The following is a 56,954-nucleotide window of genomic DNA, read 5'->3' on the forward strand; positions in this document are numbered from 1 at the left end:
TCACCTTCTACGCGACGACGCCGCCGGAGCGGCTGCAGCAGGTGCTGCAGGACCAGAGCCTGGCCGACCGCCGCATGGTCAGCCCCTCGCCGTACGGCAACTACTACTACTTCAACCTCGACCGGGTGAAGGACATCAAGGTCCGCCAGGCGATCAACCACGCGTGGCCGTCGAAGCAGATCCAGCAGACGATGGGCGGCCCGGCCGCCGCGGCGCTGCCGACGACGATCCTGAACGAGAACACCACGGTCGGGTACGAGTCGTACGACCTGTACGGCAAGACGGCCAAGCCCGAGGGCGACATCGAGAAGGCCAAGCAGTTGCTGGCCGAGTCGAGCGACCCGAACCCCACCATCGTCTACGCGTACAACCAGACGCCCACCCAGGAGCAGATCACCGTCGTGATCAAGAACGCCCTGGAGAAGGCCGGCATCAAGGTCGTGACCAAGCCGCTGGACCGCAAGACGTACTACGACTCGATCAGCCAGACCAAGAACGAGTTCGACCTGTACTGGGGCGGCTGGGGCTCCGACTGGCCGTCCGGCTCGACGGTCATGCCGATCATCTTCGGCCCGGTCAGCGACGGCGGCCAGAACATGACGCACCTTCGCGACCCTGAGCTGGACGCGAAGATGAAGGAGATCTCCGAGAACCCGGACATCGACGCGGCCAACGCCGCCTGGATGGCGCTGGACAAGGAGATCCAGGAGAAGCACGCGCCGCTGGTCGTCGCCGAGAACCGGATCGCGACCACGCTGCACGGTTCGAAGGTGGGCGGCGCCGAGATCGACCCGCAGATGTGGGTGGTCTCCCCGAACACCATCTTCGTGAAGCCGTAGTGCCACCGCCCCGGGCGTCCGTGCGGGCGCCCGGGGCACCCTCTTGGAGATCTCGTGCTTCGATTCCTCATCCGCCGCGTGCTGGGAGCGGCGGTCATCCTGCTGGTCATCTCGGCGGTGACCTTCTTCCTGTTCTACGCGATTCCCGCGGACCCGGCCCGGCTGGCCTGCGGCAAGGTGTGCCCGCCGGAAACGCTGGAGCAGGCCCGCCGCAACCTGGGCATCGACCAGCCGCTCCTGGTGCAGTTCGTGTCATGGCTGTCCGGGATCTTCGTCGGCCGTGACTACGAGGGCCTCGGCCACTGCCCGGCGCCCTGTCTCGGCTTCTCGTTCGTCAACAAGGCCCCGGTGTTCGAGACGATCATGGACCGGATGCCGGTCACGATCGCGCTCACGCTCGGCGCCGCGGTGATCTTCCTGATCTTCGGCGTGGCCACCGGCATCGTCGCCGCGCTGCGTCAGGGCAAGCCGCTCGACAAGGTCGCCAGCGTGGCGTCGCTGATCGGCGCGTCGGTGCAGATCTACTTCGTCGGCACCCTGGCCATGTACCTGTTCGTCTACCAGACACAGGTCTTCTCCCAGCCCAAGTACGTGCCGATCACGGAAGATCCGCTCGGCTGGTTCAACGGGCTGTTGCTGCCCTGGCTGGTCCTGGCGCTCATCTTCACCGCGAACTACACCCGCATCACCCGCTCCACCATGGTGGAGAACCTCAACGAGGACTACGTCCGCACAGCAAGGGCCAAGGGCATGTCGGGGCGGAGCGTGGTGCTGCGGTTCGCGCTGCGCGGAACGCTCACCCCGGTCATCACGATCTTCGGTGTCGACCTGGGCACGCTCATCGGCGGCGCGATCATCACCGAGACCACGTTCGGCCTGCAGGGCATCGGGCGGCTGGCGGTGCGCGCGGTCGACTACTCCGACCTGCCGACGCTGATGGCCACGGTGGTGCTCGCGGCCGGCGCGATCGTGCTGATGAACGTGGTCGTCGACTCCCTGTACGCCGTCATCGACCCCCGCGTGAGGCTGAGCTGATGTATCTCGAAGTCAACGACCTCACCGTCGACTTCCACACCGAGGACGGCGTCGTGCACGCCGTGGGCGGGCTCTCCTTCGAGGTCGAACGGGGCAGCACGCTGGGCATCGTGGGCGAGTCCGGCTCCGGCAAGTCGGTGACCAACCTGGCCGTGCTCGGCCTGCACAACCCGGAGACCGCGCAGATCTCCGGCAGCATCACGCTCGACGGCCAGGAACTGCTGACGGCGTCCCGGTCCACGATGGAGCGGCTGCGCGGCAACAAGATCGCGATGATCTTCCAGGATCCGCTGACCTCGCTGTCCCCGTTCCACACGGTCGGCGCCCAGATCGCCGAGGTGTACCGCAAGCACAAGGGCGTCTCCAAGTCGGTGGCGCGGGACCGGGCCATCGAGATGCTCGACCGGGTCGGCATCCCGCAGCCGAAGCTCCGCGTCGACGAGTACCCCCACCAGTTCTCCGGCGGCATGCGGCAGCGGGCGATGATCGCGATGGCCCTGGTCTGCGACCCCGGCCTGCTCATCGCCGACGAGCCGACGACCGCGCTGGACGTCACCGTACAGGCGCAGATCCTCGACCTGCTGCGCGAGCTGCAGGAGCAGACCGGCACCGCGATCATCCTGGTCACGCACGACCTGGGCGTGGTGGCCAGCACGGCGCACGAGGTGCTGGTCATGTACGCGGGACGCGCCGTGGAACGGGGCACGATGCGCGAGGTGCTGCGCGAGCCCCGCCACCCGTACACGTGGGGGCTGCTCGGGTCCATGCCGAGCCTGCGCCAGGCGGTGGACGAGCCGCTGCGCCCGGTGCGCGGCACGCCGCCCAGCCTGATCAACGTCCCGCGCGGCTGCCCGTTCCACCCCCGCTGCGACTTCATGGAACTGCTGGGGCGCGAGGTGTGCACGGGTGAGCGGCCGGAGCTGTCGCCGCACCGCGGCCACGGGGACGCCTGCTACCTGCCGCTGAAGCAGAAGACGGAGATCCGCGAACGAGCGGCCGGTAAGGAGACGACGTGACGGAGAAGCTGCTGGAGCTGTCCGGCCTGGAGAAGCACTTCCCCGTCAGAGGCGGCGCGTTCATCAAGCGCCAGGTCGGCGCCGTGCACGCGGTGGACGGCATCGACCTGACCGTGCACAGCGGCGAGACGCTCGGCCTGGTCGGCGAGTCGGGTTGCGGCAAGTCCACCACCGGCCGGCTGGCCGCCCGGCTGCTGGAACCGACCAAGGGCACGGTCAGCTATCAGGGCCGCGACATCAGCCACGCCTCCCGGCGCGACCTGAAGCCGATCCGCTCCCAGATCCAGATGATCTTCCAGGACCCGTACTCGTCGCTCAACCCGCGCCACACGGTCGGGTCGATCATCAAGGGGCCGATGGAGGTCAACGGCATCGACCCGCCGGGCGGCCGGGAGGCCAGGGTCCGTGAGCTGCTGGAGATCGTCGGGCTCAACCCGGAGCACTACAACCGCTTCCCCCACGAGTTCTCCGGCGGCCAGCGCCAGCGCATCGGCGTGGCCCGCGCGCTGTCGGTGAGCCCCAGGCTGATCATCGCGGACGAGCCGGTGTCGGCGCTGGACGTGTCGATCCAGGCCCAGGTGATCAACCTGCTCCAGCGGGTGCAGCGGGAGCTGGGCATCGCGTTCCTGTTCATCGCGCACGACCTGGCCGTGGTGCGGCACTTCTCGCAGCGGGTCGCGGTGATGTATCTCGGCAAGGTGGTGGAGATCGCCGACCGGGAGTCGTTGTACGAGCGGCCCCGGCACCCGTACACGCACGCCCTGCTGTCGGCCGTGCCCGACGCCGACCTGGACGCCCCGCCCCGCGAGCGCATCCGCCTGGCGGGCGACGTGCCCTCCCCGGTCGACCCGCCGTCCGGCTGCCGCTTCCGCACCCGCTGCTGGAAGGCGCAGGACAAGTGCGCGACCGAGGAGCCGCCGCTGCTGCGGCTGTCGGGCAACCGCGACGGCCACCTGACCGCCTGTCACTTCCCCGAGGAGCCGACGACGGAGGGCGAGGACATCGTCCTCGACCCCGCGCTCCAGGACTGACCAGAAGCCCCCGCCTCGTGGCGGGGGCCGGTCAGGACGCCCCGTCGGCCAGGGCGCGCAGCGAGTCGATCGCCGCGGCCGGGTCGTCGGCGCCGTAGACGGCGTTGCCCGCCACGAACACGTCGGCTCCCGCCACCGCGCACCGCTCGATGGTGTCGCCGGCGATGCCGCCGTCGACCTGGAGCCACACCTGGCCGCCGTGCCGCTCGATGAGGTCCCGGGCCCGCCGGATCTTCGGCAGCACCATGTCGAGGAACGACTGCCCGCCGAACCCGGGCTCCACCGTCATCAGCAGCAGCATGTCGATCTCGCGGAGGAGATCCTCGTACGGCTCCACGGCGGTGGCCGGGTTGAGCGCGAGCCCCGCCCTGGCGCCCAGCGACCGGATCTCCCGCAGGGTGCGCACGGGGGCCGAGGACGCCTCCGCGTGGATGGTCACGCTCCCCGCCCCCGCTTCCGCGTACGAGGGCGCCCACCGGTCGGGGTCGTCGATCATGAGGTGGCAGTCGAGCGGCAGCGAGGTCGCCTTGCGCAGCGCCTCGACCACGGGCAGCCCGAGGGTCAGGTTGGGGACGAAGTGGTAGTCCATGACATCCACGTGCAGCCAGTCGGCGTTCGGCACCGCGGCGGCCTCGTCGGCGAGCCGCGCGAAGTCGGCGGAGAGGATGCTGGGAGAGATCTGTACGGCCATGATGCCCCGAGTCTATTGGGTGCCGGTGTCCCTGCCCCGCCCAGCGGGCCGTCTCACTTCCGCGTCGAGAGGACCTCGCCGGTCACGGGCGCTTGCGGAGCAGGGACAGGAACATCGCGTCGGTGCCGTGCCGGTGCGGCCAGAACTGCGCGTGCGGCCCCTCGCCGAGCCCGTCGATCCCCGGCAGGTAGTCGCGTGCGTCGAGCTGCTCCACGTCGTCCCTGCGGGCCAGCACGTCGCCCACCACCACCCGGGTCTCGGCCAGGTGCGGCGAGCAGGTGACGTAGGCGACGACCCCGCCGGGCCTGACCGAGTCCAGCGCGGTGCCGAGCAGCTCCCGCTGGAGCCGGCTCAGCTCGGCGACGCTCGACGGCTCGCGCCGCCACCGCGCCTCCGGCCGGCGCCGCAGCGCCCCCAGCCCGGTGCAGGGAGCGTCGAGCATGACCCGGTCGAACGCCCCCGGCCGCCACGCCGGCGCGGTGCCGTCAGCGGTGATCACCAGCGCGTCGTCCGTGGTCTGCAACACCAGCCGCGCCCGATGGTGCTGCACGTCACTGGCCATCACCCACGCCCCACCGGGGAACGCGCGGGGCGCTCCGCCACCCGGCCCCTCCTCGCCTCGCTGGGCCGACGGGGCCGCGAGTCCTTCGAGGTCGCCGTGGGTCGCGATGGCGTCGAGAAGGCCCGCCTTGCCGCCCGGGCCCGCGCACAGGTCGAGCCAGCGCTCGTCGCGGCCGTCGAGCGGGACGCGGGTGAGGGCGAGCGTCACGAGCTGGCTGGCCTCGTCCTGCACCGCGGCCCGGGTCTCGGCCACCGCCGCGATCTGGCCGGGGTCGCCTTCGGGCAGGTAGGCCCCGTACGGGGAGTAGCGGGCGGGCTCGGCCCCCGCGTCGCGCAGCTCCTTCGCCGAGGAGCGCCCGGGACGCGCCACCAGCGTCACCAGCGGACGGTCGTTGTCGGCGGCCATCAGATCCGCGGTCTCCGCGGCGTCCTCGCCCAGCGCGTCGCGGAAGGCGGTCACCACCCAGCGCGGGTGGCTGTGGGCGACGGCCAGGTGACCCGCCGGGTCACGCTCGGGGTCGGGCGCGACGATCGCCACCCACTCCTCCAGCGTCCGCCCGGCGATCTTGCGCAGCACCGCGTTGACGAACTTGGCCGCCCCCTGCCCGACGCGCAGTCGTACCAGGTCGACGCTGGTGCCGACGGCGGCGTGCGGCGGGACGCGCATCTTCAGCAGCTGGTGGGCGCCCAGCCGCAGCGCGTCGCGCACCGCCGGGTCGGGCGCGCGGTCGCCGCACACCTCGATGATCGCGTCGTAGGTGCCGAGCCCGCGCAGCGTCCCGTAGGTCAGCTCCGTGGCGAGCGCCGCGTCGCGCCCCCCGATGCCGCGCTCCCGCAGGAGCCGCGGCAGGAGCAGGTTGGCGTACGCGTCGCGCTCCCCCACGGCGCGCATGACGTCGAAGGCGGTGTTGCGCGCCTGGTCGCGCACCGGCCTGCGCGGCCTTCCCGCACCGCCCCTGCCCGCGGCACCCCGTGGTCTCATGCCCTCCGACTTTCCGTCACGCCTCGGCCGGCGACGCCCGCGCATCGACGAGGCCGGGCTTCCTTCGCTCCGAGCTCCGCGAGCCCGGCGGTCACGCCCCGCGGGGCGTCCGCCTCACGGCCGGGCGCACCGTCTCGACAGATCTGGTCGCTCACCGGAGGCACTCCCGGGCCTCCGGGCGAACGCCGCGGGCCCACTCGACCGCGCTCATCAGGCGCTTGCCCTGGGGCTGGACCTCGCCCAGCTCGACCGGGTCGGTGGCGGTGCCGGCCAGGACGCGGTGCTTGCCGGCCGCCAGCTCGCCAGGGGCGAGGCGCTCCTCTCCGGCGGCGACGCGCACCGGGCCGAGCTTGACCCGCTGGCCGCGGAACTCGGCCCATGCCCCCGGGCCGGGGGTGCAGGCGCGGATGAGCCGGTCGATCCTCATGGCGGGGGCGGACCAGTCGACGCGGGCGTCCTCAACGCTGATCTTGGGAGCGAGGCTCACCCCTTCGGACGGCTGCGGGCGTGCCTCCAGCTTGCCGTCCTCGATGCCGTCGAGGGTGGCGGCGAGCAGCCCGGCGCCGGAGACCGACAGCCGTTCGAGCAGGGCGCCGCTGGTGTCGCCTGGCCTGACCTCCTCGGTGACGACGCCGAAGACCGGACCGGCGTCGAGCTCCTTGACGATGCGGAACGTGGTCGCGCCGGTGATCTCGTCGCCGTGGAGCACGGCGTGCTGCACGGGGGCGGCGCCGCGCCAGGCCGGCAGGATCGAGAAGTGGAGGTTGACCCAGCCGTGCCGGGGGATGTCGAGCGCGGCCTGCGGCAGCAGCGCGCCGTACGCGACGACGGGGCAGCAGTCGGGCTCCAGGGCGCGCAGCCGGTCGAGGAAGGCGGGGTCGCCTGCCTTGACCGGGCGCAGCACCTCGATGCCGCTCTCCTCGGCCAGCTCGGCCACCGGCGACGGATGCACCTTGCGTCCGCGCCCCGACTGGGCGTCGGGGCGGGTGACGACCGCGACGACCTCGTGACGCGGCGAGTCGAGCAGGGCGCGCAGCGACGGCAGCGCCGTCTCCGGGGTGCCGGCGAAGACCAGCCGCATCGTCAGAGAGCCTTTCCGCCGGTCGGGTGGGGCGAGAACTTGACCGCGGGCGCCTGCAGCCCGCTCCACTCGGCCTCGCGCACGGCCTTCATCGCGAGCTTGCGCTGCTTGGGGTCCATCCGGTCGATGAACAGGATGCCGTCGAGGTGGTCGGTCTCGTGCTGGAAGCAGCGCGCCATCAGGTCGGTGCCCTCCAGCACGACCGGCTCCCCGTGCATGTCGAATCCCTTGGCGACGGCGCGGATCGCGCGGGGCGTCGGGAAGGACAGGCCGGGGAAGGACAGGCAGCCCTCCTCGCCCTCCTCGTCGAGCTCGCTGGACAGGTCGAGGTCGGGGTTGATGAGGTGGCCCAGCTGGTCGTCCACGTAATAGGTGAACACCCGCAGCCCGACGCCGATCTGCGGGGCGGCGAGGCCGGCGCCCGGCGCGTCCATCATCGTGTCGGTGAGGTCTTTGACGAGCTTGCGGAGCTCCTTGTCGAAGTCGACCACCGGAGCCGCCGGCGTGCGCAGCACCGGGTCTCCGAACAGCCGGATCGCCTGGATCGCCAAGGGTCACTCCGTTTCTTCGAGGGATCAGCTCAGTTTAGTGGGCGAACGAGCGAGCCTTCATCGCCGCTTTGCGCGCGGCCTTGACGACGGCCTCGTCGCCGTGGGCGCGGGCGAGCATGTCGAGCACGGCGACGGTGTCGGGGTGGCCGACGGAGGGCATCTCGGCGACGAGGCGGATGAGGTCCTCGCGGGGTTCGGGCGTGTCGAGCCGGTCGGCGGCGTGACCGGACAGATGCATGAGGGCGGCCAGCGAGTCGACGGCGATCCAGGTGTGGTCCTCAGGGCTGAGCGGGGGCGCGTCGAGGTCGCGGATGTGCAGCCAGGAGGCGGCGTAGCGGCGCATGAGCGGCAGATCGAGCGCCTCGCGCAGGGGCGACTCGGCCTCGGGGCCGAGCTCCTCCAGGACGGCTCCCACCGCGCCGCGCCGGCCGGCGGTGCCCTCGGCGGCGATGGCGATCAGCTCGCGCGCGGCCTCCTCGGGCGGGCGGCGCTCCAGCCACCCCGCCACCGCGCTCTGCGTGGCGGACCCGCTGACCAGGGCGTCGACCAGCTCGGCGGCGGTCAGGTCGGCGAACACCTCGACCTCCGCGGAGGTGGGCGCGTCGTGGCCCTCGCGCAGCAGGTCGCGCCTGATGGCCCAGACGCCGAGCGGGGTGAGCGCGGTGCGGCCGGCGGCGGTCTGCTCGACCACGCCGCAGTAGGCCAGCAGCGACAGCGCCTGCAGCAGCTCGCCGGGCAGGTCGGCGGCCATCCGTCGCATCCCGGTCTCGCCCGGGGCGCAGGCGACCTCGTGGGACTGCAGGATGCCGCGGGCCAGGTTGGCGACCGCGACGCCGGACCGTACGGAGTAGATCGTGGCGAGCATCTCGGCCAGGTGGCCGTCGACGACGGCGGAGCCGGTCAGGCCCTCGTCCGCGCGGTCGAGGACGTCCATGACCACGCCGTCCCAGAACTCGAGCGTGGCCTCGACGGTCAGCCGCTGCGGCAGCGGACCGCGGGAGGCGCGGCCGCCGAGGATCTGGAGCAGGCCGGTGTTGACGGCGACGATCCAGACGAGGCGCAGGCGGGAGGGGTCGAGCCCGAGCTCGGCGGCGGCGGCCGCGGCGTCGGCCTCGGTCGGCAGGCCCTCGGGGGTGACGGGGCGGGTGCCCGTCCAGCCGGCCAGGCGCACCGCGTCGGCGACGAGCGGCACCTGGGGAACCGCCCTCGCCAGCTCGGCGTCGTCGGCGAGGGTGACGGGCGGGAAGGTGAGCGCCTCGTGCTCCACGGGCGTCTCCTCAGGCGGCCCCGGCGGAGCGGCCTGCTCATCGATCAGCTTGCGCAGCTCGGCGAGGTCGAAGACGTTGTTTGCCACCCACGAAACTTACTGCACGTGAGTCACAGAGGCGTACTCAACGGATGGCCCGCGAGCGTGCCTTGAAAGCGGCCTTGCGCGCGGCCTTGGCCGTCGTGGTGTCGGGCAGCGAGCGCCCGAGCAGCTCCAGGACCTCGACCACGTCGGGATGGTCCACCTGCCACATCTCCTCGATCAGGTGGGCGGGCGGGCCCGAGGCGCCCATGTTCTCGGCGAAGATCTCCGGGGCCTCCTGGGCGTGCGGCATCGCCAGCGCGAGCATGTCGACGCTGACCCAGAGCAGCTCGTCGTGGGTGAGATGCGGGGCGGGCAGGCCGCGCGAGATGAGCCAGTGGATGGCGTGCGGCCGGAGCTCGGGGTCGTCGAGGCCGCCGCGCACCGCGGGCTCGGCCCCGGCGCCGAGCCGGTCGACGATGGTGACGGCGATCCCGCGGGCGACGGCGGGCGCTCCCGAGGCGGCGTCGAACAGCTCGGCCGCGGCCTCCTCGGGGCTCCTGGCGGCCAGCCAGCGGTCGATGTCGGACTCGGCCAGCTCGGCAGGCACGCCGTCGAGCAGCCCTTCGATGAGCCCGCGCGCGTCGGCCTCGGCCAGGTCGGGCGCCTGCGGCGCGTCGAGTCCGAGCGCGAGGTAGTGCTCGCGCAGCGCCCACACGGCGGCGGGGGTGAGCCCGGCCGCAGGGTGGGCGCCGTCTCCGGTGAGGCGTACGAGGCCGCACCAGGCAAGGCGGGCGAGCACGGCGGGCACGTCCACCTCCTCCTCGACGAGCTCCTCCAGGTATTCGCCGATCACCTCGGCGGGCACCGGGGCCTGCACCCGGTAGAGCATGTCGAACAGGTCGTAGAGCTCCTCGTCGACGCCCGCCGAGCCGGTGACCCCGCCGCCCGTGTCGCCCTCCATCAGGTGGGCCACGACGGCCGCCCACCTGCCCAGCGGGCCGCCGGGCGCGCGCAGCCCTTCCAGGTAGGGGACCGCGCCGCGGTCGAGCGCGGCCAGGAGCGGGACGCCGCGCAGCTCCGCCTCCAGCTCCTCGGGCGTGGCCGGCCGGACGGCGGGACGCGGGGTGCAGCCGGGGCAGTCGCAGGGCGCCTCCCCCAGATCGGGCACCTCACCGGACGGGATGGCGATGGACTGCTCCAGGGATTCGGGCCCGATGGAGCTGAACAGGCTCTTGGCCATGCCGAAGTTGGCCGTGTCGGCCAGGGCGTCGGGCATGCGGGTCTCGATGTCGGCCAGCCGCTCGCGCATGGCGGCGGCGGTCTCGTCGCCGACCTCGCCCGACTCCTGCAGGTAGCGGACGAGCGTGCGCCCGGCCGCCACGGTCTCCTCGGCGCTCTCCGGGGGCGCGATGACCTTGCGCGGATAGATGGACAGCAGCAGCTCGTCGAACGTGGCGGGCGTGAAGTCGGCGAGCTTGTTGACGTTCAGGTAGTCGCTGGCGTAGTCGCAGAGCAAGCGGACCTCGTCCGCGTCCACCTCGACGCCCCGGGCGCGCCCCCAGGCGCGCAGGTCGTCGATGGCCGAGTTCACCCATTCGATCGACACACAGGCACGCTAACGGCTGGCTTACGGATGAGCGAATCGGGGAAACGGTCTAAATCAGGTCGAGGGGGTCGACACACACCTTCACCACCTCTGCTGCCTTTCTCGCGGCACGCACCCCGCTGGCCCCTTTGAGCGCGGCGGCCAGAGCGGCACCTCCACCGCGCGGCACCCGTACCATGGCGCGTTCCCGGCCCGCGTCGTCGACCGGCACCGGGCCGAGCACCTGCGCTCCCCCAGGCAGGCGGGACTCCTCCAGCATCTGCCGCACGGCCGAGGCCGCGCCGGTGAGCGTGGCCATCCGCACCGCGGGCGGGAAGCCCAGCTCGGCGCGGTCGGCGAGTTCGCGTTCTGCGTGCGTGACCGGGTCCCAGCGCACCAGCGCCTGCACGGCGGGCAGCGCGGCGTCGGCGAGCACCACGAGCTCGGCGGCCGGGCGGAGCAGGGCGGCGGCGTTCATCCACCGGCGCACCGCCTCCTCCCCCGCCCGCAGGTCGGCCCGGCCCAGCAGCGCCCACCCGTCGAGCAGCACGGCCGCCGCGTACCCGCCCTCGGCGACCGGCTCCGCCCCCGGCGTGGCCACCACCAGCGCGGGACCGGCGGGCAGCCGGGCCAGCACCCCGTCCCGCCCCGACGTCCGCACCGGCACGGACGGGAACGCCCTGCCCAGCTCCTCCGCGGTGCGCCGGGCTCCCACCACCACGGCACGCAGCCGGTGGCTTCCGCAGGCCGGGCACTTCCAGGCGGCGTCGACCCGCCCGCACCAGCGGCAGTAGGGCGCCGCATGCCCGGTGCGCAGCGCCAGCGGCCCGTGACAGAACTCCTCGGCCCCCCGGCCCCCCTCCCCAGGCCCCGCTTCCCCGCCGTCGGGCCCGCCGCGACGCGCCCCGTCCGGAGCCGGTGCTTCCCCACCATGACGTGAGCCACCCGGAACCGCGTCCCGCGACCCGCCGCCCGCTTCTCCGCCGTCGGGCACGCCACGGCGTGACCCGCCCGGAGCCGCGTCCCGCGCCCCGCGCCCCGCCTCCCCGTACGTGTCCTGACGCGATCCGGCCGTGCCCTCCCCGGTCTCCTCGTACGGGAGCTGTCCCTCACCGGAGGGCGGGCCGGCCCATTCCAGGGCGCTCATGCGGGTCGGCGGGTGGGCGCACCGGGCGGGGGCGCGGCAGTGCGCGCACGCCAGCGCGGGCAGGTATCCCCGTCTGGGGACCTGCACCAGGACGGGCCCGTGGTCCAGGCCCTGACGCAGCACCCGCCACGCCACGCTGGGCAGCCTCGCCGCCCGCGCCGCCTGGTCCCTGGCCAGCTCGGCGTCCTCCCCCGCGGCGCGCACGCGCGGCGCCCTGCGCCTGATCTCCTGCCTCGCGGCCACGATCGGCCGCGCCCACCGGGCCGCGATGAGCTGCGTGGCCTCGGCCGTACGCGCGTATCCGCCGATCAGCATGGCCGCGCCGGTCCGGTGCGCGCGCAGCCCGAGCACCTCACGGGCGTGCGGGTACGGGGCCAGCCGTTCGGCGTGCAGGTCGTCCCCGTCGTCCCAGACCGCCACCAGCCCGAGCCGGTCGACGGGCGCGAACATCGCCGCCCGCGTGCCCACCACCGCCCGAGCCTGCCCGCGCAGCACGCTCAGCCACCGCCGGTACCGCTCGGCCGGGCCCAGGTCCGAGGTGAGCGCCACGTGCCGTCCGGGCCCCAGCGCCCGGCTGAGCTCCTCGTCGAGCAGCGCCACGTCCTTGCCGTCGGGCACCACGGCCAGCGCGCCCCTGCCCCCTTCCAGGGTCGCCCGCACGGCTTCGGCGAACCCCGTCGCCCATCCGCCCCCGCCGGGCAGTGCCGTCCACACCGCGCGCGGCGCCCTCCCGTTGCGCAGCGCGTCGATGAACGACGGCCCCATCGGATAGTCCGCCCACGTCCCCGCATCGGGAGCATCCTGAGGTTCTGGTTCCCGCTCGGACGCGGCCTGCTCGCCCGAGGTTTCGGGAACGGGGCGGGTGGCGGCCTCCGTCCTGGCGTGGCGGGGCGGGATCGCGAGGCGGAGGACGTCGCCCAGCGTGCCCGCGTAGCGGTCGGCCACAGCCCGGGCCAGCCCCGCGACCTCGGGCGTCAGCACCTGCTCAGGTGAGACGACGCGTTCGAGCGGCGTCAGCTTGCCCGCGTGGTCGCTCTGCCCGGCCCGCTCCAGCAGGAACCCGTCGACCAGCTTGCCCGCGAACCGCACCCGCACCCGCACCCCCGGCCGCGCCGTGTCGTGCATGGCGGCGGGCACCAGGTAGTCGAACGGCCGGTCCAGGTGAGGCAGCGGGTTGTCCACGGCCACCCGGGCGACGGGCAGCTCGGCGGCGGGGACGACGGCTCCCTTGGCCCCTTTCGGCGACGCCGCGGGCCGCACGGCGTCGAGCGGCAGGAGCGCGTCGTCGGAGTCGGTCACGCACTACGTCTACCAGACGCGACGGCCGGGAACGCCCGACCCTTCCCGCAGACCTGCCTGCCCCGACCAGCCCTCGCCCAAGGACCCACTCGGGAGCGGGCGCCGAACCTGGCCGTGGCCCGACGGCGAGGACGAAGCAAGCCGAGCAGCCGCAGCCTCGCGGTCAGCCGCTCATGACAGGGTGGCCGCGCTGAGGCATTCAGGGGAAGGACTTCCTTCGACGGCGCGGACCCTGCACGAACGGTCGTGCACATCACATGATCGGCCCGCCGCCACATCGCGGGACAGACCACGGAGACGGCGGCATCGAACCCCACGACAGAGCCCGAGCCCCGAAGGAGCGTCCCTCAGTCCCACCAAGCACCGAAGGCGCGACGAACCTGGCGAAAACGCCCCTACGCCGAAAACACGACAACCTCTCGTGGCACCGAGCGCGGAAGGCCCGGCATCCTTTCGGGAGCACCGGGCGCAGGCCGGAAGCAACCTTCCCGGAGCGCCGAGTGCGGGAGGGGGCAGCTCTCCCAGAGCGCCGAGTGCAGGACGGCAACACCCGTCACGGCGCCAGGCACAGGACGAAAACAACCCATCGAGAGCGCCAGGCACAAGAGGGAAAGCAGGCCCCCCGACGCACCACGGCACGGACGGAAACAACCTTCCCGACGCACCACGACACAGAACCGAAGCAACCCTCCCGGCGCGCCCGGCGCGGGAGGAGGCAGCTCTACGGGAGCACTTGCGCCAAGGGGCGCGGGAGCTTCCAGGGGCGGGGAGCTCCCGAGGGTGCCGGATGTCAAAGGCCGGCGGCGGTGCGGAGGATTTCGGCGCGGGTCGGTGGACTCGCAGAAGGAGCCCTCGCGGCCGAAGCGGCCGTAGGCGGCGAGCAGGGACGGCGGCCCTCCCGCCACACACGCACAGGAGGGAAAGAACCCTCCCGCCGCACGACGCACAGGACGGAAACAACCTTCCCGGAGCGCCAGGCACAGGACCGGAGCAACCCTTACAGAACGCCAGGCCCGGGAAGGGAGGCAGCCCTGCGGGAGCGCCTGCGCCGGGAGGGCGCGGGAGCTCCCGAGGTGCCGGGTGTCAGAGGCCGGCGGCCGTGCGGAGGGTCTCGGCGCGGTCGGTGGACTCCCAGGAGAAGCCCTCGCGGCCGAAGTGGCCGTAGGCGGCGGTCTCGGAGTAGATCGGCCGCAGCAGGTCGAGGTCGCGGATGATCGCCGCGGGACGCAGGTCGAACACGTCGAGGACGGCCGTCTGGATCTTCTCCACCGGCAGCTTCTCGGTGCCGAAGCACTCGACGAACAGGCCGACGGGCTCGGCCTTGCCGATCGCGTACGCGACCTGGACCTCGCAGCGGTCGGCGAGCCCGGCGGCCACGACGTTCTTGGCGACCCAGCGCATGGCGTAGGCGGCCGAGCGGTCGACCTTGGACGGGTCCTTGCCGGAGAACGCGCCGCCACCGTGACGGGCCGCGCCGCCGTAGGTGTCGATGATGATCTTGCGGCCGGTGAGGCCGGCGTCGCCCATCGGGCCGCCGATCTCGAAGCGGCCGGTCGGGTTGACCAGCAGGCGGTAGCCGTCGGTCTCGATGTCGAGCCCCGCGAGCACGACGTCGACGACGTGCTCCTTGATGTCGGGGGTCAGCATCTCCTTGAGGTCGATCTCGGCGGCGTGCTGGGTGGAGACCACCACGGTGTCGAGGCGGACCGGCCGGTCGCCGTCGTACTCGACCGTGACCTGGGTCTTGCCGTCGGGGCGGAGGTAGGGCACGGTGCCGGACTTGCGGACCTCGGACAGGCGCAGGGCCAGGCGGTGGGCGAGCATGATCGGCAGCGGCATCAGCTCGGGCGTCTCGCGGCAGGCGTAGCCGAACATCAGCCCCTGGTCGCCCGCGCCCTGGCGGTCGAGCTCGTCGACGTCACCCTCGACGCGGTGCTCGTAGGCGTCGTCGACACCCTGGGCGATGTCGGGCGACTGCGCTCCGATGGACACCGACACGCCGCAGGAGGCGCCGTCGAAGCCCTTGTAGGAGGCGTCGTAGCCGATCTCCAGGATCTTCTCCCGGATGACGCCGGGAATGTCGACATAGGTCTCGGTCGTCACCTCGCCCGCGACGTGGACCTGGCCGGTGGTGATCATCGTCTCGACGGCGACCCGGCTCTTGTGGTCGTCCTTGAGCATGGCGTCCAGGATCGCGTCACTGATCTGGTCGGCGATCTTGTCCGGATGGCCCTCGGTGACCGACTCGGAGGTGAACAGGCGACGTGACAACTCAGTGGCTCCTCATGCAGCGGCTGCTGACGGATTTAAGGGCTCAAGACGGGTTGGCACGCCAGAGCCTCGCAGAAGTCTAGCCGTACCCGGCGCCTCGCCGCGAAACCGTCCACGATCGTTACGCCGGGGATCCCTCCTGCGCGGCCCATGCCACGCTCCAGCGGTTCCGCCCCATCGGGCGTGTCACCGCGGGCGGTGGCCCTCAGTCACTCCGCGAGCGCTCGGCCCGCCCGGCGGCGATGGCTGCCGACCGCGTACGGACGAAGGAGCCCGCGTACGAACGAAGGAGCCAGCGTAAGTACGAGGGAGCCAGCGTAAGTACGAAAAGGAGCCCGCCCCGGTCAGAGGTGGGGAAGGGGATCCGGGGGAAGCGTCTCGGGCGCGAACACCTCCGCGTCGGCGGCGGCGACCACGGCGGCGTATTCGTCGTCGAACTCGAAGGTCATCTCCCCCAGTTCGATGACGGGCCCCGGCGCCAGCGTGATCGGCCCGAGCCGCGTGTCGCGCGGGTACATCGCGTACACCGAGATCGGCCGGTCGCCGCGGAACATCCGCGTGGACAGCACCGCCACGGCCAGGTCCGTGACCACGATCAGGAAGTTGGCCGAGCCGCCCGGCCCGACGGACAGCGCGGGGAACACGTAGCGGATCGCGCCTTTGTGTCCCATAACAGTCCTGCAGCGGTCTCTGACAGCAGAATTCACCGGCATGCCGCCCCCCTTCGCCCCAGTATCAGCAGGCATTCCGGAAAGCTGCAACAGGTGATAGGGCAATCGTTCTAACCCATTTGTCCCGTACGTCCCGCGAGGAGGAACGGTCACCTTCCCCGGCGCCGCACGGGCGGAAAAGAGATCAGCGCAGCCGGGGGGCGACGGCGTCCCAGACGGCGTCGGCGATGTCGTCCTTGGGACCGCGCGGGACCTCGACCGGCTCGCCCCCCGCCACCAGGATGGTGGCCGCGTTGTCGGGGGTGCCGAAGGCGAGACTCTCGCCGACCTCGTTGACGACGAGCAGGTCGCAGCCCTTGCGGGCGAGCTTGGCCTGGCCGTTGGCGAGCACGTCGTGGGTCTCGGCGGCGAACCCGACGAGCACCCGGGGCGAACCCCCGCCCCGCTCCTTGCGACGGCTGCCCAGCTCGGCCAGGATATCGGGGTTCTTGGCCAGGTGGATGGGGGCGGGCTCGCCGTCCGTCTTCTTGATCTTGGCGTCGTGGCGCTCGGCGGGCCGGAAGTCGGCGACCGCGGCGGCCATCACCACCACGTCGGCGTCGTCGGCCGCGGCGAGCACCGCCTCCCGCAGCTCGGCGGCCGACCCGACGCGCACGACCGCGGCGCCGGCCGGGTCGGGCAGCGTCACGTTGGCGGCCACCAGCGTCACCTCGGCGCCCCTGGCCACGGCGGTGCGCGCGAGCGCGTACCCCTGAAGGCCGGAGGAGCGGTTGCCGATGTAGCGGACCGGGTCGATGGCCTCGCGGGTGCCGCCGGCGGAGACGACGACCCTGTGGCCGGCGAGGTCGAGCGGGCGGCCGCGCAGCGCGCGCACGCAGACCTGGAAGATCTCGGCGGGGTCGGGCAGCCGCCCGGGGCCCGTGTCGGCGCCGGTGAGCCGGCCGACGGCCGGGTCGATCACGACCGATCCGCGCTCGCGCAAGGTGGCGACGTTGGCGCGGGTGGCCGGATGCTGCCACATCTCGGTGTGCATCGCGGGCGCGAACACCACCGGGCAGCGCGCGGTCAGCAACGTGTTGGTGAGCAGGTCACCGGCGAGCCCGTGGGCCGCCTTGGCCAGCACGTCGGCCGTGGCGGGCGCGACCACGACGAGGTCGGCCGCCTGGCCGATGCGCACGTGGGGCACCTCGTGGACGGACTCCCAGACGTCGGTCGTCACCGGGTTGCCCGACAGGGCGGCCCAGGTGGGCTCTCCGACGAACCTTAGGGCGTCGCGGGTGGGGACCACCCGCACCTCGTGCCCGGATTCGGTGAACAGGCGCAGCAGCTCGCACGCCTTGTAGGCGGCGATGCCGCCGCTGACACCAAGGACGACCTTCATCGAAAGGGTCAGGCCGCGCCTTCGATGGGCTCGGCGTTGAGCAGGCCTTCGGAGACCTCGCGCAGCGCGATCGACAGCGGCTTCTCCTGCGCGTGGGTCTCGACCAGCGGACCGACGTATTCGAGGAGGCCCTCGCCGAGCTGCGAGTAGTAGGCGTTGATCTGGCGGGCGCGCTTGGCACCCATGATCACCAGGGAGTACTTGCTGTCGACGATGTCGAGCAGCGCGTCGATCGGCGGGTTGGTGATGCCCTCAGCGACCGGGGCAATTCCTGCCACGATTGATCAGACCTCTCGGTTGGTGGTTGCGGTGACCCCCTGAGGGTCAGTCATCAAGGCTATCAGCCGGTGGCACACGAGTTTGACGTCCGTGTTAACCAGTGAGAGGTCGAACTCCTTCTCGGCCGCCATCTCGATCCGCCCGGCGTCCAGGCGGCGGGCGATGACGTCCTCGGGCTCGGTGCCGCGGCCCCGCAGCCGCTTCTCCAGCTCGGCCCAGCTGGGCGGGGCCAGGAAGATCAGCAGCGCCTCCGGCATGCTGCGCCGCACCTGCCGGGCGCCTTCGAGGTCGATCTCCAGCAGGGTCGGCACGCCGGCGGCCAGCTTGTCGAGCACGGGCCGGCGCGGCGTGCCGTAGCGGTTGCCCGCGAACTCCGCCCACTCGAGCAGCTCGCCCCGCTCCACGAGCCGGTCGAACTCCTCGCCGTCGACGAAGAAGTAGTGGACCCCGTCCACCTCGCCCGGACGGGGTCGCCTGGTGGTCACCGAGACCGACAGCCACACCTCGGGGTGCGCCCGCCGGAGCTCGGCTACGACCGTTGACTTGCCCACGCCCGACGGTCCCGACAGGACCGTCAGCCGCCTCTCGCTCGAGGGGAGGAAGTCTCCGACTCCACTTCCGGCTCCGGCCGCCTCGTGGGCCGTCACACCGCCGGACCAGGACCTGTCGGCCACTTCCTACCCCCCGTCGAACCAGCGCTTCTTGTGGAATCGAGATTAGCTCTCGTTGCCACCGAACTCGCGCTCGAGGGAGGCCCTCTGGTTCGCGCCGAGGCCCCGCACGCGGCGGGACTCGGCGATGGCAAGCTTCTCCATCAGCTGCTTGGCGCGGACCTTGCCCACGCCGGGAAGCGATTCCAACAATGCCGACACCTTCATCTTGCCGATGACGTCGTCGGTCTGCCCATCCTTGAGCACCTCGGCCAGAGAAACCGCGCCATGCTTGAGCCGGTTCTTGACCTCGGCACGCTCTTTACGGGCCTTTGCAGCCTTCTCCAGGGCTGCGGCGCGCTGCTCGGGGGTCAGGGGAGGAAGAGCCACGCCGGGTCACCTCGAATTTCTGTCGATGTACTCGGACGGGAAGGGAAACTAGCTGGTCATCGCCCCCTTAGCAACGCCAAGAGCGGTTTCTCTCGCTACAAAATCCACTTCATCACTTTGGGTGACCGTAAAATCACACAGTGCTGATCAAATCGCCTCCACTTCCCTGTTCTCGACCGCGCCCCCGGAGGTCGCGAGGGGCGCTACGATGATCACGTACGGACCCGCCGGCCATGTCCGAAAGCGGGGCTGACCTGTGTCCGAAACCTGGGCCGTGCCATGCCCGGCGGGGTCCGGCGATGGTCCGGCACGGCGTTGACGATCTCGGCTCCCGAGGCAGTCGCGCCGCGCCCCTTCACGCCCTTCCCTCGCCGTCCGGAGCTCCCTTGTGGAATCGCGTGTCAAGACCGCCGGTAGCGCGCCTCCGGTACGCCGCATCACCCCGTCCCCCTACGAGAACCTCCGGCGCCCCGCCTTCTACGCGAGCCCGCGCGTGCCTTCAGACAAGACGCTCCCGCACCCCAACAGAATCGCCCGCCCATGCGGGAAGCCACAGGGCATCAGGTCCTACGGCCCTTCGACGCGCGGGCCCTCAAACAAGAGACCTCCCCGTCACCCGGAGATCGGGGGGCCACCTGCTCACGCGGCCTTAAGCACTCACCACCGATGGTGTCCGCCCCACGGTGAGGGGCGGCGGAGATGCTCATACGGGCGCTACCGGCCGCCGTACGCCCCTCAGCATCAGGCCTGGCTGGCACGGCGGAAAGAGGCGGCCCCCTCCTTCCGTGACGGACACGGCACAGGCCGCCCGACTGCGGGCCCGTACGAGCAACTCCGGCCGACAGCCGCCCAACGGCAGTCAGGCGCGGCGGAGAGGCCGCCCGCCATCCCGTGAAGGACGCGGCAGGGCCGCCCGCCTGACGGCTCGTACGAGCGGCGCCGGATGTCAGGCGTGGCTGGTGCGGCGGAGGGAGGCGGCGATGGCGGCGGCCGCGGCGCCGGGGTCCGGGGAGCCGGTGATGGGCCGTCCGATCACCAGGAGGTCGGCACCGTCGGCGAGGGCGCGTTCGGGGGTGGCGACCCGGGCCTGGTCCTGGGTGGCCGCGCCGGCCGGCCGGACGCCTGGGGTGATGAGGGTGATGTCGTCGCCCACCTCGGCGCGGACCGCGCGCAGCTCGTGCGGCGAGCAGACCAGGGCGGTGGCACCGGCCGCCACGGACAGGGCGGCCAGGCGGCGGACCGCGTCGGACGCCGGCCCGGCGAGGCCGATGCGTTCCAGGTCTTCCTCGGCGAGCGAGGTGAGCACGGTGACGGCGGCGATCTGGGTGTGCGGGGCCGCCTCCACCGCCGCACGGATCATGGCGGGGCCGCCGGCGGCGTGCACGGTCAGGATGGAGGGCCGCAGCCGGGCGACGGCCCCGGCGGCCCCCGCGACGGTGTTGGGGATGTCGTGCAGCTTGAGGTCGAGGAAGACCCTGACCCCGCTGGCCCCGCGCACGGAGGCGATCACGTCGGGCCCGTAGCGCAGGTAGAGCTCCAGGCCCACCTTCACCGTGGTGACGTGCGGGGTCACCAGCCCGGCCCACCGGGCGGCGGTCTCCAGGTCGGGGGCGTCGAGGGCGACGGCGATGGGTGCGGGAGTCAAGAGGTGCTCTCCTCGGTGTCGACGAGCAGGTGCCGGGCGGCGCCGCCCGGCGGGCGGTGGGCCAGGCCGACCGCGTCGGCCAGCCGCTGGAAGCCGCGCGCCTGCAGCAGGTCTTCGAGCTCGCGCTCGATGCGCAGGCAAGCGTACGGGTCGTTGAACAGCGCCGTGCCCACCCCGACCGCGCAGGCGCCGGCCAGGACGAGCTGGAAGGCGTCCCTGCCCGTCATGACGCCGCCGACGCCGATGAGCGGGACGCCGGGCAGCGCGGCGTGCACCTGCCAGACGCAGCGCACGGCGAGCGGCAGGATGGCGGGGCCGGACAGCCCGCCGGTGACGGCGGCCAGCGACGGCCGCAGCGTCTCGGTGTCGATGGCCATCCCGAGCGGGTTGTTGATCATGCAGAGGGCGTCGGCGCCGGCGTCGACGCAGGAGCGGGCGACGGCCACGATGTCGGCCACGTCGGGGGCCAGCTTGGCGACGACCGGGACGTCGTAGCGCATGATCGACCGGACGGAGGCGATCACCTCGGCGGCGGTGCCGCCCTCGCGGGCGAAGACGCGGCCGCGGTCTTCCATGTTGGGGCACGACAGGTTGACCTCGAGCGCGGTCACACCGGGCGCGTCGGCCAGCCTGCGGGCCAGTTCGGAGTATTCGGCGACGGAGCCGCCGCCGATCGACACGATGGTCCTGATGCCGCGCTGGGCCAGCCAGGGCAGCTCGCGTTCGAGGAAGACGTCGATGCCCGGCCCCTGCAGGCCGACGGCGTTGAGCATGCCGGAGGGCGTCTCGGCCATCCGGGGCGTGGGCCGCCCAGCGCGCGGCGCCATGGTGACCGAGCGCGTGGTGAGCGCGCCCAGCCGGTGCAGGTCGAAGAACTGGGCCAGCTCACGGCCCGCTGAGGCGCAGCCCGCCGCCGTGGTGACCGGGTTGGCCAGCTCCACGTGGGCGAGGAAGGTGCGCATGTCGACGGCCACGGCCATCACCCGCTATCCGGCATGGCGGGCACCGCCTCCGGGGGCGCCGAGCGCGTCGAACGGGATCGTCCCGACGTCCTCGAAGCGCACCCGCTCACCGCGGAACACCGGGCCCTCGGCGCAGGCGCGGACCATCCGGGTGGCGCCGTCGTCGCCGATGACCGGCAGCACGCACGTCATGCAGACGCCGATGCCGCACGCCATGGACTCCTCCACCGCCACCTGGACGGGGATGTCGAACTCCATCGCGACGGCCGTGACGGCGCGCAGCGACTCCATCGGCCCGCACGCGTAGACGGCGTCGGCCCGCGTGTCGGCGATCACCGACGGGAGCGCGTCGGTGACCCTGCCGCGCAGCCCGAGCGAGCCGTCCTCGGTGGTCAGCGTGGTGGTCTCGGCCATGCGCCGGGCCCGCATGGCCCCGAACACCCGGTCGGCGCTGGCCGCGCCGAGCACGAAGTCGACCCGGCAGCCTCGCTCCAGCAGCATGTCGGCCAGCGGGAACAGCACGGCCGAGCCGTACTCGGCGCCGACCAGCACGCAGTGGACCGGGTCACGGGGCAGCGGGAACGGCCGTCCGAGCGGCCCGACCAGGTCGAGCGTGTCGCGGGCGCGGCGCTCGGCCAGCCACGCGGTGCCCGGGCCGCGCACGGTGAAGACCAGCTCGACCGTGCCGCCGTAGTCGGCCTTGACGTCGTGGACGGTCAGGGCGCGCCGCGTCACCATGGACGAGTGCGCGCCCCCGACCGCGACGGAGACGAAGTGGCCGGGGCGGTGACGCTCGGCGATGCCGGGCGCCACCACGGTCAGCGCATGGTAGGCGTCGACCCGGCGCGTCGTCAGCACCGTGCCCGTCACCTGCACCGGAGTGCCGGCCAGTCTGCTTCACCTCCCGGGGGTGTCAGCCCCGTAGTGCCTTCGCGTGCTCCTGGAGGGACCGTACGCCGACGTCGCCCCGCACGATGGCCTGGATGCCGGCCGCGGCGGCGGCGAGCCCCGCCACCGTGGTGATGCACGGGATGCCGCGCAGCACGGCGGCCGTGCGGATCTCGTAGCCGTCGAGCCGCGACCCGGCCTGGCCGGGACTGTCGAACGGGGTGTTGACGATCAGGTCGATCTCCCCGTCGAGGATGGCCTGCACGCTGGTGGGTTCACCTCCTGGACCGGTCCCCTCGCCGTGCTTGCGCACGATCTTGGCATGGACGCCGTTGCGGCGCAGCACCTCGGCGGTGCCCTCGGTGGCGAGGATCTCGAAACCGAGGTCGGCCAGCGCCCTCACAGGGAAGATCATGGCACGCTTGTCCCTGTTGGCCACGGATACGAACGCGCGTCCCTTCGTCGGGAGTTCGCCGTAGGCGGCCGCCTGGGACTTGGCGAAGGCCACGCCGAAGAACGCGTCGATGCCCATGACCTCGCCGGTGGAGCGCATCTCGGGCCCGAGCACGATGTCGACGCCGTGGAACCGGTTGAACGGCAGCACCGCCTCCTTGACCGCGATGGACGCGTCCAGGGGGAGCGTGCCGCCGTCGCCCCCGGCCGGGAGCATGCCCTCGGCGCGCAGCTCGCGCAGCGTGGCGCCGAGCATGATCCGGGCCGCCGCCTTGGCCAGCGGCACCGCGGTCGCCTTCGACACGAACGGGACGGTGCGGCTGGCGCGCGGGTTGGCCTCCAGCACGTACAGCACCCCGGCCGAGATCGCGTACTGGACGTTGAGCAGGCCCCGCACGCCGACGCCGCGCGCGATGGACTCGGTGGCGGTGCGGATGCGCTTGATGTCGGCGCTGCCCAGCGTGATGGGCGGCAGCGCGCACGCCGAGTCGCCGGAGTGGATGCCGGCCTCCTCGATGTGCTCCATCACGCCGCCGAGGTAGAGCTCCTCGCCGTCGTAGAGGGCGTCGACGTCGATCTCGACGGCCTCGTCCAGGAACTTGTCGACGAGCACCGGGTGGCCGCCCTCCTGGGCGGCCATGTAGCGGGTGAGCGTCTCGTCGTCGTACACGATGGCCATGCCGGCGCCGCCGAGCACGTACGAGGGACGCACGAGCACCGGGTAGCCGATGTCGGCGGCGACCTCGACGGCCCCGGCGACGGTGGTGGCGACGCCGTGCCTGGGCGCGGGCAGCCCGGCCTCGGCCAGCACCCGCCCGAACGCGCCGCGCTCCTCGGCCAGGTGGATGGACTCGGGCGAGGTGCCGACGACGGGCACGCCGGCGTCCTTGAGCGCCTGGGCCAGGCCGAGCGGCGTCTGCCCGCCGAGCTGCACGATGACGCCGGCGACGGGGCCGGTCTGCTGCTCGGCGTGCACCACCTCCAGGACGTCCTCCAGGGTGAGCGGCTCGAAGTAGAGCCGGTCGGAGGTGTCGTAGTCGGTGGAGACGGTCTCCGGGTTGCAGTTGACCATGACGGTCTCGAACCCGGCCCTGGACAGCTCGAAGGAGGCGTGCACGCACGCGTAGTCGAACTCGATGCCCTGGCCGATGCGGTTGGGCCCGGAGCCGAGGATGATCACCTTCTGCCGGGTGCCGGTCGGGACCTCGCTCTCCTCGTCGTAGGTGGAGTAGAGGTAGGGCGTCTTGGCGGCGAACTCGGCGGCGCAGGTGTCGACGGTGTTGTAGACGGGCCGCAGGCCGAGCGCGTGGCGCAGGTCGCGGACGCGGGCCTCGTCGATGCCCCGGATCTCGGCGATCTGGGCGTCGCTGAAGCCGTGGCTCTTGGCCGTGGCCAGCACGTCGGCGGTCAGCTCGGGCGCGCCGGCGACGGCGCGGGCCTGCTCGTCGAGCTGGTAGAGCTGGTCGAGGAACCACGGGTCGATGCCGGTGGACTCGTAGAGCTCCTCCGCCGTGGCGCCGGCCCGGATGGCCTGCTGCACGGTGCGCAGCCGGCCGTCGTGCGGGGTGCCGGCGGCGGCCAGCAGCTCGTCCTTGGCGCCGGGGTCGCCGGTCCAGGAGAAGGAGGAGTCCTTCTTCTCCAGCGAGCGCAGCGCCTTCTGCAGCGCCTCGGTGAAGGAGCGGCCGATGGCCATGGCCTCGCCCACCGACTTCATGTGGGTGGTGAGGGTGCGGTCGGCGCCGCTGAACTTCTCGAACGCGAACCGGGGGACCTTGACCACGATGTAGTCGAGGGTGGGCTCGAAGGAGGCCGGGGTCTCCTTGGTGATGTCGTTGGGGATCTCGTCGAGCGTGTAGCCGATGGCCAGCTTGGCGGCGATCTTCGCGATCGGGAAGCCGGTCGCCTTGGAGGCCAGCGCCGAGGAGCGCGACACGCGCGGGTTCATCTCGATGACGATCATCCGGCCGGTGCGCGGGTCGACCGCGAACTGGATGTTGCAGCCGCCGGTGTCGACGCCGACCTCGCGGATGACCGCGATGGCCACGTCGCGCATGTTCTGGTATTCGCGGTCGGTGAGGGTGAGCGCGGGCGCGACGGTGACGCTGTCTCCGGTGTGGACGCCCATCGGGTCGATGTTCTCGATGGAGCACACGATGACCACGTTGTCGTTCTTGTCGCGCATCACCTCCAGTTCGTACTCCTTCCAGCCGAGGATGGACTCCTCCAGGAGCACCTCGGTGGTCGGGGAGGCGTCGAGCCCGGCCCCGGCGATGCGCCGCAGGCCGGCCTCGTCGTAGGCGAACCCGGACCCGGCGCCGCCCATGGTGAACGACGGCCGCACGACCAGCGGGTAGCCCAGCTCTCCGGCTCCGGCCAGCACCTCGTCCATGGTGTGGCAGATGACCGAGCGGGCCGACTCGGCGTTCAGGCCGCGCTCGGCGGCGACCTTGGCGACGATCTCCTTGAACCGCTCGCGGTTCTCGCCCGCCTGGATGGCGTCGAAGTCGGCGCCGATCAGCTCGACCCCGTAGCGCTCCAGGACGCCCGCCTCGTGCAGCGCGACCGCGGTGTTGAGCGCGGTCTGGCCGCCGAGGGTGGGCAGCAGCGCGTCGGGCCGCTCCTTGGAGATGATCTTCTCGACGAACTCGGGGGTGATCGGCTCGACGTAGGTGGCGTCGGCGAACTCGGGGTCGGTCATGATCGTGGCCGGGTTGCTGTTGACCAGGATCACCCGGAAGCCCTCGGCCCGCAGCACGCGGCAGGCCTGGGTGCCCGAGTAGTCGAACTCGCACGCCTGCCCGATCACGATCGGCCCGGAGCCGATCACCAGCACGGACCTGATGTCGTCACGCTTGGGCACGGTTCATGACCTCGCAGAACTCGTCGAACAGGTAAGCGGCGTCGTGGGGCCCGGCGGCGGCCTCGGGGTGGTACTGGACGCTGAAGGCGCGCCCGTCGAGCAGGCGCAGTCCTTCCACGCAGCGGTCGTTGAGGTTGACGTGGCTGACCTCGGCGAGCCCGTAGGGGGTCTCGAACGGCCCGCCGAGCGGCGCCTCGACGGCGAACCCGTGGTTGTGGGAGGAGATCTCCACCTTGCCGGTGCGGACGTCCTGGACCGGCTGGTTGACGCCGCGGTGGCCGTAGCGCAGCTTGTAGGTGGACAGGCCGAGCGCCCGGCCGAAGAGCTGGTTGCCGAAGCAGATGCCGAAGAACGGGACCTTCGCCTCCAGCACCTTCCGCAGCGCGCTCACGTCGGCGGTCGCCGGGTCGCCTGGGCCGTTGGAGAAGAACACGCCGTCGGGGCGGACGGCCATCATGTCGTCGAAGGTGGCGGTGGCGGGCAGCACGTGCACCTCGCAGCCGCGCTCGGCCATCCGCTGCGGGGTCATGGCCTTCATGCCGAGGTCGATCGCTGCCACGGTGTAGAGCTTCGGCCCGATCGCGGGCACGACGTACGGCTCGGTGGTGGCGACCTCGCCGGTCAGGTCGGCGCCCACCATCGAAGGCGCCGTGCGCACCCGCTCGACCAGTTCCTCGACCGGCCTCGCCGGGCGGGAGAAGATGCCGGCCCGCATGGCGCCGCGCTCGCGCAGGTGGCGGGTGAGCGCGCGGGTGCCGGGGATGGCGATGCCGACGACGCCCTGGTCCTTCAGGTAGTCGCCGAGCGAACGGGTGGCCCGCCAGTTGGACACCACCCGGGACGGCTCGCGCACGACGTAACCGGCGACCCAGACGCGGCCGGACTCCGGGTCCTCGTCGTTGACGCCGGTGTTGCCGATGTGCGGGGCGGTCATGGCGACGATCTGGCGGTGGTAGGACGGGTCGGTGAGCGTCTCCTGGTAGCCGGTCATGCCGGTGTTGAAGACCATCTCGCCGAACGTCTCGCCTTCGGCGCCGTAAGAGGTTCCGTGGAAGACGCGACCGTCCTCCAGTACGAGCACGGCTCTGGTCACACCAGCTTCCCTTCGAGGACGGTGGGCTTGCCGCGCAGGAACGTCGCCACCACCCGCCCGGGCAGGGTCAGCCCGGTGTAGGGGGTGTTGCGGCTCCTGGAGGCGAAGGACGACGGGTCCACCGGGCTGCGGTGGGAGGGGTCGTAGAGGGTGAGGTTGGCGGGGGCGCCGGCCTCGATCGGGTGGCCGTGGCCGGTCAGCCGGCCGATGCGGGCGGGAGCGTACGACATGCGCTCGGCGACGCCGGGCCAGTCGAGCAGGCCGGTGTCGACCATGGTCTCCTGCACCACGCTGAGCGCGGTCTCCAGGCCGATCATGCCCATGGCGGCGGCCGACCACTCGCTCTCCTTGTCCTCCACCGGGTGGGGGGCGTGGTCGGTGGCGACGACGTCGATCGTGCCGTCGGCGAGGGCCTCGCGCAGCGCCTCGACGTCGGCGCGGGTGCGCAGCGGCGGGTTGACCTTGTAGATGGGGTTGTAGGCGCCGACCGGCGAGTCCTCGACCAGCTCGTCGGTGAGCAGGAGGTGGTGGGGGGTCACCTCGGCGGTGACGTCCCAGCCCTTGGACTTGGCCCAGCGCAGGATCTCGACCGACCCGGCGGTGGAGACGTGGCAGACGTGCAGGCGGGAGCCGACGTGCGCGGCCAGCAGGCAGTCGCGGGCGATGATCGCCTCCTCGGCGACGGCGGGCCAGCCGGTGAGGCCGAGCCGGCCGGAGACGACGCCCTCGTTCATCTGCGCGCCCTCGGTGAGCCTGGGCTCCTGGGCGTGCTGGGCGACGACTCCGTCGAACGCCTTGACGTACTCCAGGGCGCGGCGCATGAGCACCGCGTCGGAGACGCACTTGCCGTCGTCGGAGAAGACGCGGACGCGGGCCGCGGAGTCGGCCATCGCGCCCAGCTCGGCGAGCTGGCGGCCCTCCAGCCCGAGGGTGACGGCGCCGACGGGCTGCACGTCGCAGTGGCCGTGCTCGTGGCCGAGCCGCCACACCTGCTCGACCACGCCGGCCGTGTCGGCGACCGGGGAGGTGTTGGCCATGGCGTGCACCGCGGTGTAGCCGCCGCGGGCGGCGGAACGGGTGCCGGTCTCGACGGTCTCGGCGTCCTCGCGGCCGGGCTCGCGCAGGTGGGTGTGCAGGTCGACGAGGCCGGGCAGGGCGATCGCGCCGCCGCCGTCGATCTCCTCTCCCTCGCCGGTCAGGCCCGCGCCGACCTCGGCGATGACGCCGTCGCCGACGCGGACGTCGACCGGCTCACCACCCAGGATGCGTAGGTTTCGGATGATCATCATGCCTCCTTCGTCGGCACGACGATCATGATGATGCTGTGCCTATTTGTTCGCTCGCTTCGCTCACTCACGCTGTGTCTCCCCCGAGTAGCAGATAGAGCACGGCCATGCGGATGGTCACCCCGTTGGCGACCTGCTCGACGATGGTCGAGCGCGGGGAGTCGGCCACCTCGGCGGCGATCTCCATGCCCCGGTTCATCGGGCCGGGGTGCATCACGATGGCGTCGTCGGGCATCTTGGCGAACCGGTCGCGGTCGAGGCCGTAGCGGCGGGAGTATTCGCGCTCGCTCGGGAAGTAGGAGGCGTTCATCCGCTCCTTCTGCACCCGCAGCATCATGACCGCGTCGGACTTGGGCAGCACGGCGTCGAGGTCGTACGAGACCGCGCACGGCCAGATGTCGACCGCGACGGGCAGCAGGGTGGGCGGCGCCACCAGCGTGACCTCGGCGCCGAGGGTGTGCAGCAGCAGCACGTTGGAGCGGGCGACCCGGCTGTGGAGCACGTCGCCCACGATGGCGATCTTGCGCCCGTCGAGGCCGCCCAGGCGGCGGCGCATCGAGAAGGCGTCGAGCAGCGCCTGGGTGGGGTGCTCGTGGGTGCCGTCGCCGGCGTTGACCACGCTGCCGTGGACCCAGGTGGCCAGCCGGTGCGGGGCTCCGGAGGCCGCGTGGCGGATCACGACGGCGTCGGCGCCCATCGCCTCCAGGGTGAGCGCGGTGTCCTTGAGCGACTCTCCTTTGGAGACGCTGGACCCTTTGGCGGAGAAGTTGATCACATCGGCGGACAGCCGCTTCGCCGCCGCCTCGAAGGAGATGCGGGTCCGGGTCGAGTCCTCGAAGAACAGGTTGACGACCGTGCGGCCGCGCAGCGTGGGCAGCTTCTTGATGGAACGTTCCGAGACCCTCGCCAGCTCCTCGGCGGTGTCGAGGATGAGCAGCGCGTCGTCACGGGTGAGGTCGCCGGCGGAGATGAGGTCGCGGTTCACCTGGCGTCCCCCTTCCTGAGGATCACGGCGTCGCGCCCGTCGGTCTCCCGCAGGGACACCTTCACCTTCTCGCTCTTGGCCGTGGGAAGGTTCTTGCCGACGTAGTCGGCGCGGATGGGCAGCTCGCGGTGGCCGCGGTCGACCAGGATGGCGAGCTGGACGGCGGCCGGGCGCCCGAACTCGCTGAGCGCGTCGAGCGCGGCGCGGACGGTGCGGCCGGAGTAGAGGACGTCGTCGACGAGCACCACGATCTTGCCGTCGACGCCGTCGGGCGGGAGATCGGTGCGGCCGAGCGGCCGGGCGGGGCCCTGGCGCAGGTCGTCACGGTGCATCGTGATGTCGATCGAGCCGACGGGGATCTTGACCCCTTCGAACTGCTCGATGCGCTCCCCGAGCCGGCGGGCGAGGGTCACGCCGCGGGTGGGGACGCCGATCAGGACGACTTCGTCGGCGCCTTTGGTGCGTTCGAGGATCTCATGGGCGATGCGGGTCAGCGCCCGATGGATGTCCGGGCCCTCGAGAACGGCCCTGGATTCGGACATGCCGGAATCTCACCACCTTTCCCGCCTCACTGGACGGGTCTTAAAGGGTGTTGGTCGCGACACACAGTACCAGGCGCCACCTGCCGGAACGGGACGCCCCACCCCGCCTATCGAGGTGATCCCGGGACGAGCCTGGGGATAGAGACACAATGACCTTCCATGTGGACTCCGAGGTGGGCGCCCTCCGGCAGGTGCTGCTGCACCGGCCCGACCTCGCGCTGAAGCGGCTCACGCCTTCCAACAAGGAAGCGTTCCTGTTCGACGAGGTGCTGTGGGTGCAGCGGGCGGTGGAGGAGCACGAGGAGTTCCAGCGGGTGCTGCGCGAGCGGGGCGTGCGGGTCCATCTGCTGGACGAGCTGATCAGGGAGACGGTCGAGATCCCCGAGGCGCGCCGCCACATCCTGGACAAGACCGTGGACGAGCGCTTCCTCGGCCCGCTGGCGGTCGACGACGTGCGCAACACGCTGGACGCGATGGACGCGGCCACCCTGCAGCTGTTCCTGACCGGCGGCATCACCAAGCGGGACCTGCTCGAACGCGACTGCGACCCCACGTCGGTGGCCTACCACTCGCTCGACGACGACGACTTCGTGCTGCCGCCGCTGCCCAACCACCTGTTCACCCGCGACCCGTCCTGCTGGGTGTACGACGGGGTGTCGGTCAACGCGATGCGCAAGAAGGCCCGGATGCGCGAGACCGTGCACATGGAGGCGGTCTACGCCTTCCACCCGATGTTCGCCTCCGGCTTCGACCGGCCGGGCGGCTTCCGGGTCTGGCTGCCGGGGCAGGCGATCGCGCCGGCCACGATCGAGGGCGGCGACGTGCTGGTGATCGGGCGCGGCGCGGTGCTGGTCGGGATGAGCGAGCGCACCCAGCCGCAGACGGTCGAGATGCTGGCCAGGCGGCTGTTCCGGACGGGCTCGGCGAGCCGGATCGTGGCGCTGCGTATGCCCCGCACCCGCGCGTTCATGCACCTGGACACGGTGATGACGATGGTGGACGTCGGCGTGTTCACCAAGTACGCGGGCCTCGGCATGCTGCCCTCCTACACGATCGAGCCCGGCGACACCGAGAAGGAGCTGAAGGTCACCGACCACCCGCCGCGCGACATGCACCGGGCCATCGCCCGCGCCCTGGACCTCGACGACATCAAGGTGCTCACCGCCACCCAGGACGTCTACGCCGCCGAGCGGGAGCAGTGGGACGACGGCTGCAACGTGCTGGCCGTCGAGCCCGGCGTGGTGATCGCGTACGAGCGCAACACCACCACGAACAACCACCTGCGCCAGAACGGCGTCGAGGTGATCACCATCCGCGGGAGCGAGCTGGGGCGCGGCCGAGGCGGCCCGCGCTGCATGAGCTGCCCCCTCGAACGGGACGGGATCTGAGCCGTGCGGGTCATCGTCGCGCTGGGAGGCAACGCGGTCCTGCGGCGGGGCCGGCGGCCCGACGCCGATACGCAGATCGCCGAGGTGAACTCCTCGATCAGGACGCTGGCCGGGCTCGCGGCCGGGCACGAGCTGATCATCACCCACGGCAACGGCCCCCAGGTCGGCATGCTGGCCCTGCAGAGCGCCGCCGACCCCGGCCTGAGCCGGCCCTACCCGTTCGACACGCTGGTCGCGCAGACCCAGGGCATGATCGGCTACTGGATCCTGCAGGCCCTGCAGAACGCGCTGCCCGGCCGGCAGGTCATCGCCATGGTCACGCAGACGCTCGTGTCGGCCGTCGACCCGGCCTTCCGCGACCCCGCCAAGTTCGTCGGGCAGGTGTACGAGCGGGACGAGGCCGAGAAGCTGGCCCGCGAGCACGGCTGGACGGTCAAGCCCGACGGGGAGCACTGGCGGCGGGTGGTCCCCTCCCCCACCCCGCGGCGGGTCGTGGAGACCCGGCTGATCCGCCGGATGGCGCGCGAGGGCGTGGTGGTGGTCTGCGCGGGCGGCGGCGGTGTCCCGGTGATCCGCGACGAGCGCGGCCGGCTCACCGGCGTCGAGGCGGTCGTCGACAAGGACCTGACCGCGTCGCTCCTGGCCGAGGCGCTGGAGTGCGACGCGTTCCTGAGCTTGACCGACGTGCCCCGCGTGATGCGCGACTTCGGCACCCCGCGCGAGTCCGGGATCGCGCACACCACCCCGCACGAGCTGCGCGCGCTGGACCTGCCGGCCGGGTCGATGGGCCCCAAGGTGGAGGCGGCCTGCCGGTTCGTGGAGCACACCGGCGACATGGCCGCCATCGGCCGGCTCGACCAGGCTGAGCGGATCCTGGCCGGCGACGCCGGCACGATCGTGACGCCCAACGCGCGCTGGCCGCGGACCGGCACGCTCTAGGAGGCAGTCATGGCGGTCGTGCGACGGCTCTTCAGGACCAAGCCCACCGAGCGGCTCGTCGCCGAGAGCGGCCGCGGCGAGGGCGGCGAGCTGCGCCGCACGATGGGGCTGTGGCAGCTGACGCTGTTCAGCGTCGGCGCCACCCTCGGCACCGGCATCTTCGTCATCCTGGGCGAGGCCGTGCCCAAGGCGGGCCCGTCGGTGGTCCTGGCGTTCGTGCTGGCCGCGATCACCGCGCTGTTCTCCGCGCTCTCGTACGCGGAGCTCGCCGGGACCATCCCGGTGTCCGGGTCGTCCTACTCCTACGCGTACGCGACGCTGGGCGAACTGGTCGCCTGGGTGTGCGGGTGGTGCCTGATGCTGGAGTACGCGGTCTCGGTGGCGGCCGTGGCGGTCGGCTGGGGCGAGTATCTCAACGCGTTCCTGCGGAGCCTGGCCGGCTGGACGCTGCCCGACGCGATCACCCGGTCACCCGGCCAGGACGGCGGCGTGGTCAACCTCACCGCCATCCTCATCGTGGTGCTGGCCACCTGGGTGCTGCTGCGCGGGGCCTCCGAGAGCGCGGCGGCGAACGTGGTGTTCGTGCTGATCAAGATAGCGGTGCTGCTGTTCTTCTGCCTGGTGGCGTTCACCGGCTTCAGCGCGGGGAACTTCGCGCCGTTCGCGCCGATGGGCGTGGCCGGCATCACGGCGGCGGCCTCGCAGGTGTTCTTCTCCTACATCGGCTTCGACGCCGCCTCGACGGCCGGCGAGGAGGCCAGGAACCCCAGGCGCGACCTGCCCCTGGCCATCGTGCTGTCGCTGGTCATCGTGACCGTCGTCTACGTGCTGGTGGCCGTGGCCGCGATCGGCGCGATGCCGTGGACCGACTTCAACCCCGAGGGCACCGAGGCCAGCCTGTCGCTCATCGCCGACCTGGCCACCGGCTCGACCTGGGCGGGCCTGATCATCTCCTTCGGCGCGGTCATCGCCATCGCCAGCGTGGTGCTCACGGTCATGTACGGGCAGACGCGCATCCTGTTCGCCATGTCACGCGACGGGCTCGTCCCGCGCGTGTTCCAGCGGGTGAGCCCCAGGCGGCAGGTGCCGGCGGCCAACACTCTCATCGTCACCGCCTTCGTCTGCGTGCTGGCCGGGCTTCTGCCGCTCGGCCATCTCGTGGAGGCGACCAGCATCGGCACGCTGTTCGCGTTCGCGATCGTGAACGCGGGCGTGCTGGTGCTCCGCTACCGCAGCCCCGGCCTGCCGCGCGGCTTCCGCACGCCGTTCTTCCCCGTCACCCCGGCGCTGGGGGTGGTGTTCTGCTTCCTGGTGATGGGCGGGCTGGCCGGCGTCACCTGGGTCGCGTTCGGGCTGTGGATGCTGGCCGGGCTGCTCTGCTATTTCCTGTACGGCTACCGCCACTCGCGGCTGAACGCCGAGGTGCCCTAGATGAAGATCGAGAATGTGCTGAGCGGGTTCGTCCCCGAGCCTCGTGGCCGCGACGGCCTGGCGGTGGCCGTACTGCTGGCCCGGCAGGCCGGCGCCCGCCTGGAGGTGGCGTTCGTGAAGCCGCCCGCGTGGAGCACGCCGGGGCCCGCCCGGGCGGAGGCGACCGCGTGGGCGGCGTTCCTCCAGGAGCAGGCCGAGGCCACGCTGGCGCAGGCGGCCGAGCTCGCCGGCGACGAAGCGGGCCTGGTCGCCTACACCCACCGGGGCAGCGGGCGCGGCCTGGTGGAGCTGGCCCGCAAGCGCGGCGCGGACGTGGTGGTGATCGGCTCGGCGCCGCGCGGCCCGCGGGGTCGCATCTCGCTGGGCAGCACCGCCGACCAGCTTCTGCACTCCTCTCCGGTGCCCGTGCTGCTGGCCCCGCGCGGGTACGCCGAGGACCCGCCCGCCGAGCTGACCCGGCTGACCCTCGCCTACCGGCGCGGCCGCTGCGCCGACGCGGCGGTCAAGGGGGCGGCCGGGATCGCGGCCGCGCTGGACCTGCCGCTGCGGCTGGTCACCCTGGTCGAGGCGGCTCACCGCCGGCACCCGCTGGGCGAGGAGATGCTGACGGGGATGCGCGACCAGGCCATGGCCGACCTGACCGCCGCCGCCCGCGGACAGAGGCTGCGCACCCGGGTTGACGTGGAGGTGTTCGAGGGCCGGAGCGTCGCCGCGGCCATGCGGGCGGGCACCTGGGAGCGGGGCGAGCTGATCATCTGCGCCTCCAGCGGCACCGGGCCGCTCAGGCGGGTGTTCCTGGGCGACACCAGCATCAAGATCGTACGGGCGGCGACCTGTCCCGTCCTGGTTCTGACACGCCAGGCCTGACTTCTTCGCCCCCGGTGCCGAAACCGCTGTGGTTACTCGGCAAACTATGACGAAGTACAGTTACTACGGGGACAGAAGGGGCTAATGAGGCGTTCCATGCTGGACCGGATTCGGCATCTTTTTTCCAATCAGCTTGACCTTAGGCGTCGACCCCTTTACCGTCACTGTGCGTAACCAGCACCTGCGCGGCGTCCTGGGGTGAACCCAGGGCCATCGCTACCGATTGGTGCCCGAGCGGCATCGGACCCCCGGTGGCAACGGCATTCGCCGCAAGGGAGCACAATCTACTGAGAGCTATAGATACGAGGAGCCGGGGGGCCACACGATGCCGTCTGAGTACGCAAAGTCGCTTGGTGCACGACTCCGCGCGATCCGCACCCAGCAGGGCCTGTCCCTGCATGGAGTCGAGGAGAAGTCGCGTGGCAGGTGGAAGGCCGTGGTCGTGGGCTCGTACGAGCGCGGCGACCGTGCGGTCACGGTGCAGAAGCTTGCCGAGCTTGCCGACTTCTACGGGGTGCCCGTCTCCGAGCTGCTGCCCGGCGGTGCCGCGCCGAGCCCGCTCGGGCCGACGCCCAAGCTTGTGATCGACCTGGAGAGGCTGGCCACGCTGCCCAAGGAGAAGGCGGGGGCGCTGGCCCGCTACGCCGCCACGATCCAGAGCCAGCGGGGCGACTACAACGGCAAGGTGCTGTCGATCCGCCAGGAGGATCTGCGCTCTCTGGCCGTGATCTATGACAAGTCGCCGAGTGAGCTCACCGAGGAGCTGATCAGCTGGGGCGTCCTCGACGCCGAGGCCCGCCGGGCGGTCGAGACGTTCTGACCCGGCTCCCACAGCCGCGGCAAGGGGCGCGCCCATCCGGGCGTGCCCCTTGCTTGTTTTCTGACAAAGCCCCGCACAACAGACATTTCGCCGGGCCCAAAAAGCGGTCCGCCGCCATTCCCTCAGTGGGTTCTCGATAATCCAACAAACCTCGTGTTTAGTCCCCGGCGCCCTTCACTCGCCTGTCAACCTCGTGCTCCCGTGCGGGGCGCGGGAAACGCGACCCTCCGGCGGTCACGGCGCCGGGCCATCGCCACCGGGGCGCGAGACGGGAGAAGTGCCGCTACTCACGGCAGGAGCCCGCCTGCAGCGACATCTTGGCCGCCTCTCCCCACACCGGGCTCATCCTCATGGCGCGGTACAGCACCGACCCGAAGTAGCGGGTGTTGTACCGATAGCCGGACTCCAACTGGCCCTTCACGGCCCAGCGGACCTTGTTCCTGCCCAGGTCCACGAACCAGTGACCAGCAGTGATCTTGTACGTGCACACGACGGGCTCCGCCGCCGACGCGGCGCCCGGGAACACCGCTCGGGCCACCAGGACGGTGGCCGCCGCAGCGGTGGCGAACCCGGCTCTGCGCTTTCCCATACTGTCTCCCTGCTCATGACCGCCGACGCTTCCGGCGGCGCGGCTCCCCTTTCGAAGCCGACACGGCAACCAGGGCCGCCCTCGTCACAGCTTCGCCGCGACATCGGCTCGGCGCCGGCGCAGAGCAGAATGAGGCACCACATGCCTATGACCTCGGCGAGCGCCTGGCAGGAGCCGCCCATCTGGGGTGTCTTCATCGGGCTTGCCCGTCCCGGGCTCAAGCGTCGACCCACGAGCGTCGCGACGCGGGGACGCCTCACGGGCGTCGGCTCACGGGCGTCGGCAGGCGTCAGCTCGCGTGCGCGGATCGCGGGCAGACGGCAGGCGTCAGCTCACGTGCGCAGTTCGCGGGCAGCCTGACAGGCGCTACCTCCTCAACCCGCGCGCTACGACCGCCCTCGTCCGCCCTTACGGGATGCGCCGGGTCGTCCGGACGGCGGAGGAGGCGGGTTTCGCCGCCATCGGGTGTATCGAGCAGCTCGCGTGCGCAGCGCAGGGCCCCGGGGCGTTCCAGCTCAACGGGCGTCTGCGGGACGCAGGACTGCGGGCGTCTGCGGGACGCAGGACTGCGGGCTCGGGACCCACAGCAGGCCGGCTGCTGCTCGGCAAGGCGAGCAACGTGCCGGAAAAAGCGGCGGACATCCCACCGGCGCGGTGACCGCCGGAACGGCCGGCGCCTGGCCCCGTTACGTCTCCTCATGCGAGGGCGTGGACGGCAGGGAGACCGGGGCGCTCGTAGGGGGTGGGTGGGATGTCAACCCGCCAGGGGCACGTCCACGGGGAGCTGGGGCTGGGCAGGGACGCCCAGGATGTCCTCGACCGTGCAGACGAAGGTCTCGGCCTCCGCCAGGAGCTCGTCGGCGTCCGTGGCGCTGACGCCGCGCACCAGGCCGGCCTCGGCGGCGGCCCGCTTGGCCGCGCTGGCCGCGAAGTAGGCCGCCCAGTCGGCGAGCGACGGCTCGGTCTCGGGCAGCAGCTCCCATGCGCTGCGCAGGCGGCGTCTGCGACCCTGGGTGGGCTGCGGGCGGGCGGCCAGGATCGCCGCGGCGGCGCGCAGGGCGGCCAGGTGGGCCGACACGTAGCGCGATGCCGGGGAGCGAGCCGTCGCCGCCTCCGCCAGGCAGGAACGTGAATCCGTCAGGTGAGCCCGAACCGCAGGCGATAGCCGGGGCCCGGGCGTTTCTCTGGGCCGTGGTGCCATGTCGTTCGCCTCCTAGAGTCGTGGCGACTCCCGGCGTGTCCGCCGTTGAGGTCAACGATCGCAGACCCCACCGACATTTCCGCCGGGCCGGCCGGACGAGGAGCTTCCCCTCTCCCCGTCCGGCCAGGACGCGCCCACTCGTCTCCGCCGACGACGAGGACGCGCCCTTCGCCCTCGGAGCCTGACCGCGGGTCCGCGCTGGGGGAGCGCATGGCCCGCGACCAGGTCCTTCCGACGTGAGCCGCGAGCCTCACGTCACATGGTCGAACATAATTTCGATCACGCGCGGTGTCAACTGCTTCCACGAACACAGGTTCGATGACCATGACGGTGTCACCGGCGGGCTGCAACGCCGCTCACCTCACTCGCGAACGCCCCTGAACCCCCGCACCTCCGGCGAATCCGGGGTTTCCGACCCGCCGCCGTCCCCAAGAGCAGCCCCCGGACGCGGACGGCATACCACGGGCACTCTCAGGAGAGCCCAGGCCGTCATGAGCGCTCTGAGGAGATGGTGCACCACAGGACACCCCTCTCAGGGAGCTGACGCTCTTATGAGCGTCCCCGGGGAGACGACGTGCTCCAGGGAGTGCCGACGCTGTCACGAGCGCCTCTGGGGAGACGACATGCCACAGGGCGTTCTCAAGGGAAACTTCGAGACCTGCACTACGGAGATGGCGGGGCCTTGCGCACTACGGAGACGGCGGGATGTTCAGGCAGGTGTGCGGGGGTGGATGGGGTGGTGCTTCCGAGCGGGAGGAGCTGGCTCAGCGCCGTTTCGCGAGCAGAGAGAGCCCAGTCCGGCAGCGTTCCGCGAGTGGAGAGAGCCCGCTCCGGCGGCGTTCCCGAGATCGCGGGTCATGGTTACGATGGCGGGATGGGGCCCATCCTGATCAACGCCATCCTCACCGCTCCCGCCCTGGCGCTCCTCCTCATCCCGTTCCATGACGAATCCGGTGCCGTCGACAGCCGCAACGGCCTGGCCGGGTTGCGCACTCGGGAGACGCTCGCCTCACGCGAGGCATGGGACGCGGCGCACACCTGGGCCAAGGTCCCGATGCGCATGCTGGCCGCGGCCATGGCGGGGGTGCTGGTGGTGTCAGCCGCCGCCGAGCTGGCGGTCGGGCTGCCGGAGGGTGTCCAGGTGGCCACGATCCTGGCGCAGGCCGGGTTGCTCATAGGCGGGCTGGGCCTGATCGGCTGGCGCGCTCACCGCGTGGCCGCACGCGTGAACCGCGAACTCGCAGGCCGGCCCGCATGAGCGGCCGAGCCGGCACAGCCCCGGCGCTCCTCCCACAACGACTCCCCGGCCCCTCAGAACACCGCCTCGGCCAGGCGCAAGGCGGTCGCGGACGACGGAAGACCGTCGAGGCCGGAACGCGGGAGGGCGGTGGGTCGTTCGGGTGGGTGGCGCGGCCCGTGGCGTTGGTCGCCGGGGCGGCCGCCGCCGTCGGGTTCGCGTGGGAGGCGCAACTGCCGCTGGGCGAAGACGTCCTGCACGTGGGCGGCCCGGTCGTCCTGCGGGGCCTGCGGCAGAAGCTGGCGCGGCTGGTGTACGACGGCCGGTACGGGGTGAACACGGCGGATTTCGCCGACCTGAGCGAGTTCGGTCTCGATCACCCGGAACGGGTCTACTACTCCCCCGCCCACTGGGGCACGCTGCGCCGGGCGCTGCCCGTGAGCGACGTGAGCGAGCACGACGTGTTCCTCGATCTCGGCGCGGGCAAGGGCCGGATGGCGCTGGAGGCCGCCAGCCGCTACCCGTTCGGACGGGTGATCGGGGTGGAGCTGTCGCCCGAGCTGACGGAGATCGCGCGGTCCAACCTGGCCGGCACGCGGCTGCGGCTGCGTGCCGGCGGCGTCGAGTTCGTGCACTCGGACGTGCTGGAGTACGACATCCCCGACGACGTCAGCGTGGTGTTCCTGAACAACCCGTTCCGCGGGCGGATCTTCGCCGCCGCCGTGGACCGGCTGATCGCCTCCGCCGACCGCAGCCCGCGCCCCGTCACCGTCGTCTACTTCAACCCCGTCGAGGAGGCCTACCTGCTCGGCACGGGCCGTTTCCGCCACGTGCGGACGGTGCGGCGCGGGACGGGCGACGGCGTGTTCGGCACGACCCGCGTCTACGCTCTCAGACAGCCTTGAGCGCGCCCGAAGGACACAGCGTCACGGCTCGCCGAGCCCCCTCCTCCAGCTCGGCGGGCGGCACGGGCTGCAGGAGCACGACCGTCCCGTCCTCCTCGCTCTGATCGAAAACCTCTGGCACGGTGAGCGCGCACATGCCCGCACCGATGCACACGTTCGTGTCGGCTTCTATCTTCATGAATCCCTGCTTACCAGGTGACGGGCAGCCGGTGCACGCCGTAGATGGCCATGTCCGCCCTGAGCGGCACCTCGTCGGCCGGCACCGCGAGCCGCAGGCCGGGGAAGCGGCGCAGCAGGGCCGCGAACCCGATCCGCATCTCCGCGCGGGCGAGCTGCTGGCCGAGGCACTGGTGGATACCGTGGCCGAAGCCGAGGTGGCCGGTCGCGGGCCGGGTGACGTCGAGCCGGTCGCCGCCGGGGAACCGGGACGGGTCGCGGTTGATCACCGGCAGGTGGAGGGTGACCGACTCGCCCTTCCTGATGAGGTGGCCGTCGATCTCGACGTCTTCCAGGGCGGTCCTGACCGGGCCGACGTGGATGATCGTGAGGTGGCGCATCAGCTCCTCGACGGCGTTGCCGATCAGCGACGGGTCGTCGCGCAGCGCGGCGAGCTGGGCGGGGTCGGCGAGCAGCGCGTAGGTGCCGAGACCGAGCATGTTGGCGGTGGTCTCGTGCCCGGCGACCAGGAGCAGGAACGCGACGCCGGTGAGCTCGTCGTCGCTCAGCTCGCCGCCTTCGATGAGGCCGCTGAGCAGGTCCTCCCCCGGGTGCTCACGCTTGCGCGAGACGAGCCCGTACAGGTAGGTGAAGACGCGGCCGATGGCCGCGAGGGCGTCGGAGGCCCGCGCGTCCAGGCTCACCAGGATCTTGGTGTCCTCCTGGAAGGCCGCCCGCTCCTCGTACGGGACGCCGAGCAGTTCGCAGATGACCAGTGAGGGGATGGGCAGCGCGAAGGCGTCGACGAGGTCGACCGGCCCGCCCGCGGCTTCCATCTCGTCAAGCCGGGCCTCGGTGATCTCCTCGATCCTGGCTTCGAGCTGCTTCATCCTGCGTACGGTGAACTGCCCGGTGAGCAGTTTGCGGTAGCGGGTGTGCTCGGGCGCGTCGGTGCGCAGGAAGAACCCGGGCGGGACCTCGAACTCCTGCGAGCGGATCTCCTCGGCGAGGTCGGCGCGCGCCGCGAGGGGCGGGTGCGCCAGCTCGGGCCGGTTGCTGAAGCGCTGGTCGGCCAGCACCGCGCGGGCGGCCGCGTAGCCGGTCACGAGCCAGCCCTCGTGTCCGTCGGCGTACCTCATCCGGTGCACGTCGCCGCGCTCGCGCAGCCTCGCGTACGTCTCGGGCGGGTCGAACGGGCGTTCCCGCCGCGTGGTCAGGGTCAGGTCGGTCATGGCTGCCTCCTTCTCCAGGACGCCACCAAGAAAACCTCATTGAATGCAATTTTGCAATGTGTGCAGCAGAGGTATCCTTTCGTGCATGACCGGGCTACGGGAGCGCAAGAAGCAGCGCACGCGCCGGGCGCTGGTGACCGCCGCGCTCCGGTCGTTCCAGGAGAAGGGGTTCGAGGAGACGACGATCGCCGAGATCGCCGCCGGGGCCGAGGTGTCGGCGCGCACCTTCTTCAGCTACTTCGCCAGCAAGGAAGACGTGATCTTCTATGACGGCCCGGAGCGGATGCGCTACGTCCTCGACCTGGTGGCCGGGCGCCGGCCCGGCGAGCCGGTGGCCGAGCTGCTGGTGCGGGTGATCCGGGCGAGCCTGGAATGGGCCGTCGACCCCGGCAACTTCGACCTGGCGGAGGCCGCGGCCCGCATGGAGCTCATGCTGACCGTGCCCTCGCTGCAGGCACGCGCCCTGCATGTGCTGTTCGAGCAGCAGCTCCAGCTCGCCGAGGCGGTGGAGCGGGCGTACGAGGGCGAGCTCGGCGCGCTGGAGGCGGCCGCGATGGTGGGTTCGCTGGTCGGCGCGGTCAAGCTGACCGCCGTGATGAGCCTGACCAGGGGCGACTCGCAGGAACAGGTGTGGGAGGCCATCACGGCCGCTGCGGAGATCTCGATGCGCGGGCTGTCGAACGTGTGAGCCGGCGGCCCGGCGCGGTCACCGCCTGAACTTCCCCCGCACGTGGACCGGGACCCCGGTGCCCAGCAGGCCGGGCAGCTCCTCCGCCACGTTCATCGGCAGCCGCACGCAGCCGTGGGAGGCGGGATACAACGGCACCGAGAGCGCGCCGTGGAAGGCGATGCCACCGTTGAAGAAGATCGGGTTGTAGAGCTCGCCGAGGTAGGACTTGTGCCAGCCGTCGCGCCGCCAGGTGGTCTTGTACGTGCCCGTGGGCGTGGTGGCCGAGCCGCAGAAGCGCTGCTCCTTGCCCTGCCACACGGTGGTCTCGCAGTAGGGCACGCCGCTGCCGGACGACATGTGGCTGATCAGCTTCAGCTCGCCGCCGACGTACAGGGTCATGATCTGCGTGCTCAGGTTGACCTCGGCGCGGGTCCGCTTGCCGTTCCGGGCCAGGACCTTGGGGGTCCTGGGCTGCTCCAGCGCCCGCCAGGTGGCCTTGCCGATGGTGCTGGTCGGCTTGATGCCGTTGACCTTCTGGAACGCCCACACGGCGCCGAGCGTGGTGCCGCCGTAGCGCCCGTCGGCCTTGCCCGGCCGGTAGCCGAGCTCGCGCAGCCGCTTCTGGAGCCAGACGACCGCCTTGCCCTTGGCGCCCAGCTTCAGCTTCTTGTCCGGCGCGGTCACGGCCGGGGGAGGCTCGGCGAGCCGGCCCGCGGCGGCGGTGATCGAGTGGGACGCCGTCTCGGCGGGTGCCACTCCGCAACCGGCGAGCGCGACCGCCCCGGCGGTGAGGAGGGCGAGCACTCCCGGAAGCCGTCGAGCCCTCACCGGTATCACCTCTCAAGCAGGTAACAAGCGAATCAAAGGACCCTACACCACCGCTCAACGGGGTAATGCGGGAGTCAATCTGTTTAGAGTGTCCGCATGCCCGAGAAGTTGCCCGCCAACGCGGTAAGAGTGGAAAACGCCCTCCGGAGCCTGGGAGCGACCGGCGAGATCGTGGTGCTGCCCGAGAAGGCGCCCACCGCGGCCACGGCCGCCGCGCAGCTCGGTTGCGAGGTCGGCGCCATCGCCAACAGCCTGATCTTCGACGCGGACGGGGCGCCGCTGCTGGTGCTGACCAGCGGCGCGCACCGGGTCGACGTGGAACTCGTCGCCCGCACGGCGGGAGTCTCGAAGGTACGGCGGGCGACGCCGGAGTTCGTCAGAGAGGCGACCGGGCAGCCGATCGGCGGGGTCGCCCCGGTGGGGCATCCGGCGCCGGTGCGCACACTGGTCGACACCTGGCTGCAGAAGCACGAGGTGGTGTGGGCCGCCGGCGGCCATCCGCACACCGTCTTCCCGACCACGTTCGACGAACTCCTGCGAATCACCGGCGGCACGCCCGTGGATGTGGAATGACCGTGGGCGGCAGGGAATAGGGTGCGACGGTGATCGAGTTTCGCGGCGCGGGACCCGCCGAGTTCACCGAACGGCTGGACACGGTGATCGACATCTACACCGCCGCCATGCGCACGCCGGAGGAACAGATCGCCGGTCGTACCGCCATCATGCGCAATCACGGGACATATCCATTTTTCCAGTGCTATTTCGCCGAATGGCGTGATGCTCCGGAGGGGCCGAAGATCGTCGGCTTCGCGTACGGCTTCCGCGGCGCGCCCGGCCAGTGGTGGCACGACGTCGTCCACCGCGCGCTGGCCGACCAGGCCGGCGTCGACGCGGCCGACGCGTGGCTGGGCCACGCGTTCGAGCTGGCCGAGATCCACGTGCATCCCGACTTCCAGCGCAAGGGCATCGGCCGCGCCATGATCACCACCCTGTGCGCGGGCCGGGCGGAACGCACGGCCGTGCTCTCCACCCACGACCGGCCGACGATCGCCCGCCACCTCTACGCGTCCATGGGGTTCATGGACCTGCTGTCCCGGTTCGTCTTCCCCGGAGGGTTCGAGGAGTACGCCATCGTCGGCAGGCGACTCCCTCTGACCGGGTCATGACCTGAGGTTTTGCGGGTCATTACGGAGGGCATCACCTTTACGGAAAGTTACTCACTCGCTACCTTCCGCACACCCATCCCCGACGCCACCCGCTCGGTCCCCCTGCGGGCGGGTGGCGTCCCGAGTCAGCCGGAAGGTCACGTACTCCACCCGCCAGCCGTCCCTGACGAGCTCCTTCCGGCTCACCTCCGCGGCGGCGAACCCCGACTCGCCGACCAGCCGCCGCACGTACGGCAGGTCTCCGGTGGTGCCGAAGAACAGCAGCACCCGCCCGCCCGGCCGCAGGTATCCCCGCACGTCACGGAAGAACCTCGTCAGCGCGGCGTAGCCCGCGTCGGTCGTGGCCCTCTCCAGCAGGTCGCGGGGCGCGAACCAGCGGAACGGCGGGTCGAAGACGATCAGGTCGAAGTCGCCCTCGACGGCGGCGAACACGTCGCTCTCCAGCACCGTGACCCGGTCCGCCACGCCGTTGCGCGCGGCGTTTCCCCGGGCCGCCTCGACGGCGTGCGGGTTGACGTCCACCGCGACCACGTCGCGGGACCGTGAGGCGGCCAGGATGGCGTTGACCCCGCAGCCGGTGCCCATGTCGAGCACCCGGTCGCCGTCGCGCACCTCGGCGAGGACCGCCTCGCCGAGCGGGTGCGACATGCCGGCGATCGGCTGGACGTCCGGGGGCACGTGCAGGGTCAGGCCGAGATGGTGGAAGGTCCGGCCGTCGTCGCCGGCCTCGGCCCTGGCGGCCGCGTAGGCCCGCTCGTGCCAGCGGCGGATGCGCTCGACGTGCTCCGGCGGGAGCGTCGGCTCGTAGGTCATGGGGTGGCGGGCTCCTCGTGGGGCAGGCCCTTCAGCTCGTGGAAGTGCGGGGTGCCGGCGACCAGGAGCGTGCCGTCCCACAGCCGCCCGGCCTGCTCGCCCTCCGGCACCCGCGAGATGACCGGGCCGAAGAACACCACCCGGTCCTGGCCGGCCCCGCTGACCGCGACCACGGGGGTGCCGGCCTCGCCGCCGATGAGCGCCATGCCCTCGGCGTGGGAGGCCCGTACCAGATGGTCGTGCTCGCCGGTGAGCCCGGCCTCGGCCAGGTCGGCGGGCAGGCCCGCGGAGGTCAGCGCCGTGCGCAGGTCGCCGATCCAGTCCTGGTCGGCGCCGCCGGTGGTCCACAGCGCGGTGTAGAAGCGGCCGAGCGCCTCCTGGCCGTAGCGGTCGGCCACCACGGCCGCGATCCGCGCCGGCACCCACAGGTAGCCCTCCGGGTCACCTTCGGGATCGTCGTCGCGGCCCTCGTTGAGCACGGCGAGGCTGAGCACGTGCCAGCGCACCTCGACCGGGCGGACCCCGGTCACCTCCAGGAGCCACCGCGAGGTCAGCCAGGTGTACGGGCAGGACGGGTCGAACCAGAAGTCGGCGATCACGCTCCCAGTCAACACCCGTCGCGCCCGCGCGTCAGACGGTCAGGGCCGGTGCGTGCCGCAGCCGCTGGAACACCTCCCGCGAGGCGCTCGACCGGTTGAAGGTGATGAAGTGGATGCCGGGCGCGCCCTCGTCGAGCAGCCGCTGGCACAGCTCGGCGCCGTGCTCGATGCCGAGCGCGCGCACCGCGGCCGGGTCGTCGGCGACCTTCTCGAACCGGGCGGCCACCTCCGGCGGGAACGGCGCGCCCGACAACTGCTCGGACCGGGCGATCGTGCTCATCTGCGTGACGGGCATGACGCACGGGATGATCGGCGTGTCGCAGCCGCGGGCCGCGACCCGGTCGCGCAGCCGCAGGTAGTCGTCGGCGCGGAAGAACATCTGCGTGATCGCGTAGTCGGCGCCGGCCTGGCACTTACGCACGAAGTACTCGGTGTCGGACTCGATCGACGGAGAGCGCGGGTGCTTGTAGGGGAACGCGGCCACGCCCACGCAGAAGTCGCCCGACTGGCGGATCAGCCTGACCAGGTCTTCCGCGTACAGGACGCCGTCGGGGTGGGGGATCCACTCGCCGGTGGGGTCGCCGGGCGGGTCGCCGCGCACGGCGAGGATGTTGCGCACGCCCGCGTCGGCGAAGCGGCCGATCAGGTGGCGCAGCTCGCGCGTCGAGTGGTTGACCGCGGTGAAGTGGGCGACCGGGGTCAGCGTCGTGCCGTGCGCCAGCCGCTCGACGATGTCGACCGTGCGGTCGCGGCTGGAGCCGCCGGCGCCGTAGGTCACCGAGACGAACGTCGGCCGCAGCGACTCCAGCTCCCTGATCGCCTTCCACAGCTGCCGCTGGCCCTCGTCGGTCTTCGGCGGCATGAACTCGAAGGAGAACGACCGGCCACCGGAGGCGAGCAACTCGCGGACGGTGGGGACACGGCCGGGCAGGATGGAGGGTTGACCAAGCGCCATGGCCCAAGCGTACCCGCAGGCCCACTCGTGACCCGCCCCAACCTGGTCGCTGGCCTTTCCCTGCTGGGCCACTAGTCTTCAGAGCATGACCATTGACGCCGCGAGCATGGACGACCTGCGCTCCCAGGTGGACCTCCGCCTCAGGGAGTTCGTCGAACGGCGCCTCCCTTCCGACGGCGAGCCCGACTTCCGGCCGCTCCGCGACGCGGCGGAGGACCTGCTGGCCGGGGGCAAGCGCCTGCGCCCCGCCTTCTGCTACTGGGGCTGGCGGGCCGCGGGCGGCGGCGACGAGCCCGGCGTCTTCTCCGCCGCCGCCTCGCTGGAGCTGCTGCAGGCGAGCGCGCTGGTGCACGACGACGTGATGGACAAGAGCGACCTGCGCCGCGGGATGCCGGCCGCGCACCGCCGCTTCCAGGCGCTGCACGAGAAGTCGGCCTGGCACGGGTCGGCCGAGCAGTTCGGCGAGGGCGCGGCGATCCTGCTGGGCAACCTGCTGCTGATCTGGTCGGGCGAGATGTGGCGCACCAGCGGGCTCCCCGCGCGGGCGCTGGCGGCGGCCCAGCCGGTGCACGACCACATGCGCACCGAGCTGATGTGCGGCCAGTATCTCGACCTGCTGGAGCAGGCGAACGGCGAGAACACCTTCGACTCGGCCCTGCGGGTCGCCCTCTACAAGAGCGGCAAGTACTCCGTCGAGCAGCCGCTCAGGCTCGGCCTGGTGCTGGCGGCCGGCGGGCGGGTGCCGTGGGTGGACGAGCTGTGCACCACGTACGGCACCCGCGTGGGCATCGCCTTCCAGCTGCGTGACGACATCCTCGGCGTGTTCGGCGACCCGGCGACGACCGGCAAGCCCGCCGGCGACGACCTGCGCGAGGGCAAGCGGACGATGCTCGTGGCGCGCACGCTCGCGGCCGCCTCCCCGGCCGACGCGGCGACCGTGCGGCGCCTGCTCGGCGACCCCGGGCTCGACGGCGACGGCGTCGCAGCCCTCCGCGACATCATCGAGGGTACGGGCGCGCTGCGTGAGTGCGAAGACATGATCGCCGACTACCTCGGTGAGGCCCTGGCCTCGCTGGAGCAGGCGCCGATCACCGCCGAGGCCCGCACAGCCCTGTCCGAACTGGCCGTGGCCGCCACCGCGCGCAAGACCTGAGCCACCTCGGCCCAGGCCGAACCACCGGCCATGACCCGGCGAGCGCCCGGCGGGACGCCGGCCGGGTCAGCCGGGGCCGTCGGTCAGGCGCTTGGCGAACTCGGCCGCTGCCGCGCCCGGGTCCTCGGCGTCGGTGATCGCGCGCACCACGACGACCCGCCTGACCCCGTACGACATGACCTCGTCCAGGTTGGCCAGGTCGATGCCGCCGATGCCGAACCACGGCCGATCCGCGCCGAGCGACGCCGCGTGCCGGAGCAGCGGCGGGCCGGGCGCGTGACGGCCGGGCTTGGTCGGCGTGGGCCAGATGGGGCCGCAGCAGTAGTAGTCGACGCCCTCCTCCACCGCCGCGGCGGAAGCCTCGGCGACGGAGTGGGTGGACCTGCCGATGACGATGTCGTCGCCGAGCATCTCTCGCGCGACCGTCACCGGAAGGTCGTCCTGCCCCAGGTGGAGCACGTCGGGCCGGGCGGCGTAGGCGATGTCGGCCCGGTCGTTGACCGCCAGCAGCTTGCCGTGGCGGTCGCAGGCGTCGCGGAACACCTCAAGGAGCTCCAGCTCCTCGCGGGCCTCCAGCCCCTTCTCGCGGAGCTGGACGATGTCCACGCCGCTGGCGAGCACCACGTCGAGGAACTCGGCGAGGTCACCGCGCTCGCGCCGTCCGTCGGTGCAGAGGTAGAGGCGGGCGTCAGAAAGCGAGGGCCTGGGCACGTCGCTTGACCTCGGTGTGGCGGCCCGCCCTGATCGCCTCGACGGGCGAGCCTGGCAGTGAGTCGTCGGGGGTGAAGAGCCAGCGCAGCGACTCGACGTCGTCGTAGCCCGCGTCTTGCAGGACGGTGAGTGTGCCAGGCAAACCCTTCATGACATCTCGGCCGTCGAGGAACACCGCGGGCACCTGTGGCCCGCCGCTGCCCCGGCGCACGCCGAGGAGCTTGTGGTCCTTGAGGAGCTGCTTGGCGCGACCCATGGTGAGACCCATGCGGTCGGCCACTTCGGGGAGAGTGAGCCACTCGTCGACGAGGGCATCGGTCTCCCGGTCGATCTGTGCAACAGAAAGCGTCACGAAACCACAACTACCACATGCCGCGCTTGCTCAAACAACACAATCCCGTAGGGGCACGTCCGGATCTACCAGGCGTTCCGTGTCGAGCCGGTGGCCCGCCTCGATGATCCGGCGCCCCTGCACGAGATCGCGCGGCCGGTCGACGGCCAGCACCGCGGCGAGAGTGTCGTCGCCGGCGAGCCAGCAGGCCGACCACTTGCCCGTCGCCTCGCCCCGGTAGACCAGCCGCTCGCCGGCCGGGTGGTGGCCGGCGTACTGGACCATGTGCCCGAACTGCTCCGACCAGAAGTACGGGACCGGGTCGTACACCGCCTCCTCGCCCAGCAGCGTCGCGGCGGCCACCTCGGGCGCGCCCAGCGCGGTGTCCCAGTGCTCGACCCGCAGCCGCGTGCCGAAGCGGCGCGACCACCAGGCGGCGCAGTCGCCGACGGCGACCACGTTCGGCAGCGACGTGCGCAGGTGCTCGTCGGTGACGACGCCGTTGTGCAGGTCGAGGTCGGCGTCGGCGAGCCACTCGACGGCCGGGCGGACGCCGATGCCCGTCACCACCACGTGGGCGTCCACGAACCCGCCGCCGACCAGCGCCACGCCGCCTTCCTCGACGGAGGCGACCATGGTGTCCAGGCGCAGGTCGATGCCCTCGTACCAGTGCTGGGTGCGGGCGCCGAGCTCGGCGCCGACGGCGTGCGTGAGCGGGGCGGGGCCGGCCTCGACCACCGTCACCGCGCAGCCTGCCCGTCGGGCGGCGGTGGCCACCTCGGCGCCGATCCAGCCCGCGCCGATGACCGCCACCCGCGCGCCCGGAACCAGCCGGGCGCGCAGCTCGAGCGAGTCGTCGAGGGTACGCAGGACGTGCTGGGGGCCGTCACCGGGGAGCAGGATCGGCTCGGCCCCGGTGGCGATGACCAGCCCGTCGTAGCCCAGCTCGCCCTCGGTCGTCTCCACGGCGCCCTCGCGCAGCGCCTTGGCGGCGACGCCCGGCCAGAAGTCCACTTCGAGCGCCGCCAGGTCGGAGTCGACGAAGCTGGAGTCGGCGTCGCCCAGCAGCACGGACTTCGACAGGGGCGGCCGGTCGTAGGGCCGGTGGCGCTCCTGCCCGATCAGCGTGATCCTGCCGCCGAACCCGCGTGCGCGCAGCGCCTCGACGCTCCTGACACCTGACAGTCCGGCTCCCACCACCACGACATGATTCACGTAAGCGACCATAACGGGGGCCGCCCCACAGCGTCGCCCCGAGCCCCGATTCCTCCCCCACCTGGCACTCCACCTCCTCGCCACCGAAGATCATTCGTGGAGGTTGGGCCGACGACATACGCACCCACGGAAGTCACCGGGGGTAGGGGCGGTTCGGGACAGCCACCCGCTCTGCTATGTCCGCGAGCATGATCGCGCCCTGCCGGAGTAGCCCAGCCGAGGGTTGCCGCAGGACCCACCCGAAGAACGCCGGTGCCGCCCGAGAAGCTCCGAACCCCACGGAAGCCCGAGACCACCGAAGAGCCCAGGACAGCCCGGAGAACCCAGAAGCGCCCGAAAGGGCCAGAACCTCCCGAAGGCCGATACCACCCGGAGGGCCCGGTACCGCCCGAAGGCCCAGGGCAGCCCGAAGGGCCTTGGACCGCCCGGAGGACCCAGGACCGCCCGGTGGATCCGCGCCCGGTGGATCCGCGCCCGGTGGATCCATGGCCGGTGAATCCATGGCCGGTCGGCCGGCCGTCGGTGAGGGCGGGAACTCGGTCTCCAAGGATGCCCGGTCGCGATCTTCGCGGTCTCGGCGGCGGCCGGGCGCGGGTGGGGCGACCTCCCCCGGCACCGGCGTGCCGGTCTGTCGTGGGAGGTCGTAAGGTGGGGGTGCACGACGCGCGGGAGTCCGGCCGTCACCGGGCTGAGAGGAAGGCTTCACCGGGCCTTCGACCGCAAGACACCTGATCCGGATCATGCCGGCGAAGGGAGCGGACATGGATGTGATCGTCGGAGGCGGCGTCGTCGGCCTGTCGATCGCCTGGCGGCTTGCCAGGCAGGGCCGCGAGGTCGTGGTGGTCGACCCGTCTCCCGCCCGTGGCGCCTCCTACGCGGCGGCGGGCATGCTGGCCCCGATCAGCGAGGTCGCCTACACCGAAGAGCCCCTTCTCCGTCTCGGCGTCGCTTCCCTGCGCCGCTGGCCCGCCTTCGCCGCCGCCCTCGCCGCCGACGCCGGACTCACCACTCCCGGATCCGACGGACCGGCCACCACCCTCACCGCTCAGTCCGACAGGAGCGTCTCCGCCCCTCGGACGACCACCACCCCGAACACTCACGCCGGGCAGTCCGGCTCGGCCGTCCCCGCCGAGGGCACGCTTCCCACGAGCACCCACGTGGTCACCCCTCACGGCGGGACCGGGCGCACGAGCTCCGCCGCTCCTCCCGCGAGCACCCACGTGGTCACCCCTCACGGCGAGACGGGGCACGCCGGTTCCGCGCCCACGGGCGCCGGCCCGGCGGCTGCGTCCGCCGTCCCCGGCGACGGGCGCTTCCCGGCCTTCGACCCCTCGTCCGCCGGCGGGAGGCGTCCGTCGGCCGGCGGCGAGGACGGGCGGGCCGCCGCGTCACCCTGGGGGTTCGGGGAATCCGGTGAGGGGAGCGAACGGCTGGCGGCCGCGCGCGCCGGGCTGGATCTGCGGGACGACGGGACGCTCGACGTCGCGTTCGGGCCCGACGACCTGGCGATGCTCGACGAGCAGGCCGGGTTCATGGAGAAGCTGGGGCTGCCGGTCGAGCGCCTGACCGGGCGCGAGTGCCGGCGGCTGGAGCCGATGCTGGCGCCCTCCGTCCGGGGCGGGCTGCTGGCCCGTACGGACGCGTGGGTGGATCCTCGCCGCGTCACCGCGGCGCTGCTCGCCGCGCTGGAGCGGCTCGGCGTCCCGGTGGTGCGCGCCCGGGTGACCGAGCTGCTGCGTGACGGCGACCGGGTGTCCGGCGTACGGCTGGCCCCTCCGGAGTCGGGCGCAGTCCCCGGGATCTCGCCGGGTGTGCCGCGGGGACGGGAGCCCGAGACGCTGGTCGCGGAGCGGGTGGTGCTGGCGGCGGGGGCGTGGAGCGGGGAGCTGGCGGATGTGCCGGTACGGCCCGTCAAGGGGCAGATCATGCGCCTGAGGTCGCCCCAGCCGCTGATCGGGCGGTGCGTGCGCGGGACCGTGCACGGCAACCCGGTCTACCTGGTGCCGCGGGGCGACGGGGAACTGGTGGTCGGAGCCACCCAGGAGGAGCTGGGCTTCGACACCAGGGTGACCGCGGGCGGGGTCTACGAGCTGCTGCGGGACGCCAGGGAGCTGGTGCCGGGCGTCACGGAGCTGGAGGTGGCCGACGTGGTGGCGGGGCTGCGGCCCGGCACGCCGGACAACCTGCCGGTCGTCGGGCCGAGCGGGATCCCGGGGCTGGTGCTGGCGACCGGTCACCATCGTGGCGGGGTGCTGCTGACGCCGCTCACCGCCGCGATCCTCGAAGGCGAGGAGGCCGACCTCGCGACATTGTGCTCACCGGCGAGATTCAAGGATGTTTCATGAATGTGATGATCAATGGGGCCGCCCGCGAGGTGGCCGAGGGCATGACCGTCGCGCAGGCCGTACGGTCCCTGACCGAGTCCGCCACCGGCGTGGCGGTGGCCGTGAACGACGAGGTGGTCACCCGCAGCGCGTGGGAGACGACGGCGCTGCGCGACAGCGACCGCGTGGAGGTGCTGACGGCGGTGCAAGGTGGATGATCTGGTCATCGCCGGGGAGAAGTTCGGCTCCCGGCTCATCATGGGCACCGGCGGCGCCCCCTCGCTGGAGGTGCTGGACCAGGCGCTGGAGGCGTCGGGCACCGAGCTGACCACGGTGGCGATGCGGCGGCTCGACCCGCACGCCCGCGGGTCGGTGCTCGACGTGCTGCGCCGGCGCGGCATCAAGGTGCTGCCCAACACGGCCGGCTGCTTCACCGCCGGCGACGCCGTCCTGACGGCGCGGCTGGCGCGCGAGGCGCTGGGCACGAACTGGGTCAAGCTGGAGGTCATCGCCGACGAGCGGACCCTGCTGCCGGACCCGATCGAGACGTTCGACGCGGCGGAGCGGCTGGTGGCCGACGGGTTCGTGGTGCTGCCGTACATCGGCGACGACCCGGCGCTGGCCAGGCGGCTGGAGCAGGCGGGGTGCGCGGCGGTGATGCCGCTGGGCTCGCCGATCGGCTCCGGGCTGGGGATCAGGAACCCGCACAGCATCGAGCTGATCGTGGAGGCGGCCGGGGTGCCGGTGGTCCTGGACGCGGGCATCGGCACGGCCAGCGACGCGGCGCTGGCGATGGAGCTGGGGTGCGACGCGGTGCTGCTGGCGACGGCGGTCACCCGGGCGCAGCGGCCCGAGCTGATGGCCTCGGCGATGCGATCGGCCGTCCAGGCCGGGCGGGCGGCCCGGCTGGCCGGCCGGATCCCCCGCCGCCGGTACGCGGAGGCCTCGTCCCCGATGTCTCCCTGACGGTGCCGGTTCTCCTGGAAAGCCCACGGGCCTTCCAGGAGAACTTCTTCCCAGGGACTTCCGGGAGCGGTACGAGCCCCGGAAATGCGGTTCTCCGCCGGCCCAGGAGTACGCTTGCGTCACGGAACGGCACGGGTCGGCATCACTTTCGGATGGTCAGGCCCTCCCGGGGGCGAAACGCCCGTAAACTCAGCCGGGTGGACACGACGACTGCGGACCCTCTGGTAGGTCGGCTGCTCGACGGGCGCTACCGCGTCGAGTCCCGGATCGCCCGGGGTGGCATGGCGACTGTCTACCTGGCGCTCGACATCCGGCTGGACCGGACCGTCGCGCTCAAGGTGATGCACCGCTCGCTGGCCGACGACCCGGCGTTCGTGCGCAGGTTCATCGGCGAGGCGAAGTCGGTGGCCAGCCTCTCGCACCCGAACGTGGTGCACGTCTTCGATCAGGGCACCGACGGCGACGTCGTCTACCTGTCGATGGAGTACGTGCCCGGCAAGACGCTCCGTGACGTGCTGCGCGACCGTGGCAGGCTGCCCGCCCGAGAGGCCCTGGAGATCATGATCCCGGTGCTGGCGGCGCTCGGCGCCGCCCACCAGGCGGGCATGGTCCACCGCGACGTGAAGCCCGAGAACGTGCTGCTGGCCGACGACGGCCGCATCAAGGTGGTCGACTTCGGCCTGGCCCGCGCGATCGAGGCGACCAACCAGACGCGCACCGGCGTGATGATCGGCACGATCGGCTACATGTCGCCCGAGCAGGTGACGACCGGCGGCGCCGACGTGCGCAGCGACGTCTACGCGGCCGGCATCATGCTGTTCGAGCTGGTGACGGGCCGGCAGCCGTACGACGGCGAGACGCCGATGTCGGTGGCCTACCGCCACGTGCACGACACGGTGCCCGCGCCGTCGTCGCTGGCGTCAGACGTGCCGGCGTTGATCGACACGCTGGTGGCGCAGGCGACGGCGCGCGAGCCGCACGACCGCCCCGCGGACGCGACGGCGATGCTGGTGCAGGCGGTCGAGGCGCACCGGACGCTGCCGAGGCTGTCGGGCGCGCAGCAGGCGCGTCCGACCGGCGCGTTCACCAGCCCGCCGGCGGCTCCGGCCCACACCCTGATCCAGCCGCGCGCGGAGGTCCCCACGCCTCCGCCGGCGCGCTCGCGGGGCGGCCGGGTCAAGCCGGTCTGGTTCCTGGCGGCGCTGGCCGTGATCATGGTGGGGGCGGTGGCGGCGACCGGGCTCTACTTCGCGCAGAAGAGCTACAAGATCGTGCCCGATCTCGTGGGCAAGAACCTCGCGGTGGCCGAGCAGAGCGCGAGGGCGCAGGGCTTCCAGGTGGCCAGGGTCGAGGGCCGCCATGACGAGAAGGTCGCCGAGGGGTCGGTGCTGGCCATGGAGCCGGTCCACGGCACCGAGGTGGAGGCCGGCACCACGATCACGCTGGTGCCCTCGCTGGGCCCGAAGCGGGTGCTGGTGCCGAAGACCGCCGGTTTGACGCAGGACGACGCCAGGGCGGCGATCGGCGAGGCCGGGCTGACGGTCGGCAAGATGCGCCGCGTCAAGAACCTCGAGGTGCAGCGCAACCACGTGATCCGCACCTCGCCGCAGGTGGGCGAGAAGGTCAAGGAAGGCGCCAAGGTCGACATCTACGTGAGCGCCGGCCTGGTCATGCCCGACGTGTCCGGCATGCCGAAGGACGAGGCGGCCGCGTTCCTGACGCAGCAGGGCTTCCAGGTGCAGGTCAACGAGGTCGACGACGACGCCGAGCCGTGCACCGTGATCGCGCAGTCGCCGAAGCCCAAGTCCGAGGTCGACCAGGGCATCCCGGCGATGGTCACGGTGGCGCGCTGCGAGACGGACTTCTGGCACTGGTTCCGGGGCGACAACGAGGCCCGCGACGACCAGGAGTTCCGGATCATGCCGGGCGTGATGGGCAAGGGCATCAACGACGCCAAGAACGAGTTGCAGGCGCAGGGCTTCCGGGTGCGGGTGCACAACCTGTCCAACAGCGGCGTGGTGCGGTTCCAGCGCCCGGGGCCCAACTCCGAGCGGCCGCCGGGCTCGGAGGTCCACCTCTGGCACTAGGCCAGGTGTCCCCAGAGCCGCACGCGCGCCAGGCCGCCGTCGGGGTGGATGTCGACGCGTACGTGGTCGACGGGGTCGTGCGGGCCGAGCCGGAAGCGGTGCGGCGTGTCGGGCCGGAGCGGCGTCCCGGGCAGCAGCGGGACCTCGCGGTCGCCGTCGAGGCCGGTGAGCGTCACGGCGGCGGGCGCGTTGAAGACCAGGTTCGTGGTGTCGATCTCGGCGAGGCTGACGCGGCCGCGTCCGGCCAGGCGGATGACGAGCCAGTCGTTGCCGCCGTCGCGGCGGCGCGCGGTCTCCCAGCCCTCGGCCTGGTTGCGGGCCGTGCCGGGGGCGATGACGTTGCCGGGTGAGGAGTAGAACTCGTCGGAGCAGGCGGTGACCAGCCCGCCGTTCTCCAGCGCGGCGAGGTCGAGGCCGAGCCCGTCCCACACGGACAGGTCGGGGCGGGCCTCGCCGTGCACGCGCAGCCGGGCGATGCCGCCGTCGGGATACATGTTCAGCCGTACGTGGGTGTAGCGGCTCTCGTCGGCCACCTCGAAGGGGTGCTCCCTGTCGCCCTTGAGCGGGCTCATGGGCACGATGGTGACCCAGCCGGCCCGTTCCACCTCGGCCGCGGACGGGTGGCCGGGCACGTGGGCGGCCTCGACGGCGGCGTGCGCCGGGTGGTTGCCGGTGAACCAGGCGGTGTCGACGACCACGCCGCGGATCACGCCGGGCAGGCCGAGGCGGACGATCGCCCAGTCGTGGCCGGGGCCGCGGCGGCGGCGGGTCTCCCAGCCGTCGTAGACCTGGCCCGTGCCGGCGAACGTCGCGGGCTGGAAGGCGGGCCTGCCGGGCCGGATGAGGTTCTCCTTCCCGGCGAACGACTCGTCGCTGGCGGCGATCACGGACCCGCCGTGGCGGCGCAGCGCGAGGTCGGGCAGGCGGGTGAAGTCGCGCATCTACGCTCCCAGCAGGAAGGTCCCGTGCGGGACGTCGTCGGCGGGCCTGCCCCGCAGCCAGGTGGTGAGCACGGCGCCCCTGAGGCGGCGTCCCTGGTACGGGGTGACGGGGTTCTTGTGGTGCAGCCGCCGGGCGTCGACGGGTTCGGCGGAGTCGGGGTCGAAGGCCACCAGGTCGGCGTCGTTGCCGGGCTCGATGCCGCCCTTGCCGCGCAGCCCGGCCAGCCGGGCGGGGGCGGCCGACATCCAGCGCACGACGTCGCCGAGTCCGTGCCCGCGCCGGGACGCCTCGGTCCAGACGGCGCGCAGCCCGAGCTGGAGTGAGGAGACGCCGCCCCAGGCGGCGGCGAAGTCGGGCACCTTGAGGTCGGCCGTGGACGGCGAGTGGTCGGTGACGACGCAGTCGAGCACGCCCCGGGCGAGGCCGTCCCAGAGCCGGTCGCGGTTGGCGGCGGAGCGGATGGGCGGGCAGCACTTGTAGGCCGTGTCGCCGTCGGGCACGTCCTCGGCGGTGAGGGTCAGGTAGTGGGGGCAGGTCTCGGCGGTGACCGGGAGGCCCTCGGCCCGCGCGGCCTCCAGCACGTCGAGGCAGCCGGCGCCGGAGACGTGCAGGATGTGCGCGCGGGCGCCGGTCTCGCGGGTGAGCCGGACGATCTGTTCGACGGCGCCGCGCTCGGCCGCTTCCGGCCGGGAGTCCAGGAACGCGGCGTAGCCGGGCCCGGCGCAGCCGGTCAGCAGGGCGGGGTCCTCCGCGTGCACGACCAGCAGCCCGCCGAACCCGGCCAGCTCGGTCATGACCTGCCGGATCTCCCCGAGGCCGAGCTCGGGGAACTCGTCCACGCCGGACGGCGACATGAAGCACTTGAACCCGCGCACGCCCCGGTCGTGCAGCGGCCGGAGCTCCTTGAGGTTGCCGGGCACGGCGCCGCCCCAGAAGCCGACGTCGACGTGACACCGCCCGCCGGCGGCGGCCAGCTTGGCCTCCAGCGCGGCGACGCTGACGGTGGGCGGGAGCGCGTTGAGCGGCATGTCGACGATCGTGGTGACGCCGCCGGCCGCCGCGGCCCTGGTGGCGGTGGCGAACCCCTCCCAGTGGGTGCGGCCGGGCTCGTTGACGTGCACGTGGGTGTCGACGAGGCCGGGCAGCAGGGCGAGGTCGCGCAGGTCGACGTCCTCGGCGGCGTCCAGCGGGGCGGCGTGGTCGTGCAGGGACGCGATCCGGCCGTCGCGGACGGCGACGGCGAGCGGCCGTTCGCCGTCCGGGGTGACGGTCCTGCGTGATCGGACCACGAGGTCGTACACGGGCGTGCTCCTTCAGCGCTCGTTCGCTGCTCGTCCTGTGCTCGTTCTGGGCTCGTTCTGGGCTCGTTCTGGGCTCCCTGGACGCGGGCTCCTGCCGGGCCCGCCTCAGGAGAGCCGGTCGGCGGCCAGCCGGGCCGCGAGGCGTCCGAGGAGCGGGCGGGCCTCGGCCATGGAGCGGCCGAGGTCGGGCTCCAGGTCGGCGAGCGCGTACGCGGCCTCGATGCCGGCCTCGCGCAGCTGCTCGTCGGTGAGGGTGCGGCGGCCGCAGACGGCCACGACGGGGACACCCGCCGCGGCGGCGGCGCGGGCGACGCCGGCGGGGGCCTTGCCGCGCAGGGTCTGCTCGTCGAGCGACCCCTCGCCGGTGATCACCAGCCGGGCGCCCTTGACGTGCTGGTGGAAGCCGAGCAGGTCGAGCAGGTAGTCGATGCCGGGCCGGATGTCGGCGTGCAGGAAGGCGAGCGCGGCGAAGCCGACGCCGCCGGCCGCGCCCGCGCCGGGCGCTCCCGCGACGCCCATGGCGCGCGGCGTGTCGTCGTGCTCGACGGCCCCCGCCAGGCCGTGGGTGCGGGTGGCGACGGCGGCGAGCCGGCCGAGCGCGGCGTCGAGCAGCTTGACCTGCTCGGGGGTGGCGCCCTTCTGCGGCCCGTAGACGGCGGCGGC

54 protein-coding genes and 1 riboswitch (2 of these 55 cut by a window edge) are annotated in these 56,954 nt (G+C 72.3%); of the genes, 19 read left to right on the forward strand and 35 right to left on the reverse strand.

What is annotated here, in order from left to right:
- The 4 genes in view from ACIBF7_RS12980 to ACIBF7_RS12995 are tightly spaced (at most 54 nt apart) and all read left to right on the forward strand, a layout consistent with a single transcriptional unit that may run on beyond the window.
- Positions 1–839: the final stretch of an ABC transporter substrate-binding protein gene (locus ACIBF7_RS12980; RefSeq protein ID WP_148032707.1), read on the forward strand. It extends 943 nt beyond the left edge of the window; the window shows 839 of its 1,782 coding nt (coding positions 944–1,782); the start codon falls outside the window, past its left edge; its stop codon occupies positions 837–839.
- Between the two features lie 54 nt (positions 840–893).
- Positions 894–1,874 (forward strand): ABC transporter permease, encoded by a 981-nt coding sequence (locus tag ACIBF7_RS12985; RefSeq protein ID WP_148032708.1) that lies wholly within the window; start codon positions 894–896, stop codon positions 1,872–1,874.
- Entirely contained in the window at positions 1,874–2,890 is a 1,017-nt protein-coding gene (locus ACIBF7_RS12990; RefSeq protein WP_148032709.1) for an ABC transporter ATP-binding protein, read from the forward strand. Before ACIBF7_RS12985 ends, ACIBF7_RS12990 begins: the two co-directional genes overlap by 1 nt.
- Positions 2,887–3,921, forward strand: coding sequence for an ABC transporter ATP-binding protein (locus ACIBF7_RS12995; protein ID WP_148032710.1), 1,035 nt, complete (start codon positions 2,887–2,889; stop codon positions 3,919–3,921). Before ACIBF7_RS12990 ends, ACIBF7_RS12995 begins: the two co-directional genes overlap by 4 nt.
- A 31-nt stretch (positions 3,922–3,952) precedes the next feature.
- On the opposite strand, the gene rpe is transcribed toward ACIBF7_RS12995, so the two are convergent.
- The 21 genes from rpe to pyrR all read right to left on the reverse strand — a co-directional run bounded on the left by rpe (position 3,953) and on the right by pyrR (position 29,465).
- Complete coding sequence (gene rpe / locus ACIBF7_RS13000; protein ID WP_148032711.1) at positions 3,953–4,612, reverse strand: ribulose-phosphate 3-epimerase; 660 nt, start codon at positions 4,610–4,612, stop codon at positions 3,953–3,955.
- Positions 4,613–4,694: 82 nt separating this feature from the next.
- Complete coding sequence (locus tag ACIBF7_RS13005; RefSeq protein WP_397197155.1) at positions 4,695–6,155, reverse strand: RsmB/NOP family class I SAM-dependent RNA methyltransferase; 1,461 nt, start codon at positions 6,153–6,155, stop codon at positions 4,695–4,697.
- A gap of 151 nt (positions 6,156–6,306) precedes the next feature.
- The gene (gene fmt, locus ACIBF7_RS13010; protein ID WP_148032713.1) at positions 6,307–7,236 is read right to left on the reverse strand and encodes a methionyl-tRNA formyltransferase; all 930 of its coding nucleotides are present in this window, start codon (positions 7,234–7,236) and stop codon (positions 6,307–6,309) included.
- Positions 7,237–7,238: 2 nt separating this feature from the next.
- A complete protein-coding gene (gene def / locus ACIBF7_RS13015) occupies positions 7,239–7,787 on the reverse strand; it encodes a peptide deformylase (RefSeq protein WP_148032714.1) in 549 nt (182 codons plus the stop codon).
- Between the two features lie 34 nt (positions 7,788–7,821).
- Positions 7,822–9,141, reverse strand: coding sequence for a hypothetical protein (locus ACIBF7_RS13020; protein WP_148032715.1), 1,320 nt, complete (start codon positions 9,139–9,141; stop codon positions 7,822–7,824).
- A 37-nt stretch (positions 9,142–9,178) separates the two neighbouring features.
- Positions 9,179–10,684 (reverse strand): hypothetical protein, encoded by a 1,506-nt coding sequence (locus ACIBF7_RS13025; protein ID WP_148032716.1) that lies wholly within the window; start codon positions 10,682–10,684, stop codon positions 9,179–9,181.
- Between the two features lie 49 nt (positions 10,685–10,733).
- The gene (locus ACIBF7_RS13030; protein ID WP_397197156.1) at positions 10,734–13,109 is read right to left on the reverse strand and encodes a primosomal protein N'; all 2,376 of its coding nucleotides are present in this window, start codon (positions 13,107–13,109) and stop codon (positions 10,734–10,736) included.
- Positions 13,110–14,192: 1,083 nt separating this feature from the next.
- A complete protein-coding gene (gene metK / locus ACIBF7_RS13035; protein WP_148032718.1) occupies positions 14,193–15,380 on the reverse strand; it encodes a methionine adenosyltransferase in 1,188 nt (395 codons plus the stop codon).
- 344 nt (positions 15,381–15,724) lie between these two features.
- On the reverse strand, positions 15,725–16,051 hold the full coding sequence (locus tag ACIBF7_RS13040) for a hypothetical protein (RefSeq protein WP_246639248.1): 327 nt from the start codon (positions 16,049–16,051) through the stop codon (positions 15,725–15,727).
- A gap of 184 nt (positions 16,052–16,235) precedes the next feature.
- Positions 16,236–17,432: a bifunctional phosphopantothenoylcysteine decarboxylase/phosphopantothenate--cysteine ligase CoaBC gene (gene coaBC / locus ACIBF7_RS13045; protein ID WP_397197157.1), complete on the reverse strand. Its 1,197-nt coding sequence runs from the start codon at positions 17,430–17,432 to the stop codon at positions 16,236–16,238.
- Positions 17,433–17,440: 8 nt separating this feature from the next.
- Positions 17,441–17,710, reverse strand: a complete 270-nt coding sequence (gene rpoZ / locus ACIBF7_RS13050) for a DNA-directed RNA polymerase subunit omega (RefSeq protein ID WP_049577463.1) — start codon at positions 17,708–17,710, stop codon at positions 17,441–17,443.
- 6 nt (positions 17,711–17,716) lie between these two features.
- A complete protein-coding gene (gene gmk, locus ACIBF7_RS13055; protein ID WP_148034746.1) occupies positions 17,717–18,358 on the reverse strand; it encodes a guanylate kinase in 642 nt (213 codons plus the stop codon).
- Between the two features lie 69 nt (positions 18,359–18,427).
- Positions 18,428–18,751, reverse strand: a complete 324-nt coding sequence (gene mihF / locus ACIBF7_RS13060; RefSeq protein ID WP_148032721.1) for an integration host factor, actinobacterial type — start codon at positions 18,749–18,751, stop codon at positions 18,428–18,430.
- A 946-nt stretch (positions 18,752–19,697) separates the two neighbouring features.
- Positions 19,698–20,396, reverse strand: coding sequence for an orotidine-5'-phosphate decarboxylase (gene pyrF, locus ACIBF7_RS13065; RefSeq protein WP_148032722.1), 699 nt, complete (start codon positions 20,394–20,396; stop codon positions 19,698–19,700).
- Positions 20,393–21,376 carry a dihydroorotate dehydrogenase gene (locus tag ACIBF7_RS13070; protein WP_148032723.1) on the reverse strand — a complete coding sequence of 328 codons (984 nt, stop codon included), beginning with the start codon at positions 21,374–21,376 and terminating at the stop codon, positions 20,393–20,395. The genes pyrF and ACIBF7_RS13070 overlap by 4 nt, the downstream gene beginning before the upstream one ends.
- 6 nt (positions 21,377–21,382) lie before the next feature.
- A complete protein-coding gene (locus ACIBF7_RS13075; RefSeq protein WP_148032724.1) occupies positions 21,383–22,249 on the reverse strand; it encodes a dihydroorotate dehydrogenase electron transfer subunit in 867 nt (288 codons plus the stop codon).
- 22 nt (positions 22,250–22,271) lie between these two features.
- The gene (gene carB / locus ACIBF7_RS13080) at positions 22,272–25,559 is read right to left on the reverse strand and encodes a carbamoyl-phosphate synthase large subunit (protein ID WP_364227101.1); all 3,288 of its coding nucleotides are present in this window, start codon (positions 25,557–25,559) and stop codon (positions 22,272–22,274) included.
- Complete coding sequence (gene carA / locus ACIBF7_RS13085; protein WP_271275329.1) at positions 25,546–26,652, reverse strand: glutamine-hydrolyzing carbamoyl-phosphate synthase small subunit; 1,107 nt, start codon at positions 26,650–26,652, stop codon at positions 25,546–25,548. The genes carB and carA overlap by 14 nt, the downstream gene beginning before the upstream one ends.
- Positions 26,649–27,941, reverse strand: coding sequence for a dihydroorotase (locus ACIBF7_RS13090; protein ID WP_271275330.1), 1,293 nt, complete (start codon positions 27,939–27,941; stop codon positions 26,649–26,651). Before ACIBF7_RS13090 ends, carA begins: the two co-directional genes overlap by 4 nt.
- 64 nt (positions 27,942–28,005) lie before the next feature.
- On the reverse strand, positions 28,006–28,923 hold the full coding sequence (locus ACIBF7_RS13095) for an aspartate carbamoyltransferase catalytic subunit (protein ID WP_148032728.1): 918 nt from the start codon (positions 28,921–28,923) through the stop codon (positions 28,006–28,008).
- Positions 28,920–29,465, reverse strand: coding sequence for a bifunctional pyr operon transcriptional regulator/uracil phosphoribosyltransferase PyrR (gene pyrR / locus ACIBF7_RS13100; RefSeq protein ID WP_148032729.1), 546 nt, complete (start codon positions 29,463–29,465; stop codon positions 28,920–28,922). Before pyrR ends, ACIBF7_RS13095 begins: the two co-directional genes overlap by 4 nt.
- Positions 29,466–29,614: 149 nt before the next feature.
- Between pyrR and ACIBF7_RS13105 the strand changes: the two genes are divergently transcribed.
- The 5 genes from ACIBF7_RS13105 (at position 29,615) to ACIBF7_RS13125 (ending at position 34,910) form a co-directional block, all read left to right on the forward strand.
- Positions 29,615–30,853, forward strand: a complete 1,239-nt coding sequence (locus ACIBF7_RS13105; RefSeq protein ID WP_148032730.1) for an arginine deiminase — start codon at positions 29,615–29,617, stop codon at positions 30,851–30,853.
- Between the two features lie 3 nt (positions 30,854–30,856).
- Entirely contained in the window at positions 30,857–31,792 is a 936-nt protein-coding gene (gene arcC / locus ACIBF7_RS13110) for a carbamate kinase (RefSeq protein WP_271275332.1), read from the forward strand.
- 9 nt (positions 31,793–31,801) lie between these two features.
- Positions 31,802–33,223 (forward strand): amino acid permease, encoded by a 1,422-nt coding sequence (locus ACIBF7_RS13115; RefSeq protein ID WP_219543383.1) that lies wholly within the window; start codon positions 31,802–31,804, stop codon positions 33,221–33,223.
- Positions 33,224–34,090 (forward strand): universal stress protein, encoded by an 867-nt coding sequence (locus ACIBF7_RS13120; RefSeq protein ID WP_271275333.1) that lies wholly within the window; start codon positions 33,224–33,226, stop codon positions 34,088–34,090.
- A gap of 325 nt (positions 34,091–34,415) precedes the next feature.
- Positions 34,416–34,910 carry a transcriptional regulator gene (locus tag ACIBF7_RS13125; protein WP_148032734.1) on the forward strand — a complete coding sequence of 165 codons (495 nt, stop codon included), beginning with the start codon at positions 34,416–34,418 and terminating at the stop codon, positions 34,908–34,910.
- Between the two features lie 283 nt (positions 34,911–35,193).
- Here ACIBF7_RS13125 and ACIBF7_RS13130 read toward each other — a convergent pair whose 3' ends face one another.
- Together ACIBF7_RS13130 and ACIBF7_RS13135 are read right to left on the reverse strand one after the other, a co-directional pair.
- The gene (locus ACIBF7_RS13130; RefSeq protein ID WP_364227091.1) at positions 35,194–35,499 is read right to left on the reverse strand and encodes a hypothetical protein; all 306 of its coding nucleotides are present in this window, start codon (positions 35,497–35,499) and stop codon (positions 35,194–35,196) included.
- A gap of 754 nt (positions 35,500–36,253) precedes the next feature.
- A complete protein-coding gene (locus ACIBF7_RS13135; RefSeq protein ID WP_271275335.1) occupies positions 36,254–36,700 on the reverse strand; it encodes an SAV_6107 family HEPN domain-containing protein in 447 nt (148 codons plus the stop codon).
- A gap of 874 nt (positions 36,701–37,574) precedes the next feature.
- On the opposite strand from ACIBF7_RS13135, the gene ACIBF7_RS13140 reads away from it, so the two are divergent.
- Together ACIBF7_RS13140 and ACIBF7_RS13145 are read left to right on the forward strand one after the other, a co-directional pair.
- Entirely contained in the window at positions 37,575–37,958 is a 384-nt protein-coding gene (locus ACIBF7_RS13140; RefSeq protein WP_271275336.1) for an SdpI family protein, read from the forward strand.
- 158 nt (positions 37,959–38,116) lie between these two features.
- Positions 38,117–38,842, forward strand: coding sequence for a class I SAM-dependent methyltransferase (locus tag ACIBF7_RS13145; protein ID WP_364227087.1), 726 nt, complete (start codon positions 38,117–38,119; stop codon positions 38,840–38,842).
- On the opposite strand, the gene ACIBF7_RS13150 is transcribed toward ACIBF7_RS13145, so the two are convergent.
- The gene (locus ACIBF7_RS13150) at positions 38,829–39,020 is read right to left on the reverse strand and encodes a ferredoxin (protein WP_148032739.1); all 192 of its coding nucleotides are present in this window, start codon (positions 39,018–39,020) and stop codon (positions 38,829–38,831) included. The genes ACIBF7_RS13145 and ACIBF7_RS13150 overlap by 14 nt on opposite strands.
- 10 nt (positions 39,021–39,030) lie before the next feature.
- Positions 39,031–40,230, reverse strand: a complete 1,200-nt coding sequence (locus ACIBF7_RS13155) for a cytochrome P450 (RefSeq protein ID WP_148032740.1) — start codon at positions 40,228–40,230, stop codon at positions 39,031–39,033.
- Positions 40,231–40,315: 85 nt separating this feature from the next.
- Here ACIBF7_RS13155 and ACIBF7_RS13160 point away from each other — a divergent pair, with 85 nt between their 5' ends.
- Positions 40,316–40,918: a TetR/AcrR family transcriptional regulator gene (locus ACIBF7_RS13160; RefSeq protein WP_148032741.1), complete on the forward strand. Its 603-nt coding sequence runs from the start codon at positions 40,316–40,318 to the stop codon at positions 40,916–40,918.
- Between the two features lie 18 nt (positions 40,919–40,936).
- Here the strand turns inward: ACIBF7_RS13160 and ACIBF7_RS13165 are convergent, their stop codons facing one another.
- Positions 40,937–41,728 (reverse strand): L,D-transpeptidase family protein, encoded by a 792-nt coding sequence (locus ACIBF7_RS13165; protein ID WP_261808674.1) that lies wholly within the window; start codon positions 41,726–41,728, stop codon positions 40,937–40,939.
- 96 nt (positions 41,729–41,824) lie between these two features.
- Here ACIBF7_RS13165 and ACIBF7_RS13170 point away from each other — a divergent pair, with 96 nt between their 5' ends.
- Together ACIBF7_RS13170 and ACIBF7_RS13175 are read left to right on the forward strand one after the other, a co-directional pair.
- The gene (locus ACIBF7_RS13170; RefSeq protein ID WP_397197158.1) at positions 41,825–42,301 is read left to right on the forward strand and encodes a YbaK/EbsC family protein; all 477 of its coding nucleotides are present in this window, start codon (positions 41,825–41,827) and stop codon (positions 42,299–42,301) included.
- Positions 42,302–42,330: 29 nt separating this feature from the next.
- A complete protein-coding gene (locus ACIBF7_RS13175) occupies positions 42,331–42,894 on the forward strand; it encodes a GNAT family N-acetyltransferase (RefSeq protein ID WP_271275342.1) in 564 nt (187 codons plus the stop codon).
- Between the two features lie 51 nt (positions 42,895–42,945).
- Here ACIBF7_RS13175 and ACIBF7_RS13180 read toward each other — a convergent pair whose 3' ends face one another.
- Genes ACIBF7_RS13180 through metF form a run of 3 tightly spaced genes read right to left on the reverse strand, consistent with a single transcriptional unit; the run spans position 42,946 to position 45,261 of the window.
- A complete protein-coding gene (locus ACIBF7_RS13180; RefSeq protein ID WP_397197159.1) occupies positions 42,946–43,707 on the reverse strand; it encodes a methyltransferase in 762 nt (253 codons plus the stop codon).
- A complete protein-coding gene (locus ACIBF7_RS13185; protein ID WP_261808675.1) occupies positions 43,704–44,306 on the reverse strand; it encodes a DsbA family protein in 603 nt (200 codons plus the stop codon). The genes ACIBF7_RS13180 and ACIBF7_RS13185 overlap by 4 nt, the downstream gene beginning before the upstream one ends.
- Before the next feature lie 31 nt (positions 44,307–44,337).
- Positions 44,338–45,261 carry a methylenetetrahydrofolate reductase [NAD(P)H] gene (gene metF, locus ACIBF7_RS13190; protein ID WP_219543374.1) on the reverse strand — a complete coding sequence of 308 codons (924 nt, stop codon included), beginning with the start codon at positions 45,259–45,261 and terminating at the stop codon, positions 44,338–44,340.
- A gap of 85 nt (positions 45,262–45,346) precedes the next feature.
- Here metF and ACIBF7_RS13195 point away from each other — a divergent pair, with 85 nt between their 5' ends.
- Complete coding sequence (locus tag ACIBF7_RS13195) at positions 45,347–46,414, forward strand: polyprenyl synthetase family protein (RefSeq protein WP_397197160.1); 1,068 nt, start codon at positions 45,347–45,349, stop codon at positions 46,412–46,414.
- Positions 46,415–46,480: 66 nt separating this feature from the next.
- On the opposite strand, the gene thiE is transcribed toward ACIBF7_RS13195, so the two are convergent.
- Genes thiE through ACIBF7_RS13210 form a run of 3 tightly spaced genes read right to left on the reverse strand, consistent with a single transcriptional unit; the run spans position 46,481 to position 48,671 of the window.
- Positions 46,481–47,125, reverse strand: a complete 645-nt coding sequence (gene thiE, locus ACIBF7_RS13200; RefSeq protein ID WP_397197162.1) for a thiamine phosphate synthase — start codon at positions 47,123–47,125, stop codon at positions 46,481–46,483.
- Positions 47,103–47,477 (reverse strand): Rv2175c family DNA-binding protein, encoded by a 375-nt coding sequence (locus ACIBF7_RS13205; protein ID WP_148032747.1) that lies wholly within the window; start codon positions 47,475–47,477, stop codon positions 47,103–47,105. The genes thiE and ACIBF7_RS13205 overlap by 23 nt, the downstream gene beginning before the upstream one ends.
- Before the next feature lie 30 nt (positions 47,478–47,507).
- Entirely contained in the window at positions 47,508–48,671 is a 1,164-nt protein-coding gene (locus ACIBF7_RS13210; RefSeq protein ID WP_271275346.1) for an NAD(P)/FAD-dependent oxidoreductase, read from the reverse strand.
- A 655-nt stretch (positions 48,672–49,326) separates the two neighbouring features.
- Positions 49,327–49,443: riboswitch (TPP riboswitch) on the forward strand.
- On the opposite strand from ACIBF7_RS13210, the gene ACIBF7_RS13215 reads away from it, so the two are divergent.
- The 4 genes from ACIBF7_RS13215 (at position 49,433) to pknB (ending at position 54,048) form a co-directional block, all read left to right on the forward strand.
- Positions 49,433–51,016 carry an FAD-dependent oxidoreductase gene (locus ACIBF7_RS13215; protein WP_378525092.1) on the forward strand — a complete coding sequence of 528 codons (1,584 nt, stop codon included), beginning with the start codon at positions 49,433–49,435 and terminating at the stop codon, positions 51,014–51,016. (Overlaps the previous riboswitch by 11 nt.)
- On the forward strand, positions 51,013–51,213 hold the full coding sequence (thiS, locus tag ACIBF7_RS13220) for a sulfur carrier protein ThiS (RefSeq protein ID WP_148032749.1): 201 nt from the start codon (positions 51,013–51,015) through the stop codon (positions 51,211–51,213). The genes ACIBF7_RS13215 and thiS overlap by 4 nt, the downstream gene beginning before the upstream one ends.
- Entirely contained in the window at positions 51,206–51,961 is a 756-nt protein-coding gene (locus ACIBF7_RS13225; protein ID WP_148032750.1) for a thiazole synthase, read from the forward strand. Before thiS ends, ACIBF7_RS13225 begins: the two co-directional genes overlap by 8 nt.
- A gap of 197 nt (positions 51,962–52,158) precedes the next feature.
- The gene (gene pknB / locus ACIBF7_RS13230; protein ID WP_308248779.1) at positions 52,159–54,048 is read left to right on the forward strand and encodes a Stk1 family PASTA domain-containing Ser/Thr kinase; all 1,890 of its coding nucleotides are present in this window, start codon (positions 52,159–52,161) and stop codon (positions 54,046–54,048) included.
- On the opposite strand, the gene alc is transcribed toward pknB, so the two are convergent.
- From alc to ACIBF7_RS13245, 3 genes are all read right to left on the reverse strand, one after another.
- Positions 54,045–54,989, reverse strand: coding sequence for an allantoicase (alc, locus tag ACIBF7_RS13235; protein WP_397197163.1), 945 nt, complete (start codon positions 54,987–54,989; stop codon positions 54,045–54,047). The two genes, pknB and alc, sit on opposite strands and share 4 nt — an antisense overlap.
- A complete protein-coding gene (gene allB / locus ACIBF7_RS13240; RefSeq protein WP_397197164.1) occupies positions 54,990–56,291 on the reverse strand; it encodes an allantoinase AllB in 1,302 nt (433 codons plus the stop codon).
- 105 nt (positions 56,292–56,396) lie between these two features.
- On the reverse strand, positions 56,397–56,954 hold the final stretch of the coding sequence (locus ACIBF7_RS13245) for a glycerate kinase (protein ID WP_397197165.1). 585 nt of this gene lie beyond the right edge of the window; 558 of the gene's 1,143 nt are visible here — the last part of the coding sequence; its start codon lies off the right edge, out of view — the gene reads right to left on this strand; it ends in the stop codon at positions 56,397–56,399.

Origin of the sequence: Nonomuraea sp. NPDC050478 (assembly GCF_044458265.1) — a bacterium.
Taxonomy (GTDB): domain Bacteria; phylum Actinomycetota; class Actinomycetes; order Streptosporangiales; family Streptosporangiaceae; genus Nonomuraea; species Nonomuraea ferruginea.

Excerpts from the sequence above, each read along its gene's own strand:
- ACIBF7_RS12990 (WP_148032709.1), top strand. The coding sequence starts at position 1,874 with ATGTATCTCGAAGTCAACGACCTCACCGTCGACTTCCACACCGAGGAC.
- rpe (WP_148032711.1), bottom strand. The coding sequence starts at position 4,612 with ATGGCCGTACAGATCTCTCCCAGCATCCTCTCCGCCGACTTCGCGCGG.
- ACIBF7_RS13005 (WP_397197155.1), bottom strand. The coding sequence starts at position 6,155 with ATGAGACCACGGGGTGCCGCGGGCAGGGGCGGTGCGGGAAGGCCGCGC.
- fmt (WP_148032713.1), bottom strand. The coding sequence starts at position 7,236 with ATGCGGCTGGTCTTCGCCGGCACCCCGGAGACGGCGCTGCCGTCGCTG.
- ACIBF7_RS13040 (WP_246639248.1), bottom strand. The coding sequence starts at position 16,051 with ATGGGACACAAAGGCGCGATCCGCTACGTGTTCCCCGCGCTGTCCGTC.
- coaBC (WP_397197157.1), bottom strand. The coding sequence starts at position 17,432 with ATGAAGGTCGTCCTTGGTGTCAGCGGCGGCATCGCCGCCTACAAGGCG.
- ACIBF7_RS13070 (WP_148032723.1), bottom strand. The coding sequence starts at position 21,376 with ATGGCCGTGGCCGTCGACATGCGCACCTTCCTCGCCCACGTGGAGCTG.
- ACIBF7_RS13090 (WP_271275330.1), bottom strand. The coding sequence starts at position 27,941 with ATGATGATCATCCGAAACCTACGCATCCTGGGTGGTGAGCCGGTCGAC.
- pyrR (WP_148032729.1), bottom strand. The coding sequence starts at position 29,465 with ATGTCCGAATCCAGGGCCGTTCTCGAGGGCCCGGACATCCATCGGGCG.
- ACIBF7_RS13105 (WP_148032730.1), top strand. The coding sequence starts at position 29,615 with ATGACCTTCCATGTGGACTCCGAGGTGGGCGCCCTCCGGCAGGTGCTG.
- ACIBF7_RS13115 (WP_219543383.1), top strand. The coding sequence starts at position 31,802 with ATGGCGGTCGTGCGACGGCTCTTCAGGACCAAGCCCACCGAGCGGCTC.
- ACIBF7_RS13120 (WP_271275333.1), top strand. The coding sequence starts at position 33,224 with ATGAAGATCGAGAATGTGCTGAGCGGGTTCGTCCCCGAGCCTCGTGGC.
- ACIBF7_RS13125 (WP_148032734.1), top strand. The coding sequence starts at position 34,416 with ATGCCGTCTGAGTACGCAAAGTCGCTTGGTGCACGACTCCGCGCGATC.
- ACIBF7_RS13130 (WP_364227091.1), bottom strand. The coding sequence starts at position 35,499 with ATGGGAAAGCGCAGAGCCGGGTTCGCCACCGCTGCGGCGGCCACCGTC.
- ACIBF7_RS13135 (WP_271275335.1), bottom strand. The coding sequence starts at position 36,700 with ATGGCACCACGGCCCAGAGAAACGCCCGGGCCCCGGCTATCGCCTGCG.
- ACIBF7_RS13140 (WP_271275336.1), top strand. The coding sequence starts at position 37,575 with ATGGGGCCCATCCTGATCAACGCCATCCTCACCGCTCCCGCCCTGGCG.
- ACIBF7_RS13150 (WP_148032739.1), bottom strand. The coding sequence starts at position 39,020 with ATGAAGATAGAAGCCGACACGAACGTGTGCATCGGTGCGGGCATGTGC.
- ACIBF7_RS13155 (WP_148032740.1), bottom strand. The coding sequence starts at position 40,230 with ATGACCGACCTGACCCTGACCACGCGGCGGGAACGCCCGTTCGACCCG.
- ACIBF7_RS13160 (WP_148032741.1), top strand. The coding sequence starts at position 40,316 with ATGACCGGGCTACGGGAGCGCAAGAAGCAGCGCACGCGCCGGGCGCTG.
- ACIBF7_RS13170 (WP_397197158.1), top strand. The coding sequence starts at position 41,825 with ATGCCCGAGAAGTTGCCCGCCAACGCGGTAAGAGTGGAAAACGCCCTC.
- ACIBF7_RS13180 (WP_397197159.1), bottom strand. The coding sequence starts at position 43,707 with ATGACCTACGAGCCGACGCTCCCGCCGGAGCACGTCGAGCGCATCCGC.
- metF (WP_219543374.1), bottom strand. The coding sequence starts at position 45,261 with ATGGCGCTTGGTCAACCCTCCATCCTGCCCGGCCGTGTCCCCACCGTC.
- ACIBF7_RS13195 (WP_397197160.1), top strand. The coding sequence starts at position 45,347 with ATGACCATTGACGCCGCGAGCATGGACGACCTGCGCTCCCAGGTGGAC.
- ACIBF7_RS13215 (WP_378525092.1), top strand. The coding sequence starts at position 49,433 with ATGGATGTGATCGTCGGAGGCGGCGTCGTCGGCCTGTCGATCGCCTGG.
- thiS (WP_148032749.1), top strand. The coding sequence starts at position 51,013 with ATGAATGTGATGATCAATGGGGCCGCCCGCGAGGTGGCCGAGGGCATG.
- alc (WP_397197163.1), bottom strand. The coding sequence starts at position 54,989 with ATGCGCGACTTCACCCGCCTGCCCGACCTCGCGCTGCGCCGCCACGGC.